Source organism: Limnohabitans sp. 2KL-51 (genome assembly GCF_003063645.1).
Taxonomy (GTDB): Bacteria; Pseudomonadota; Gammaproteobacteria; order Burkholderiales; family Burkholderiaceae_C; genus Limnohabitans_A.
The window spans coordinates 114,775-171,996 of sequence record NZ_NESJ01000012.1 but is presented as its reverse complement, the minus strand read 5'-3'; the positions used below and the strand labels follow the sequence as shown (position 1 = coordinate 171,996).

47 protein-coding genes and 7 pseudogenes (2 of these 54 cut by a window edge) are annotated in these 57,222 nt (G+C 58.9%); 27 read left to right on the top strand and 27 right to left on the bottom strand.

Annotated features, from left to right (window positions below):
• The 3 genes from folD to B9Z49_RS14125 form a co-directional block, all read right to left on the bottom strand.
• Window positions 1–678 carry the 5' portion of a bifunctional methylenetetrahydrofolate dehydrogenase/methenyltetrahydrofolate cyclohydrolase FolD gene (gene folD / locus B9Z49_RS14135; RefSeq protein ID WP_108354068.1) on the bottom strand. 174 nt of this gene lie to the left of the window's left edge, so the window shows 678 of its 852 coding nt (coding positions 1–678); the start codon lies at window positions 676–678; the stop codon falls past the left edge of the window.
• A gap of 77 nt (window positions 679–755) precedes the next feature.
• A complete protein-coding gene (locus tag B9Z49_RS14130; RefSeq protein WP_108354067.1) occupies window positions 756–1,382 on the bottom strand; it encodes a response regulator transcription factor in 627 nt (208 codons plus the stop codon).
• 28 nt (window positions 1,383–1,410) lie between these two features.
• Complete coding sequence (locus B9Z49_RS14125) at window positions 1,411–3,909, bottom strand: PAS domain S-box protein (protein ID WP_108354066.1); 2,499 nt, start codon at window positions 3,907–3,909, stop codon at window positions 1,411–1,413.
• 276 nt (window positions 3,910–4,185) lie between these two features.
• Here B9Z49_RS14125 and aceE point away from each other — a divergent pair, with 276 nt between their 5' ends.
• The 4 genes and pseudogenes from aceE to B9Z49_RS14105 all read left to right on the top strand — a co-directional run bounded on the left by aceE (window position 4,186) and on the right by B9Z49_RS14105 (window position 12,210).
• On the top strand, window positions 4,186–6,915 hold the full coding sequence (gene aceE, locus B9Z49_RS14120) for a pyruvate dehydrogenase (acetyl-transferring), homodimeric type (RefSeq protein ID WP_108354065.1): 2,730 nt from the start codon (window positions 4,186–4,188) through the stop codon (window positions 6,913–6,915).
• Between the two features lie 15 nt (window positions 6,916–6,930).
• On the top strand, window positions 6,931–8,598 hold the full coding sequence (gene aceF, locus B9Z49_RS14115; protein ID WP_108354064.1) for a dihydrolipoyllysine-residue acetyltransferase: 1,668 nt from the start codon (window positions 6,931–6,933) through the stop codon (window positions 8,596–8,598).
• A 57-nt stretch (window positions 8,599–8,655) separates the two neighbouring features.
• Window positions 8,656–10,503 carry a dihydrolipoyl dehydrogenase gene (lpdA, locus tag B9Z49_RS14110; protein WP_108354063.1) on the top strand — a complete coding sequence of 616 codons (1,848 nt, stop codon included), beginning with the start codon at window positions 8,656–8,658 and terminating at the stop codon, window positions 10,501–10,503.
• Between the two features lie 108 nt (window positions 10,504–10,611).
• A pseudogene (locus tag B9Z49_RS14105) lies at window positions 10,612–12,210 on the top strand (IS91 family transposase).
• A 180-nt stretch (window positions 12,211–12,390) separates the two neighbouring features.
• Here B9Z49_RS14105 and B9Z49_RS14100 read toward each other — a convergent pair.
• From B9Z49_RS14100 to B9Z49_RS14090, 3 genes are all read right to left on the bottom strand, one after another.
• Complete coding sequence (locus B9Z49_RS14100; protein WP_233254634.1) at window positions 12,391–12,915, bottom strand: intradiol ring-cleavage dioxygenase; 525 nt, start codon at window positions 12,913–12,915, stop codon at window positions 12,391–12,393.
• Between the two features lie 184 nt (window positions 12,916–13,099).
• Window positions 13,100–13,894: a 3-methyl-2-oxobutanoate hydroxymethyltransferase gene (locus B9Z49_RS14095; RefSeq protein WP_108354062.1), complete on the bottom strand. Its 795-nt coding sequence runs from the start codon at window positions 13,892–13,894 to the stop codon at window positions 13,100–13,102.
• Window positions 13,895–13,896: 2 nt separating this feature from the next.
• Window positions 13,897–14,898: a sterol desaturase family protein gene (locus B9Z49_RS14090; protein WP_108354086.1), complete on the bottom strand. Its 1,002-nt coding sequence runs from the start codon at window positions 14,896–14,898 to the stop codon at window positions 13,897–13,899.
• Between the two features lie 99 nt (window positions 14,899–14,997).
• Here B9Z49_RS14090 and B9Z49_RS14085 point away from each other — a divergent pair, with 99 nt between their 5' ends.
• From B9Z49_RS14085 to B9Z49_RS14060, 6 genes and pseudogenes are all read left to right on the top strand, one after another.
• Entirely contained in the window at window positions 14,998–15,921 is a 924-nt protein-coding gene (locus B9Z49_RS14085) for a LysR family transcriptional regulator (protein WP_108354061.1), read from the top strand.
• Window positions 15,922–16,265: 344 nt separating this feature from the next.
• A pseudogene (locus tag B9Z49_RS14080) lies at window positions 16,266–16,925 on the top strand (transposase); the annotation flags it as partial.
• Between the two features lie 187 nt (window positions 16,926–17,112).
• Window positions 17,113–17,724 (top strand): annotated as a pseudogene (locus tag B9Z49_RS14075) (FAD-dependent oxidoreductase); the annotation flags it as partial.
• 568 nt (window positions 17,725–18,292) lie between these two features.
• The gene (locus tag B9Z49_RS14070) at window positions 18,293–18,637 is read left to right on the top strand and encodes an STAS domain-containing protein (RefSeq protein ID WP_108354060.1); all 345 of its coding nucleotides are present in this window, start codon (window positions 18,293–18,295) and stop codon (window positions 18,635–18,637) included.
• Between the two features lie 8 nt (window positions 18,638–18,645).
• A complete protein-coding gene (locus tag B9Z49_RS14065) occupies window positions 18,646–19,092 on the top strand; it encodes an ATP-binding protein (RefSeq protein WP_108354059.1) in 447 nt (148 codons plus the stop codon).
• Window positions 19,093–19,115: 23 nt separating this feature from the next.
• Complete coding sequence (locus B9Z49_RS14060) at window positions 19,116–20,297, top strand: PP2C family protein-serine/threonine phosphatase (RefSeq protein ID WP_158273505.1); 1,182 nt, start codon at window positions 19,116–19,118, stop codon at window positions 20,295–20,297.
• A gap of 681 nt (window positions 20,298–20,978) precedes the next feature.
• On the opposite strand, the gene B9Z49_RS14055 is transcribed toward B9Z49_RS14060, so the two are convergent.
• Window positions 20,979–21,248: an ATP-binding protein gene (locus B9Z49_RS14055; RefSeq protein ID WP_108354057.1), complete on the bottom strand. Its 270-nt coding sequence runs from the start codon at window positions 21,246–21,248 to the stop codon at window positions 20,979–20,981.
• Window positions 21,249–21,336: 88 nt separating this feature from the next.
• Here B9Z49_RS14055 and B9Z49_RS14050 point away from each other — a divergent pair.
• Window positions 21,337–21,534, top strand: a pseudogene (locus tag B9Z49_RS14050) (dihydrolipoyl dehydrogenase); the annotation flags it as partial.
• 76 nt (window positions 21,535–21,610) lie between these two features.
• Here the strand turns inward: B9Z49_RS14050 and B9Z49_RS14045 are convergent.
• Complete coding sequence (locus B9Z49_RS14045; protein WP_233254633.1) at window positions 21,611–22,342, bottom strand: LysR substrate-binding domain-containing protein; 732 nt, start codon at window positions 22,340–22,342, stop codon at window positions 21,611–21,613.
• A 48-nt stretch (window positions 22,343–22,390) separates the two neighbouring features.
• Window positions 22,391–22,570 (bottom strand): annotated as a pseudogene (locus B9Z49_RS22570) (LysR family transcriptional regulator); the annotation flags it as partial.
• Between the two features lie 92 nt (window positions 22,571–22,662).
• On the opposite strand from B9Z49_RS22570, the gene B9Z49_RS14040 reads away from it, so the two are divergent.
• The 3 genes from B9Z49_RS14040 to B9Z49_RS14030 are packed head-to-tail and all read left to right on the top strand — an operon-like array spanning window position 22,663 to window position 26,121.
• A complete protein-coding gene (locus B9Z49_RS14040; protein WP_108354055.1) occupies window positions 22,663–24,180 on the top strand; it encodes a sulfatase in 1,518 nt (505 codons plus the stop codon).
• A gap of 31 nt (window positions 24,181–24,211) precedes the next feature.
• Window positions 24,212–25,171, top strand: a complete 960-nt coding sequence (locus tag B9Z49_RS14035; protein ID WP_108354054.1) for a tripartite tricarboxylate transporter substrate binding protein — start codon at window positions 24,212–24,214, stop codon at window positions 25,169–25,171.
• Window positions 25,129–26,121 carry a hypothetical protein gene (locus tag B9Z49_RS14030; protein WP_108354053.1) on the top strand — a complete coding sequence of 331 codons (993 nt, stop codon included), beginning with the start codon at window positions 25,129–25,131 and terminating at the stop codon, window positions 26,119–26,121. Before B9Z49_RS14035 ends, B9Z49_RS14030 begins: the two co-directional genes overlap by 43 nt.
• Before the next feature lie 482 nt (window positions 26,122–26,603).
• Here B9Z49_RS14030 and B9Z49_RS14025 read toward each other — a convergent pair whose 3' ends face one another.
• The 6 genes from B9Z49_RS14025 to B9Z49_RS14000 form a co-directional block, all read right to left on the bottom strand.
• Window positions 26,604–27,461, bottom strand: a complete 858-nt coding sequence (locus B9Z49_RS14025; protein WP_233254632.1) for an aminotransferase class IV — start codon at window positions 27,459–27,461, stop codon at window positions 26,604–26,606.
• A 77-nt stretch (window positions 27,462–27,538) separates the two neighbouring features.
• Window positions 27,539–28,336: an amino acid ABC transporter ATP-binding protein gene (locus B9Z49_RS14020; protein WP_108354051.1), complete on the bottom strand. Its 798-nt coding sequence runs from the start codon at window positions 28,334–28,336 to the stop codon at window positions 27,539–27,541.
• A gap of 19 nt (window positions 28,337–28,355) precedes the next feature.
• Window positions 28,356–29,021 (bottom strand): amino acid ABC transporter permease, encoded by a 666-nt coding sequence (locus B9Z49_RS14015; RefSeq protein ID WP_108354050.1) that lies wholly within the window; start codon window positions 29,019–29,021, stop codon window positions 28,356–28,358.
• Window positions 29,022–29,029: 8 nt separating this feature from the next.
• On the bottom strand, window positions 29,030–29,707 hold the full coding sequence (locus B9Z49_RS14010; RefSeq protein WP_108354049.1) for an amino acid ABC transporter permease: 678 nt from the start codon (window positions 29,705–29,707) through the stop codon (window positions 29,030–29,032).
• A gap of 59 nt (window positions 29,708–29,766) precedes the next feature.
• Window positions 29,767–30,606: a transporter substrate-binding domain-containing protein gene (locus B9Z49_RS14005; protein WP_199225061.1), complete on the bottom strand. Its 840-nt coding sequence runs from the start codon at window positions 30,604–30,606 to the stop codon at window positions 29,767–29,769.
• A gap of 1 nt (window position 30,607) precedes the next feature.
• Window positions 30,608–31,366 (bottom strand): GntR family transcriptional regulator, encoded by a 759-nt coding sequence (locus tag B9Z49_RS14000; RefSeq protein ID WP_108354048.1) that lies wholly within the window; start codon window positions 31,364–31,366, stop codon window positions 30,608–30,610.
• A gap of 258 nt (window positions 31,367–31,624) precedes the next feature.
• Between B9Z49_RS14000 and B9Z49_RS13995 the strand changes: the two genes are divergently transcribed.
• The 5 genes and pseudogenes from B9Z49_RS13995 (at window position 31,625) to B9Z49_RS13975 (ending at window position 36,472) form a co-directional block, all read left to right on the top strand.
• Window positions 31,625–32,668: an ornithine cyclodeaminase family protein gene (locus B9Z49_RS13995; protein ID WP_108354047.1), complete on the top strand. Its 1,044-nt coding sequence runs from the start codon at window positions 31,625–31,627 to the stop codon at window positions 32,666–32,668.
• Window positions 32,665–33,504 (top strand): phosphate/phosphite/phosphonate ABC transporter substrate-binding protein, encoded by an 840-nt coding sequence (locus tag B9Z49_RS13990; RefSeq protein ID WP_233254631.1) that lies wholly within the window; start codon window positions 32,665–32,667, stop codon window positions 33,502–33,504. The genes B9Z49_RS13995 and B9Z49_RS13990 overlap by 4 nt, the downstream gene beginning before the upstream one ends.
• Window positions 33,504–34,472: a tripartite tricarboxylate transporter substrate binding protein gene (locus tag B9Z49_RS13985; protein WP_108354045.1), complete on the top strand. Its 969-nt coding sequence runs from the start codon at window positions 33,504–33,506 to the stop codon at window positions 34,470–34,472. Before B9Z49_RS13990 ends, B9Z49_RS13985 begins: the two co-directional genes overlap by 1 nt.
• A gap of 138 nt (window positions 34,473–34,610) precedes the next feature.
• Window positions 34,611–35,082: pseudogene (locus tag B9Z49_RS22260) on the top strand (hypothetical protein); the annotation flags it as partial.
• Between the two features lie 169 nt (window positions 35,083–35,251).
• Window positions 35,252–36,472, top strand: coding sequence for a Fic family protein (locus B9Z49_RS13975; protein ID WP_108354044.1), 1,221 nt, complete (start codon window positions 35,252–35,254; stop codon window positions 36,470–36,472).
• A 96-nt stretch (window positions 36,473–36,568) separates the two neighbouring features.
• Here the strand turns inward: B9Z49_RS13975 and B9Z49_RS13970 are convergent, their stop codons facing one another.
• The 8 genes from B9Z49_RS13970 to B9Z49_RS22255 all read right to left on the bottom strand — a co-directional run bounded on the left by B9Z49_RS13970 (window position 36,569) and on the right by B9Z49_RS22255 (window position 45,054).
• Window positions 36,569–37,045, bottom strand: a complete 477-nt coding sequence (locus B9Z49_RS13970) for an RES family NAD+ phosphorylase (protein ID WP_108354043.1) — start codon at window positions 37,043–37,045, stop codon at window positions 36,569–36,571.
• Entirely contained in the window at window positions 37,042–37,557 is a 516-nt protein-coding gene (locus B9Z49_RS13965; protein WP_108354042.1) for an antitoxin Xre/MbcA/ParS toxin-binding domain-containing protein, read from the bottom strand. The genes B9Z49_RS13970 and B9Z49_RS13965 overlap by 4 nt, the downstream gene beginning before the upstream one ends.
• Before the next feature lie 115 nt (window positions 37,558–37,672).
• Window positions 37,673–38,899 (bottom strand): DUF3322 domain-containing protein, encoded by a 1,227-nt coding sequence (locus B9Z49_RS13960; protein ID WP_108354041.1) that lies wholly within the window; start codon window positions 38,897–38,899, stop codon window positions 37,673–37,675.
• Entirely contained in the window at window positions 38,896–42,333 is a 3,438-nt protein-coding gene (locus B9Z49_RS13955) for an ATP-binding protein (RefSeq protein ID WP_108354040.1), read from the bottom strand. The genes B9Z49_RS13960 and B9Z49_RS13955 overlap by 4 nt, the downstream gene beginning before the upstream one ends.
• Window positions 42,326–43,042, bottom strand: coding sequence for a DUF4194 domain-containing protein (locus tag B9Z49_RS13950; RefSeq protein WP_108354039.1), 717 nt, complete (start codon window positions 43,040–43,042; stop codon window positions 42,326–42,328). Before B9Z49_RS13950 ends, B9Z49_RS13955 begins: the two co-directional genes overlap by 8 nt.
• 44 nt (window positions 43,043–43,086) lie before the next feature.
• Window positions 43,087–44,541 carry a DUF3375 domain-containing protein gene (locus B9Z49_RS13945; RefSeq protein ID WP_108354038.1) on the bottom strand — a complete coding sequence of 485 codons (1,455 nt, stop codon included), beginning with the start codon at window positions 44,539–44,541 and terminating at the stop codon, window positions 43,087–43,089.
• Between the two features lie 98 nt (window positions 44,542–44,639).
• Window positions 44,640–44,969 (bottom strand): XRE family transcriptional regulator, encoded by a 330-nt coding sequence (locus B9Z49_RS13940; protein WP_108354037.1) that lies wholly within the window; start codon window positions 44,967–44,969, stop codon window positions 44,640–44,642.
• On the bottom strand, window positions 44,953–45,054 hold the full coding sequence (locus tag B9Z49_RS22255) for a type II toxin-antitoxin system RelE/ParE family toxin (protein WP_233254629.1): 102 nt from the start codon (window positions 45,052–45,054) through the stop codon (window positions 44,953–44,955). Before B9Z49_RS22255 ends, B9Z49_RS13940 begins: the two co-directional genes overlap by 17 nt.
• A 294-nt stretch (window positions 45,055–45,348) precedes the next feature.
• On the opposite strand from B9Z49_RS22255, the pseudogene B9Z49_RS13930 reads away from it, so the two are divergent.
• Both B9Z49_RS13930 and B9Z49_RS13925 read left to right on the top strand, forming a co-directional pair.
• Window positions 45,349–45,765, top strand: a pseudogene (locus tag B9Z49_RS13930) (dihydrolipoyl dehydrogenase); the annotation flags it as partial.
• A gap of 244 nt (window positions 45,766–46,009) precedes the next feature.
• The gene (locus B9Z49_RS13925) at window positions 46,010–46,897 is read left to right on the top strand and encodes a TauD/TfdA family dioxygenase (RefSeq protein WP_158273503.1); all 888 of its coding nucleotides are present in this window, start codon (window positions 46,010–46,012) and stop codon (window positions 46,895–46,897) included.
• A gap of 207 nt (window positions 46,898–47,104) precedes the next feature.
• Here the strand turns inward: B9Z49_RS13925 and B9Z49_RS22050 are convergent, their stop codons facing one another.
• Window positions 47,105–47,251 carry a hypothetical protein gene (locus B9Z49_RS22050; RefSeq protein ID WP_199225060.1) on the bottom strand — a complete coding sequence of 49 codons (147 nt, stop codon included), beginning with the start codon at window positions 47,249–47,251 and terminating at the stop codon, window positions 47,105–47,107.
• Window positions 47,252–47,413: 162 nt separating this feature from the next.
• Here B9Z49_RS22050 and B9Z49_RS13915 point away from each other — a divergent pair, with 162 nt between their 5' ends.
• Window positions 47,414–47,599, top strand: a complete 186-nt coding sequence (locus B9Z49_RS13915; protein ID WP_108354034.1) for a hypothetical protein — start codon at window positions 47,414–47,416, stop codon at window positions 47,597–47,599.
• 142 nt (window positions 47,600–47,741) lie between these two features.
• On the opposite strand, the gene B9Z49_RS13910 is transcribed toward B9Z49_RS13915, so the two are convergent.
• Complete coding sequence (locus B9Z49_RS13910) at window positions 47,742–49,454, bottom strand: alkaline phosphatase (RefSeq protein WP_108354033.1); 1,713 nt, start codon at window positions 49,452–49,454, stop codon at window positions 47,742–47,744.
• A gap of 221 nt (window positions 49,455–49,675) precedes the next feature.
• Between B9Z49_RS13910 and B9Z49_RS13905 the strand changes: the two genes are divergently transcribed.
• Both B9Z49_RS13905 and B9Z49_RS13900 read left to right on the top strand, forming a co-directional pair.
• Window positions 49,676–51,022, top strand: coding sequence for a DUF1800 family protein (locus tag B9Z49_RS13905; protein WP_108354032.1), 1,347 nt, complete (start codon window positions 49,676–49,678; stop codon window positions 51,020–51,022).
• Window positions 51,023–51,026: 4 nt separating this feature from the next.
• Window positions 51,027–52,190 carry a DUF1501 domain-containing protein gene (locus B9Z49_RS13900; RefSeq protein ID WP_108354031.1) on the top strand — a complete coding sequence of 388 codons (1,164 nt, stop codon included), beginning with the start codon at window positions 51,027–51,029 and terminating at the stop codon, window positions 52,188–52,190.
• A 70-nt stretch (window positions 52,191–52,260) separates the two neighbouring features.
• Here B9Z49_RS13900 and B9Z49_RS13895 read toward each other — a convergent pair whose 3' ends face one another.
• Window positions 52,261–53,274, bottom strand: coding sequence for a LacI family DNA-binding transcriptional regulator (locus B9Z49_RS13895; RefSeq protein WP_108354030.1), 1,014 nt, complete (start codon window positions 53,272–53,274; stop codon window positions 52,261–52,263).
• A gap of 116 nt (window positions 53,275–53,390) precedes the next feature.
• Here B9Z49_RS13895 and B9Z49_RS13890 point away from each other — a divergent pair, with 116 nt between their 5' ends.
• From B9Z49_RS13890 to B9Z49_RS13880, 3 genes are read left to right on the top strand one after another with little or no spacing between them, the layout of a single operon-like run.
• Complete coding sequence (locus B9Z49_RS13890) at window positions 53,391–54,350, top strand: tripartite tricarboxylate transporter substrate binding protein (RefSeq protein ID WP_108354029.1); 960 nt, start codon at window positions 53,391–53,393, stop codon at window positions 54,348–54,350.
• A complete protein-coding gene (locus B9Z49_RS13885; protein ID WP_108354028.1) occupies window positions 54,343–55,992 on the top strand; it encodes an AMP-binding protein in 1,650 nt (549 codons plus the stop codon). Before B9Z49_RS13890 ends, B9Z49_RS13885 begins: the two co-directional genes overlap by 8 nt.
• Window positions 55,993–56,009: 17 nt before the next feature.
• The gene (locus B9Z49_RS13880; protein WP_108354027.1) at window positions 56,010–56,774 is read left to right on the top strand and encodes a citryl-CoA lyase; all 765 of its coding nucleotides are present in this window, start codon (window positions 56,010–56,012) and stop codon (window positions 56,772–56,774) included.
• A gap of 66 nt (window positions 56,775–56,840) precedes the next feature.
• On the opposite strand, the gene B9Z49_RS13875 is transcribed toward B9Z49_RS13880, so the two are convergent.
• Window positions 56,841–57,222 carry the final stretch of a hypothetical protein gene (locus B9Z49_RS13875; protein ID WP_233254628.1) on the bottom strand. It continues 512 nt past the right edge of the window, so only the last 382 of its 894 coding nucleotides appear in the window; its start codon lies off the right edge, out of view; it ends in the stop codon at window positions 56,841–56,843.

The following is a 57,222-nucleotide window of genomic DNA, read 5'->3' as shown; positions in this document are numbered from 1 at the left end:
CACCACCGCGCCAGGCTTGACCATGTCGGCTGTGAGCACATTGCGCTTGCCCACGGCGGCCACGATCACGTCGGCTTGCAGTGTCATGGCCTTCAGGTCGGGGGTGGCGCTGTGGCAAATCGTCACTGTGGCGTTCTTTTGCAAAAGCATCAGCGCCATGGGTTTACCCACAATGTTGCTGCGGCCAATGACCACAGCGTGTTTGCCGCGCAGGTCGTAGGCAATGCTGTCGAGCATCTTCATGCAGCCATAGGGTGTGCAAGGCCAAAAACCAGGCATGCCGGTCATCAAGGCCCCGGCGCTCGCGATGTGAAAGCCGTCCACGTCTTTGGCGGGGCTGATGGCTTCGATCACCTTTTGTGCGTCGATGTGTGCGGGCAAAGGCAGTTGCACCAGGATGCCGTGGATGCTGGGGTCATTGTTGAGCGCTTCGACGCGGGCCAGCAGGTCGGCTTCGGTCAGGGTTGCTTCGTACTTCTCCAGCACCGAGTGCAGGCCGCTGTCTTCGCAGGCCTTGACCTTGTTGCGCACATAAACCTGGCTGGCCGGGTTGTCACCCACCAGCACCACGGCCAGACCTGGCGTCACGCCCTTGACTTTGAGGGCTTGGGCACGGGCGGTGACTTCGGTGCGCAGTTGTTTGGAGAGCTGGTTGCCGTCAATCAATTGGGCGGTCATGTGTGAGGTATCAAAGGGTCAGAGGAAAAATGCAAAACGCCCGGCGGGTGCGGGCGTTTCAGTCGGGTGTGGATGGATCAGGCCTTGGGTGCGTTTTGCCCCAGCGCGATCTTGAGCAAATCGGCCACGGTGTTGGCATTGAGCTTTTCCATGATGTTGGCGCGGTGCGCTTCAACCGTCTTGATGCTGATGCCCAGATCGTCGGCGATCTGCTTGTTCAATCGGCCTGCGACGATCCGTTCGAGCACCTGGGCTTCGCGACCTGTCAGTTTGGACAGCAGGGCATCGCGGCTGGCGGCTTGTTGGAAGCCTGCAAACGCCTCGCGGGCTTCGTCCAGCATGCGCTCGACCAGGCCCAGCAATTCTTGTTCCTTGAAAGGTTTCTGGATGAAGTCCATTGCGCCTTTTTTCATGGTCGTTACCGCCATGGGCACGTCGCCATGGCCAGTGATGAACACGATGGGCAATGGGGATTTGCGCTCGATCAGACGGTCTTGCAATTCCAGTCCGGTCATGCCACCCATGCGGATGTCGGCGATGAGGCAGGCCACTTCACGCGGGTCGTATCGGCTGATAAAAGACTCGGCACTGTCAAAACAACGCACCCGGTAATCCTTGCCTTCGAGCAACCACTGCAAGGAATCACGCACTGCTTCGTCGTCATCGACAACATAAACCGTGCCTTTTTTCGGTATCAAACTCATTCGTTTACCCCAGTGGTTTGTTGTGTGATCAGTCGGTTTCTACCGGTATCCAGAAGGAAAATCGACATCCTGTCACTTCGGCCGAATTGTAGAGGTTCTCTGAAGTGATCCTGCCCTGGTGAGATTCGATGATGCTTCGGCATAAATTCAGGCCAATGCCCATGCCCTCCACTTTGGTCGAGAAAAACGCCTCGTAGACCCGCTCGGTGTCTTCGACGGGCAAGCCCTGCCCGGTGTCACTTACCGAGAACTCGACCACCGATTGCTGGCCAAGTTGTTTGGGCACGATGCGCAATTCGACCTGGCGCTGCCCTGAGGGGCGCTGGGCGCTGTCGATGGATTCGGCCGCGTTCTTCATGAGGTTAATCAGCACCTGCTCAATCAAGATCGGGTCCACCATCAGCTGGGGCAGGCGGGCGGCCACATGGTGGGTCAGGCGCACGTTGCGCCGGCGCATCTCGATTTCGGCCAGCTCCAGCGATTCGTTGACCATGGCCGAAACGTCGGACAGCGTGCGGTTGGGCTCGCTGCGTTTTACAAAACTGCGGATGCGCAAAATGATTTGCCCCGCACGCTGGGCCTGACGGGCCGTTTTGTCCAGGGCCGCCAACAGGTCTTCTTCATTGACTTGCTGTGTTTTGATGCGTGAAATCATGCCGCTGCAGTAATTGCTGATCGCCGTCAGCGGCTGGTTCAGCTCGTGCGCCACGCTGGACGCCATCTCGCCCATGGTGATCAGACGGCTGGCGTTCTGGGCGCGTTCAGCTTGTTGCTCGGCCAACTCTTCGGCCTGGCGGCGCGGCGTGATGTCGCTGGCGATCACCATTTGCGCCAGACGACCGTCGGCCCAGTTGATGTAGCGCGAGCGCACTTCCAGCCACTTGCCCAGATCGGGCAAAAATATCTCTGCGTTGCCTGGGGAGGCAACCGTCAGGCTTTCGGTGGGCAATCCCGCCAAGTCATCGACATCTTCGGATGCTTGCTCGCCGCTGTAGGCACCCGCCTCCTGAACCAGGCGCAAATGGCCTTCGGTGTTCTGTCCAAACCAAAGCCGGTAGAGTTTGTTGGCAAAGAGCAATTCTTGGCTGCCCAGCGGGGCCACCGAGACCGATGCGTCGAGGGCTTCGAGCACGATGGTGAAGCGCTCGTGCGAGCTGGCCAGTTGCTCGCGAATCCGGTTGGGCTCGGTGATGTCGGTCATCGAAGTCATCCAGCCGGTTTGTTTGCCCGTGGCATCGATCAGGGGTGAAACGTACATGCGTGAATCAAACAACTGGCCGTTTTTGCGTTTGACGCGCACTTGAAAACCACCTGCCGAGTGCTGGCCACTGATTTCTTCTTCCAGCCGCTTCATGAGCAACTCGCGGTCTTGGTCGGGCCAATAAGGAAAGGGCGCCACAGCACCGACCAAATCGGCCTCGTTCCAGCCCGTCATCTGGCAAAAGGCGGGGTTGACGTAGGTGATGCGGCCCCGCAAGTCCAAGGCGCGCATGCCTGTGAGCATGGAGTTCTCCATGGCGCGGCGGAAATTGGTCTCGGCCACCAGGGCTTTTTGCGCCTGCAGTCGTCTGCGGGTGTGACGCCAATTGCCGATCAGCATCCAAGCGGTCATCCCGCTGAGCACGTTGACCAGCCAAAATAGACCGCTGCCCACCAAGCCTTGAGAGGTGCGCCAAGCCTGCGCTCGAAGGACCAAGTCGTTACCCACTGGGGAGACAGGGACCTCGTAATCGTTGTTGCGCCTGTCGCTGCCCGGCAGCAACCACCACATGGCTATGCGTTCGGGAATGACCTGACCGGCCAATAAACGGCTGCTGCCGTCCTGCAGGGCCACTGCGTACTTGGCCAGCACCTCTGTTGGTATGCCGTAGCGCAGCAGACCTTCCATGCTGTATTCGGCCAGGATCACCCCGCTGAATCGCCCTTGGTCGCTGGTCAGGGGGGTGTGCAGCTGCAGCACCGACATTTGGGTGTCGCGGTCGGCCTCGGCATCGAGCTGACCATAAATGGGCTGCATCAGGTCGCGAGCCAGACTGAAATGGCTTTCGGTTTCCCCAATTTTCAGCACCGTACCCGCGCGCAGTTGCTGACTGGGTGAGATGCTGGAAATGCTTTGGTTGGCCACGATGCGGCGGCGGTCATCAATCCAGGTCAATGACAAAAATTCTGGGTATTGCTGCACCAGGGCCTCGGCGCGCAACAAAAATTGATCGGTGCGGATTTCCTTGTTGGACACATCCCGCGCGAGGCGCATGACTTGCTCTTGCCTCTCCAGCAAGCGCAGGCGCAGGCGCTGTTGGGCGTATTCCACGTCGCGTTTGATGGCTTCTTGTTCCCGCGCAATTTCTTCGACCCTCAAATACCAAAACGCGCTGGCAATGGCTGCCAAAAAAAGCACCACCGCAGCCACGGGGGCCAAGTTGGCGAAACGGTCCTGCCGATTCGGCGACTGTCTGCGCCACCACGACAGCCACCAGGCCCATGGCCCGACTTTGGTCACGACCGAAGCTGCTTTGTTCAATTCCATGGCTTGAGTTTAGAGGACAAGGCTAAAGAGCTGGCCCGGAGATGCTGAAATGTCTGCGCAGCTTTTGTGTTTGTCATTCATGTGCTGATGTTGTTTCTGTGGGAGCCCACCCTGTGGGCGATGGTTTGCAGGGCGTGTGCCACGCCCATCGCCCACGGGGTGGTCTCCTACAATAATTTCATAATGCAAAACATGTATGCACTATTTGAAATTATTTCGGAATCGTGGGAAAATTCAGGCATTATTTAACCTAGACACCCATTTCAGGAGACAAACATGACAGCGGCAACACCAGAACAATCGGGCCGTGACCAGGACGCCCAGGAGACGCGTGAATGGATGGACGCCCTGTCCGCCGTGATTGAAAAAGCGGGTCCCGCGCGCGCGCACTTTTTGCTAGAGGAGTTGCTGGAAGAAGCCCGCCAGCACAGCATCGATTTGCCGTTTTCGGCCACCACGGGCTACGTCAATACCATTGAGCCGCAAGAAGAGGAGCGCTCGCCCGGCAACCTTGAAATCGAAGAGCGCCTGCGCGCCTACATGCGCTGGAACGCCATGGCCATGGTCGTCAAGGCCAACCGCCACAATCCCGAAGACGGCGGTGATTTGGGTGGCCACATTGGCTCGTTTGCCTCTTTGGCCAGTTTGTTTGGTGCGGGTTTCAACCATTTCTGGCACGCTGAGAGCGCCGAGCCTGGCAAAGAACACGGTGGTGATTGCCTCTACATCCAAGGCCACGTATCGCCTGGCGTCTATGCCCGCGCCTACCTTGAAGGCCGCTTGACCGAAGAGCAGTTGCTCAACTTCCGCCAAGAGGTCGACGGCAAGGGTTTGTCCAGCTACCCGCACCCCAAGCTGATGCCCGAGTTTTGGCAGTTCCCCACGGTGTCCATGGGCTTGGGACCTTTGATGGCGATTTACCAAGCGCGCTTTTTGAAGTACCTGCACGCCCGTGGCATTGCCAACACCGAAAACCGCAAGGTCTGGGTGTTCTGCGGCGACGGCGAAATGGACGAGGTCGAATCTTTGGGCGCCATCGGTTTGGCTGCCCGTGAGAACCTCGACAACCTGGTCTTCGTGGTCAACTGCAATTTGCAGCGCTTGGACGGCCCGGTGCGAGGCAACGGCAAGATCGTGCAAGAGCTTGAAGGCGAGTTCCGAGGCTCGGGCTGGAATGTCATCAAGCTGCTGTGGGGCTCGGGTTGGGACCCTTTGCTGGCCCGCGACAAAGAGGGTGCGCTCAAGAAAATCATGATGGACACGCTGGACGGCGACTACCAGGCCATGAAAGCCAATGACGGCGCCTATGTGCGCAAACATTTCTTTGGTCGCGATCCACGCACCCTGGAAATGGTCTCCAAGATGTCTGACGAAGAAATCTTTGATCTTCGCCGCGGCGGACATGACTCCAAAAAGGTCTATGCCGCTTTCCACAAAGCTGTGAATCACACAGGCCAGCCGACCGTGCTGTTGATCAAGACCGTCAAAGGTTTTGGCATGGGCAAAGCCGGCGAGGGCAAGAACAACGTGCACCAGACCAAGAAGCTGTCGGACGAGGACATCAAAGCCTTCCGTGACCGTTTCAACATCCCGGTGCCTGACAGCGAGTTGTCCAAGATTCCGTTTTACAAGCCTGCGGACGACACCCCGGAAATGAAGTATCTGCACGAGCGCCGCAAGGCCCTGGGCGGCTACTTGCCCCATCGCCGCACCCACAGCGATGAGAGTTTCACAGTCCCGTCACTCGATACATTCAAGTCCGTCATGGAGCCCACTGCCGCAGGCCGTGAAATCTCCACGACCCAAGCGTATGTGCGCTTCTTGACGCAACTGCTGCGCGACCAGGCCCTAGGCCCGCGCGTGGTGCCTATTTTGGTGGACGAGGCCCGCACCTTCGGTATGGAGGGCCTGTTCCGCCAGATCGGTATTTACAACCCCGCAGGCCAGCAGTACACCCCGGTCGACAAAGACCAGGTTATGTACTACAAGGAAGACAAGGCCGGTCAAATCTTGCAAGAAGGCATCAACGAAGCCGGCGGCATGTCGAGCTGGATTGCTGCGGCCACCAGCTACTCCACCAGCAACCGCATCATGGTGCCGTTCTACGTGTATTACTCGATGTTCGGCTTCCAGCGCATTGGCGATTTGGCCTGGGCGGCGGGCGACATGCAGGCGCGTGGCTTCTTGCTGGGCGGCACATCGGGCCGCACCACTTTGAACGGTGAAGGCTTGCAGCACGAAGACGGTCACAGCCACATCATGGCCAACACCATCCCCAACTGCGTGTCGTATGACCCCACCTTTGCACACGAAGTCGGCGTCATCCTGCACCATGGCTTGAAGCGCATGGTCGAGAAGCAAGACAACGTGTTTTATTACATCACCCTGCTGAACGAAAACTACGCCATGCCTGGCCTCACACCCGGCACCGAAGAGCAAATCATCAAGGGCATGTATTTGTGCAAGCCCGGTGTGGCTTCAAGTGGCACCTCCGGCGCGGGCGAAAAACGCGTGCAATTGCTGGGTTCGGGCACCATCCTGCGCGAATCGATTGCCGCCCAAACCTTGCTGGCGACCGACTGGGGCATCCAGGCCGACGTGTGGAGCTGCCCAAGCTTCAACGAACTGACCCGCGACGGCCAAGACGCTGAGCGTCACAACATGCTGCACCCGATGGAAACACCTCGTGTTTCTTACGTTGGCCAACAGCTGGCAGCTCACAGCGGCCCCGTGGTTGCTTCTACCGACTACATGAAGGCCTATGCCGAGCAGATCCGTCCTTTCATTCCGAAAGACCGCACCTACAAAGTGCTGGGCACCGACGGCTTTGGCCGCTCTGATTTCCGAAGCAAGTTGCGCGAGCACTTCGAGGTCAACCGCCACTACATCGTGGTTGCCGCCCTCAAAGCGTTGAGCGAAGACGGCGCAGTGCCCGTCAGCCAAGTGGCTGAGGCGATCAAAAAGTACGGCATTAAAACCGACAAGATCAACCCCTTGTACGCATAAAAACTGGAGACGAACATGGCATTGGTAGAAGTTCAAGTCCCGGACATCGGGGATTTCGATGAAGTGACGGTCATTGAGTTGATGGTCAAAGTGGGTGACACCGTGAAGGCCGAGCAATCGCTGATCACGGTGGAGTCGGACAAGGCCTCGATGGAAATCCCGTCGAGCACGGCTGGCGTCGTCAAAGAAATGCGCGTGGCGCTGGGTGACAAGGTCAAACAAGGCTCGGTTGTGCTGGTGGTGGAAGCTGCTGGCGCTGCAGCGGCACCAGCTGCCGCGCCTGTCGCCGCTGCATCCCCTGCGCCTTTGGCTGCACCCGTGGTTGCCGCAGCGCCTGCTGCATCAGGACCTGTGCAAGTGCATGTGCCCAACATTGGCGACTTCAAAGACGTGGCTGTCATCGAAGTCATGGTCAAGCCTGGCGACACCATCAAGGCCGAGCAATCGCTGATCACCGTAGAGTCCGACAAGGCCTCGATGGAAATCCCGTCCTCACACGCTGGCGTGCTCAAAGAGCTCAAAGTCAAAGTGGGTGATACGGTCAACATCGGTGACCTGTTGGCCATTCTGGAAGGCACCGTGGCGGTTGCTGCGCCTGTGGCGGCAGCGGTTGCTGCTGCACCAGCAGCGGCTGTGGCTGCGGCACCCGCTGCCTCGCCAGCCCCTGTGGCATCAGCCGCCGCTGCCGTGGCAGCGCCTGCCCACGCCCCGGGTGGAAGCACCGCGGGTTTGCCACACGCGTCGCCATCGGTGCGCAAGTTCGCCCGCGAGCTGGGTGTGCCTCTCGCAGAAGTCAAAGGCTCTGGCCTCAAAGGCCGGATCACCGAGGCCGATGTGCAAGCCTTCACCCAGGCCGTCATGTCGGGTGCTGCCCAAACCAAGGCGCAAGCGGCCAAAGCCCCAGCGGCTTCTGGCGGTGGCGGCGCAGCTTTGGGCCTGATTCCCTGGCCCAAGGTCGACTTTGCCAAGTTCGGCCCTATTGAGCGCAAGGAAATGGGCCGCATCAAGAAGATCAGCGGTGCCAATCTGCTCCGCAACGCCATCATGATTCCGGCCGTCACCAACCACGACGATGCCGACATCACCGACCTCGAAGCTTTCCGCGTCTCTACCAACCTAGAGAACGAAAAGGCGGCGAAATCTGGAATTAACGCAAGCGTTAAGGTCACCATGCTGGCTTTCCTGATCAAGGCCTGCGTGGCCGCGCTCAAGAAATACCCCGAGTTCAACAGCTCGCTCGACGGCGATGCCATCGTCTACAAAAACTACTGGCACATCGGCTTTGCAGCCGACACACCCAACGGTTTGATGGTTCCCGTGATCCGCGATTGCGACAAAAAAGGCGTGCTGCAAATCAGCCAAGAAATGGGCGAATTGGCCAAGAAGGCGCGAGAAGGCAAACTTGGCCCCGCAGAAATGACCGGCGCGACCTTCACCATCTCCAGCCTCGGCGGTATTGGTGGCAAGTACTTCACGCCCATCATCAACGCGCCCGAAGTAGCCATTTTGGGCGTGTGCAAGAGCACCATGGAACCCGTCTGGGACGGCAAGCAATTTGTACCCCGCCTGATGCTGCCTTTGTCTTTGACGTGGGACCACCGCGTCATCGATGGCGCCGCAGCGGCACGCTTCAACGCGTTCCTGGGTCAAATCCTCAGCGACTTCCGTCGGGTATTACTCTAATCCTTGGGGGCGGACCCAAGCGCAGCTTTGCTCGGCCCCCAACCTCTTGAGAAGAACATGGCACTCATAGATATTCAAGTCCCCGACATTGGCGACTTCGACGAAGTCACCGTGATCGAGTTGATGGTCAAGGTGGGCGACACCGTCAAATCTGACCAAAGTCTGATCACCGTGGAGAGCGACAAAGCCTCCATGGAAATTCCTTGCAGCCACGGCGGCGTGGTCAAGGAACTCAAGGTCAAGATTGGCGACAAGGTCAAACAAGGCTCGGTGGTGTTGGTGCTGGAAGGCGAGGGCGCTGCTGCGGCCCCGGCTGCTGCCCCCGCACCCGTCATTGCGAGCGAAGCGCGGCAATCCAGCCCACAAGCCCCAGCTGCAGCCCCAACCGTTGCAGCCCCCGTGGTTTCGGGCTTCGGCGGCTCTGCCGACATCGAGTGCGATGTGCTCGTCTTGGGTGGTGGCCCTGGCGGTTACTCGGCTGCGTTCCGTGCTGCTGACCTCGGCTTGAACGTGGTCATCGTTGAGCGCTACGCCACTTTGGGTGGCGTGTGTTTGAACGTGGGTTGCATCCCCTCCAAAGCGCTGCTGCACGTCGCGGCCGTCATGGACGAAGTCAGCCACATGGCCGACCTCGGTGTTGACTTTGGCAAACCGGTGGTCAACATCGACAAGCTGCGCGGTCACAAAGAAAAAGTCATTGGCAAACTCACTGGCGGCCTGGCTGCCATGGCCAAGATGCGCAAGGTGACTACCGTGCGCGGCTTGGGCCAATTCTTGGGTGCGAATCACCTCGAAGTGTCGGAGACCACCGGCACTGCACAAGAACAAAACGGCAGCAAAAAAGTGATTGTCTTTAAGAAGGCCATCATCGCTGCAGGTTCGCAAGCCGTGCGTTTGCCTTTCATGCCGAACGATCCACGCGTGGTCGACAGCACCGGTGCTTTGGAACTCAAAGAAGTGCCCAAGCGCATGTTGATTTTGGGCGGCGGCATCATCGGTTTGGAAATGGGCACGGTTTACAGCACGCTGGGCGCACGCCTCGATGTGGTGGAAATGATGGACGGCCTGATGCAAGGCGCCGACCGCGACCTGGTCAAGATCTGGCAAAAGATGAACGCCAAGCGCTTTGACAACATCATGCTCAAGACCAAGACCGTGTCGGCACGCGCCTTGCCCGAAGGCATTGAAGTCACGTTCGAGAGCGCCGAGCCCGGTGGCACCGCCCCCGCACCGCAGGTGTACGACCTGGTGCTGCAAGCCGTGGGCCGCACGCCCAACGGCAAAAAACTCGCCGCTGACAAAGCTGGCGTGGCAGTGACGGAGCGCGGCTTCATCAACGTCGACATCCAGATGCGCACCAACGTGCCGCACATCTTTGCGATTGGCGACATCGTGGGCCAGCCCATGTTGGCGCACAAGGCGGTGCACGAAGCCCACGTGGCGGCCGAAGTCATTGCGGGCGAACTACAAGGTAACAAAGAACTTGCTGCGGCGGCGTTCAACGCACGCGTCATCCCAAGCGTCGCCTACACCGACCCCGAAGTGGCCTGGGTGGGCCTGACCGAAGACCAGGCCAAAGCCCAAGGCATCAAGGTGAAAAAGGGCTTGTTCCCTTGGACAGCATCAGGCCGTGCCATTGCCAATGGCCGCGACGAAGGCGTGACCAAACTGCTGTTTGACGACAGCCCCGAAGCCCACGGCCACGGCAAGATCTTGGGCGGTGGCATGGTCGGCACACATGCAGGCGACATGATTGGCGAGATCGCTCTGGCCATCGAGATGGGCGCAGACGCCGTGGACATCGGCAAAACCATCCACCCACACCCCACGCTGGGCGAAAGCATCGGCATGGCGGCGGAGGTGGCGCATGGGAGTTGTACCGACGTGCCGCCAGCGAAGAAGTAAGCCGGCCAGCAAGCACCCCAAACAAAGCCCGAACCGGCAACGGTTTGGGCTTTGTGCTTTGCGCGCCCAAACAATCGCCGCAGAATACTGTGTATTTGCACAGTATTCATGCCGACCACATCCAAACCCAAGCTCTACAACCCGCGCCACCCCGAACGCACGCTGTTCTACCAAACGGTGGCCGAGCACCACGAGACCTGGCTTGATCTGGCCAGCGCGGGTCAGTTTGACGGGCAGGGCGACCACCACAGCCCCAAGCCATATGTGCGCCAAGCGTTCGAGAAGTATCTGGAATGCGGCATCTTCGCGCATGGCTTTGCCCGCGCACGCTGTGGTGACAGTGGGCATGACTTCCTGGTAGCCTTCTCCTGCAAAGGCAGGGGTTTCTGCCCTTCGTGCAACACGCGGCGCATGGCCGAAACGGCGGCACACCTTACCGACCACGTCTTCCCGCGCCTGCCGGTGCGCCAGTGGGTGTTGTCAGTGCCCAAGCGGTTGCGGTATTTAATGCAGCGCGACAGCGCGGTGCTGGGCATGGTGCTAAGTATCTTCCTGCGGGTCATTGCGCAAAGCCTATTTGTCAACTGTCCTGGTGCGGCGAGCGTGGTCAAGGTTGCGCTGCACATCGGCGCAGTCGCCTTCATTCACCGCTTCGGCTCCAGCCTGAACGAGCATGTGCACTTTCACGTTTGCGTGGTCGATGGCGTGTTTGAGGAAGTGGCGGGCGAGGGCGGTGTTGACGCTCAAGCCCGTGCCCAAGCCTGTGCGCCGGGCGTCATCTTCCACCCGGCCACGGGGGTGGATGCGGATGCCGTGGCCCAGGTGCAGGCCACCTTGCGCAAACGCATCCTGCGCGCCTTCGTCGCAAGGGGACTGCTGGAGGATTTCGAGGCTAAATAAATGCTGGCCTACCGCCACAGCGGTTTCTCGGTAGACACCAGCGTTTGCATAGCAGCGCACGACCGCGCGGGCCTGGAGCGGCTGCTGAGGTACTGCGCGCGCCCGCCGTTTGCGATGGAGCGGCTGCGCAAAGCGGGCGGCGAGTTGGTCTACCGCTGCGCCAAACAGCACAGTGAGCCGGGCAGCGGCCAGCGAGACAAGCGCAGTGCAAAAGGTAAAACAGGCGAAGAACTGCACCTCACGCCACTGGAGTTGATCGAGCGCATTGCCGCGCTCATTCCTCCCCCGCGCACCCACCGCCACCGCTACTTTGGCGTGCTGGCACCCCATTCGCCGCACAGGGCTGCTGTCACGGAGATGGCGCAGAGCGCAGCGGCGCAACCTACGCAACTGGCACAGGTGCAGGCCGAGCCAGCCAGCACGGATGCAGGCGAGGGCGCACTTGGGGCAGGCAACCCACGCCCAACCCAGGCCGAGCCGACCCAGCCGGTGCCACCCAAGCGCTCGGCGCACTATCTGTGGGCGGTGCTGATGGCCCGCATCTACGAGGTGTTCCCTCTGGTATGCCCGATCTGTGGCGGTCAGATGCGCATCATCGCCTTCATCACGCACAGCGCCGACATCCGGCACATCTTGGAACACATCGGGGTGGAGACAGAGCCGCCGCGCATCACACCCGCACGCGGGCCGCCGCTGTGGGACGGGTGCGAGGCGCAGATAGGCGAGGGTGTCGACGTCGCGTCAGATTGGGACGATGTGGCCCTAGTGGCACCGGACTTCGAGGCCGATCAGCGCGTCAGTTGGTGAGGGAAGGCAACAGCGGTTTGGCCAACGCTGCGGGGCAGGGCTGCGGCTGGCAATGCTGATAAGGGAGGCATGTCGGACAGTCTCGGCTTGCGGGCCCTCATAGATGGCTCGAAACGACCTGGCTCAGTGGCGTGGTGACCCCCAGGTGGTGCTATATTTAAGCTCGTGCGGTTGAATTTCCTATCCACCACAGGTGATCTCGCCGAAGCTCGCATGGCGAACTTTCAGGTGGATGTGCGGGGTGCGGCCGGCATACGGAGCGGGGCGGATGGTGCGGAAAGCCACCGTGCCCTGGGCGCCGGCGCGCGCTTCGCCGTAGCCCTGGAAGCCTTCGTCCACCTCGGCCGGCTGGGCGCCGTCGCGCGGGTGCCGGTAGCGGCCCCAGTTGTCGCATTGCCAGATCTCCACCACGGCGCCGTCCAGCGCGCGGCCGCGCGTGTCGCGCACTTGCAGTTCCAGGCCCAGCGGCTCGCCTTCGGCCACGCGCTCACGCCCGCCGCGCGTCACGCGGGTCAGGTCGGTGTCCCAGTCACCCGCAAACGGCCCGCGTGCACGCCAGGCTGGTTGCGGATAGAACGGCCCTTCGGTCATGGGGGGCAAGGGCGTGGCGTTGCCGGCAGCCCGCACCACGTGGGGCGCGGCCACGGCGGCGGCTGCGCTCAGCAGCAGGGTGCGGCGGTGCAGGCGGGTTGGGGCGAAGGACATGCGGGGAATTGAAGCATCTGCGGGCTGTCCCGCAAGGCGGGAGGGTCAGGGGCCTCACCGGTGCCGCCGCAACCCTTCTTCCTGACCAACCAACTTCTGGTGGAGCCATGCTGGTTCATGTAACTCACAGCCAATCTCACCACCGGTCTGCAGGGATTGGCCTGCTCAGGCTGCGTCGAGTTTTTCAAGCGAGCTTTTCTAACGCTGCCTTAAATTCATCAAATTCATCATCCTTCATCGCAACCAAGTGGCGGGTCTCAGGGAATGCCCCTTTTTGAATGTCAGCGATGTATTCACGATAGGCCGCAACGCGTTCGGACTGCAGCCTGTCGCGCTCGCCTGCAAAATCCCGATAGGCTTTTGCGTGTCGAGGAAAGTGGCCACGATTTTCACCCAAAATATCTGCCGAAAACAAATATTGCACATCACAACCAGCGCCTGATCCAAGCGAAATGGTAAGCAGGCTTGAGCGTCGGGTTATATAAGCCGCCAGGTTTGCTGGGATGACTTCCATCTCGACGGCGAAAGCACCGGCGCTCTCGAAATCGCGGACCTCTTGCCAAAGCATTAGCGCTTGTTCTTTTGTCTTGCCCACGGCACGAAAGCCACCCGTCCAGGTAGCCTTAGGTGGAACCAGGCCAACGTGAGCGATAACAGGCACACCCTCTCGCGCCAGCACTTCGACAACTTGTGGGCTCATGGCACAGTAGATCGACTGTGTGCCATATTGCATTGCTTGCATTGCCGCGCGAAGCGCCTCGGTAGAGCAAGCATGGTCGCCCCATTGGAGGCCGAATTGAAAGTGGGTTTCAGGAACGGCCTTGGGAAGGTGTCGGTTTTCCGGACGAAACGCCGTCCCTATCATGTCCATCCCGGCTTGCGCGGCAGCCAACGCCTGCTCCTCGGATGTGATCTGCACAAAGCAGATCTGGCGAACTCCCTTCAACGCGCGTAGGTCGCGAACCGTTAGCGCTGCCATCGTTACGACTCCATGATCATCCGTTTGCGACTTTCTTTAATTCGCTCGCTCGACTCGATCGTGCCGTCGTGGAATGACCCGAAAAGCTTGTCCCACGGAACTTCCAGTCCGCCATAGTTACATTCAAAGTAACGGTGGTGCATCTGGTGGTGAAACGTCCCAAGCTTCAGTCGCCTGCGGCCTTTCACCACCAGCCCCTCAAATCCGGTATGGGTCGTTGCGGCTGTCAGCACGTAGTATTGCAGGTGATAGAGGATATGGATCGGGTTGGCGGGCACGATGAAGTGAATCAGCGCCGAGCCGTAGTAAATAATATGCTCGACCGGATGCATAGAATTGCCAGACCAGGGACCGACGTTGATATTTCTGTGATGCAGTGAATGCACGCGTTTGTAGAGTGGTGGCCAGTGTAGGGCGCGATGTATCCAGTAGAAATAGAAACTTTCCCACAGCGGCACGAGCAGGAACAGTAATACAAACCAAACCGGGTTTTCGTTCCATGTCAGCACCGGCGCCCAGCCATTTGCCATCGCCCAGAACATCAAAACCTCATAGCAGGTCCATACCGTTACACCGCTTGCCAAGGACCAGAAAACGTTGTCGCGAATCTGTCCGCCCAGGGTGAACTGCTTGCCTTTCACCATCAGGGGCCGGGGATCAAACTTCAGGTGCTTGCCCTGAGCGTTCCAGCGATAGAAATAGACGTGCAGACCGCCCGCAACCACCGTCAGCAGCAGGATGTTGCGCAGCCAGATCTGCGCGACCCAGCCTAGCTCAAGGTGCTTCGCGACCTCCAGCGAGGGCTGGGTCCAGATGAGGGTCGCAAAGGCGATGCCGACGATGATCAGCCGTTCAGAGATGAAAAACCAACTGCCCCAAATCCAGCGCAAGATCGCAATGGGTTGCAGAGGCCACTGAAACAATGGCGATACCGCCAAGGGCACCTTTGTGGTGTAGTTCCAGCCTGGCAACGAGGGTTGGTGGTCTTCGGAATCGGTGATCATCATGTCTTCTATTGGTTGATTTTTTATCTTGACATGGGTGACAAACATAGAAAAGCAGTATTATGAGATCATAAACCTCTAAATTTCCGAGGATTCGCGATGGACCTGTCGCTTCGCGCCATGCGCTATGTGCGCGCTGCCATGCGCCTAGGCAGCATTACGGCGGCTGCGGAAGAGTTGCATGTTGCAGCTTCTGCCGTAGGGGTCGCGTTGGACCAGGCGGAAGCCGCCTTTGGTTTGACCTTGGTGACGCGCGCACGGTCAAAGGGCATTTCGCCCACTACAGCCGGACGCGATGTTCTGCAAAGGATCGAAGACCTTTTGGAGCGCTATGAGGCAATGGTCGCCAGAAGTGTTGAGCTGCGCTCCGGGCTCAGTGGACTGCTGAGGATTGGCTACTATGCCCCCATCGCCCCCGCTTTTTTGCCGCAAGTCCTTGAACCGCTGATATCTGCCAACCCAACCCTGAAAGTGGCACTTGACGAGTGTGGCAACCCCGAGACCCAGGCCGGTTTGCTTCAAGGAGCCTATGACGTCATTCTGTTTGTCGCCGACGATCCGGTGCCTCAAATCGAGGTGACCCGCCTGATCCATGCACCAATCTATTGCCTTTGCGCTGCCACACATCCCTTTGCGCAACGAGAAAGCGTGACATTACTCGAGGTCGCAGCAGAGCCCCTTGTCATTCTGAACCGTCCGGTTGTCACAACCTATTACCGCGAGCTGCTGGAACGAGCGGGCCAAACGTTGAATGTGGTTGCGACTGCAACGTCTACCGAGATGGTTCGATCTTTGGTCGGATGCGGTTTGGGCTGTGCAGTCTTGAACATGCGCCCCCACATTCAACGAAGCTACGCAGGCGATGACTTGGTCTGCCTACCGATTTCCGGCGAGGCGTCTGGCCTGACGCTTTGTTTGGGGACCATCCCAGGCCCATCACGCCGAGCTATTCGCGCGTTTTCAGAGGCCTGTGCTAGCTATTTTTCCAGTTACACCAGCGGTGGCCTGGTTGTCGCAAGGTAAGTTTGTCCGCACTCATTGCTCCTCCTATCGCATTGTTAATGGGGTTTCATTGCCAATAACAGCGACCAGAACTTCACTTCCAGACGACCGGTCAGCGCTGGGGGCGCGCGCATGAGGTCAAAGGTCTGACGTGCAAGCATGCCACCCGCTAGTGGGCCCTCAGCGCTGTGTACGCCCGTGCCAGCTCCTGGACGCCGGCATCGATCAGGTTGCCGGGTATGGCGGCGTAGCCCAGGCGCAGGTAGCACTGCGTTGCCACCGATGATTTCCTGAAGAAGATGTCGCCGGGCTCGACGAGCACGCTGCGCGCCGCGCAGGCTTCGGTCAGCGCCAGCGAGTTCAGGCTCTACCGCTGCGCCAAACAGCACAGTGAGCCGGGCAGCGGCCAGCGAGACAAGCGCAGTGCAAAAGGTAAAACAGGCGAAGAACTGCACCTCACGCCACTGGAGTTGATCGAGCGCATTGCCGCGCTCATTCCTCCCCCGCGCACCCACCGCCACCGCTACTTTGGCGTGCTGGCACCCCATTCGCCGCACAGGGCTGCTGTCACGGAGATGGCGCAGAGCGCAGCGGCGCAACCTACGCAACTGGCACAGGTGCAGGCCGAGCCAGCCAGCACGGATGCAGGCGAGGGCGCACTTGGGGCAGGCAACCCACGCCCAACCCAGGCCGAGCCGACCCAGCCGGTGCCACCCAAGCGCTCGGCGCACTATCTGTGGGCGGTGCTGATGGCCCGCATCTACGAGGTGTTCCCTCTGGTATGCCCGATCTGTGGCGGTCAGATGCGCATCATCGCCTTCATCACGCACAGCGCCGACATCCGGCACATCTTGGAACACATCGGGGTGGAGACAGAGCCGCCGCGCATCACACCCGCACGCGGGCCGCCGCTGTGGGACGGGTGCGAGGCGCAGATAGGCGAGGGTGTCGACGTCGCGTCAGATTGGGACGATGTGGCCCTAGTGGCACCGGACTTCGAGGCCGATCAGCGCGTCAGTTGGTGAGGGAAGGCAACAGCGGTTTGGCCAACGCTGCGGGGCAGGGCTGCGGCTGGCAATGCTGATAAGGGAGGCATGTCGGACAGTCTCGGCTTGCGGGCCCTCATAGATGGCTCGAAACGACCTGGCTCAGTGGCGTGGTGACCCCCAGGTGGTGCTATATTTAAGCTCGTGCGGTTGAATTTCCTATCCACTGGCGGTGACCGAGCGTGGCTTCATCAACGTCGACATTCAAATGCGCACCAACGTGCCGCACATCTTCGCCATTGGCGACATCGTGGGCCAGCCCATGTTGGCGCACAAAGCGGTGCACGAAGCCCACGTGGCGGCTGAAGTGATTGCGGGCGAACTGATGCAAGGCAACGAAGAGTAGGCCCAACAACTCAGGTCCTCGGCGTTCAACGCACGCGTCATCCCCAGCGTGGCCTACACCGACCCCGAAGTGGCCTGGGTGGGCCTGACCGAAGACCAGGCCAAAGCGCAAGGTATCAAGGTGAAAAAGGGCTTGTTCCCTTGGACAGCATCAGGCCGCGCCATTGCCAATGGCCGCGACGAAGGCGTGACCAAACTGCTGTTTGACGACAGCCCCGAAGCCCACGGCCACGGCAAGATCTTGGGCGGCGGCATGGTGGGCACGCACGCGGGCGACATGATTGGCGAAATCGCTCTGGCCATCGAGATGGGCGCAGACGCTGTGGACATTGGCAAAACCATTCACCCACACCCCACGCTGGGCGAAAGCATCGGCATGGCGGCGGAGGTGGCGCATGGGAGTTGTACCGACGTGCCGCCTGCGCGGAAGTAAACCCACCTGCAACCAGAACAGAGAGCCCGAACTGACAACGGTTCGGGCTTTTTGCTGTCTGCGGCTCGGCAATATTGGTCGCGAGATCAGTGGCTGAGACGGCGGCGCACCTTGCCGATCATGACTGCGTTACTTCATGCAGCGTGACGGGCCAGTGCTCGACCGTGCCGCCCTGGAGCGCCTGCTGCGGTATTGTGCCTATCCACCCTTGCCTTGGATAGGCTACGCTACGCAAAGAGGGTGCAGAGCTGGTATAACGCTGCGCCAAACAGCAGCCGCAGCCCCGACACAACCACCCGCGGCGCAGGCCGAGGCGGGGTCGATTCAGAACCTGCGCATATGGATTCCAGCGTGCGATACTTGGCCTCATGCGGTTGAAATCCCTATCCGTTCTTGGAATTTTCGGGAAGAAACACCGCTTCCAAGCCAAGAACACCACGCCATTTGATGAGGAAATCGTCGCACTACCATCAAGTGTTTGAGTTTGTCACAAAACTTTCATTGACAGTGCTTAAACTGACCGGTGGTTGCCATCCGGCCGGCATACTTTTCTACAGATCGAAGCCATATGTCCATTGAATTTGAAGACCTCAACGACGGCTTGCGCCGGATCAAACTGTCGGGTCGACTCGACATTGCCGGCACGGAGTCCATCTCCATCAAGTTCACCAATCTGGCTTCTGCGGTTGCGCGGCGCGTGGTGGTGGATCTGACTGCGGTGAGCTTCCTGGCGTCCATTGGCATTCGTGAACTGATCACGAATGCCAAGGCGCAGCAGCAGCGTGGCGGACGCGTGGTGCTGCTCGTCGGCGATAACGTTCTCGTGGCCAAGACACTGGAGGTCACCGGTATCGATGCGCTGATCCCCATGTTTGCCAATGCCGCTGAGGCAGATCAGGCCGCATTGGCCTGAGTGTCGCGATGCCGAGCAGCACGCGCCATCCGGTTGCCGAATTGACCATCGCGGGCAGCGAGCAGCATTTTCGGCAGGCTTCGCGGTGGCTCTCCGAGTCGGGTGCCGTGGCGGGTGTACCCGAATCAGAGATCCAGCGACTGGACCTCTGTCTGAACGAAGCGCTGGCCAACATTACCAGCCACGGCAAGCACGAACCAGAGCCCATTCAAATCTGCCTGGACACAGCCTGTGAAGACCAAGTCTGTGAGGCAAGCGTGACGATATCTGACGCCGGCAGCGCCTTTGACGCCTCCAGCGCCGTGGAAAGAACCCGACCATCGAGCTTGGCGGAGGCCGAGCCCGGTGGATTGGGCCTGGTCATGCTGCGCAGTTTTTCCGATCGATTGAGCTATCGCCGTAGCGCTGGGCGAAACCACTTGTGCTTCACCGTGCGCTGGAGCCCGAACAATTGATGGACACGAGGACTGTCGCCACCTTGGCAAGCGATCTCGCGGGCATTGCGCTGTTTCACAGGACCGATGCGAGTCTGATCCTCGCGGCGATAGGTGGTTGTGAAGTATTGCAATTGCCAGCGGGCACCGTCCTGTTCAAGGCCGGTGAAATCAACCATAACGTTTACATTCCCCTGTCCGGCTCCATGGTCGTCCATCTGGACGCAAAAATGAGTGCCGAGGCGACAATTTCCATCGCCGTGGGCGAGTGCGTGGGCGAACTGTCGGCCATTGACGGCAAGCCGACGTCCGGGTCGGTGCTGGCCCAGACGGCGGCGCGCGTACTGAAGATCCCTCAGGACATCTTCTGGAACCAACTGATGACACTGCCCGGCGTGGCAGCGAGCTTCATGGGCTTGCTCAGCGAGCGCGTGCGCCGCACCACCGCACAGGCGCTTAAGGCGCAGGCAGAACAAATCGAGCTCAAGCATTTACGCAAGGAACTCTCGCTGGCACGTCAACTTCAGAGCAGCATGCTGCCAGCCCAGGGCCCGATGTTTGCAGGCCGCCAGGACGTTGAGGTTTGCGGTTTTATGGAGCCTGCATCGCACGTCGGTGGAGACCTGTTTGATGCCTTCTTCGTGCGCGAGCATCAGCTATTTTTTTGCATCGGTGATGTGTCGGGTCACGGCATCGCGTCGGCCCTCTTCATGGCGCGAGCCGTCGGACTGCTGCGCATATTGGCGACGAACTGCAATGAGCCTGACGTGCTGCTCAAGGAATTGAACGAACGCTTGTGCGTCAACAACGACACCAATCTGTTCCTCACGATGTTCTGTGGTTTCCTCGACATCGAGACCTGGCAACTGGACTATTCAAATGGGGGGCATTGCCCACCCATCCTGCTGTCTGGCGGGCAGGTCGAGGACCTGCCAATACCAAAAGGTCCATTGATCGGTGCGTTCCCAGGCGCCAGATTTCTGCGCATGACACGGGCGCTGGGCATCAACGACGTCCTGTGCTGCTATACCGACGGTGTCACCGAAGCGCAGAACACTGAGGACGAGGAGTTTTCGGAAGTGCGCTGCCGACACCTGCTGGGTCAGGCCGCCGATCTGCCCTTGCAAGCTGTAATTGACGGCGTGCGCCGCCAGGTCGCCGAATTCACAGGGACCGAGGTGCTGGACGACGACTTCACCATGCTGGCCTTGAAGCGAACGGCCTGAGTGCTAAAGACAGCTTGAGCCATTCAAGTTTCAAGCCGCACACAGATGAAATGCCGGCGGCTTCCAATCACTCGCTCGTTTTCAACCCTGAAAAACCAACCTATTGATCCTGCGTTGAAACGGGTCGAGCGTCGTTAATCAGGTGTTGAGACAGGGCTTTAACACGATGAAAAAACCAAAGCCTGGCTCCTGGTTAAAAAGCGCAATCAACTTTTCCCCGCTGATTCGGTACATTTCACATGTCTTCATTACAAATGGCAGATGGGGTACGTATTGGGGCTTGACCTAGACCCGGGCCAAAGCGCAAGGCATTAAGCTGAAAAAGGGCATGTTCCCTTGGGCCGTCTCAGGCCGCGCCATCGCCAACGGCCGCTTTGATGCCTTGACCAAACTGCTGTTTGACGATTCACCCGAGCCCCCAGGCTGATCAAAGCGTCGCTTACGTAGGAGGTCCATCGGTTTTCATCGTGCACCAAGGGGGCTGCGCCGGGGTAGCCGCCATAAAAGATGAACTGCTCCAGGCTAAAGCTAAAGGCGTCGCGCATTTCGGCGAAGCGCCAGTGGCCCAGGCGGGTGATCTCAAAACGCCCGGCCATGCTTTCGCTCAAGCCCCGCGCGATAAGCAACGGCGCAGAGCCGAGGATGACCACACGTACATCGCGACCCGCGGCGGTGTCTTCGTCACACAGGCGTTTGACTTCTTCGGTCCACTTGCCATTGGGTACCCAGCCTGACTTGGCCTTGCAGACCGGGGCCATCGGCACTGGCACTGTGCTGGGCTTTGAGGATGGTGCTTGGCTTGTCTTGAGTGTCCCGTTGCAAGCGCTCCAGTGCCTGGCGCACCAGTGTGGTTTTTCCCACTTGGTGTGGGCCAGCGACCACCTGTAGAAACAGACGCGGCTCTTTGAGTCGGGCAACCAGAGGTGCAAGTGCTTCGCGTTCGATGGTCATTTTGATTTGCTCAATGTATTGAGTAATTTAAATTCCGTCCAAGCACGCTGGTCAAGAACAAGACCGTGTCAGCACGCGCCTTGCCTGCAAGATCCTCGGCGTTGGCATGGTGGGCACGCACGCGGGCGACATGATGGGCGAGATTGCGCTGGCGATTCAGAGGGGCGCAGACGCTGTGGACATCAGCAAGACGATCAATCCGCACCCCACACTGGGCGAAAGCATTGGCACGGCGGCGGAGGTGGCGCACGGCAGTTGCACGGACTTGCCGCCTAGCAAGAAGTAAGCGCTTTCAGTGACTGGAACACCAAAGGTCAGGACGAAAAACTGTCCGGGCTTTTTGCCGATTACGAGCGGGCCAATCATGTCAGAAATTCTTCAACTTCAGGTTCTCTCAAGGTCAACAACTCCACACCCTCCTGAAGTTGAAAATGACCTGCTTGTAACTGTGCAATGAACAGGCGCAAAAATGCGCGGGCACATGGCATCAGATCGCGCGCAGTAGAGCGTGAGATTTGAATGGCGCGATGAAAATCGCCAAAATCCAATGCCCTGTGTGTGGTTTGGGTATGGGTCGAGGACTGACAACTCAAGCTGGGTAAAAACGTCATCCCCAAACCTGCTGCGATCATGCCCACCAAGGTGGATTGCTGATCGACTTCGATCAGCGGCACAGGACTTTGAATCTTGTCGAGCAGGGGGTTGACCATGTCTCTGATAGCTCCACGACGCATCACGATGAACTGTTGACGCTGCAAATCTTTTAAGTGAATTTGTGGTTGTTGTGCCAACGGGGCTGAGCTGCAACCGACCCACCGCAAACGGTCTTTCAGTATGGGCAAGTTCTTGAAGCTGTCGCCTTTTTGAGCATTCGAAAAAATAGCGAAATCGCCTTCACCCGATTGCATCAATAAGCGCAGTTGGGGGTCGGCATGGTCATGCACTTGAATCTCGACCTCTGGATGCAAGTCGCCATACGATTTCACCACCATTGGAAGCAGCAGATGCGCGACAGAGGGGATGCTGAGCACGCTCACACTGCCGTGCTGGCCATTTGCCCACTGTCGTGTGTTGTGCAGCAAGCGTTTGTTCATTTCCAGCACCCGCTGTGCATCCCTGAAAAACACGACACCCGCGGGTGTCAGTTGGAGGGAGCGGGTGGTGCGCGTCATGAGTTTGACGCCAGCGATGGTTTCTAAGTTAGCAATGGCCTGACTGAATGCCGGTTGACCCATGTGCAACTCACGGGCCGCTTTGACCATGGAGCCGGTTTCGATGGCGCTGACAAAGGCTTGTAAATGCCGGGGGTTAAAGTAATTCATTTAAATCGAATAATTCTTCATAAAAATCGATTTGTAGCATGGATTGAAGTTGATTAGCATGGACCACAAGTTGCCCCTGAGACCCATTGCCCATGAAAACTGTTTTCGTTTTGTTTGACTCGCTCAATCGCAAAGCCTTGAGTTGCTATGGCGGCAAAGACATCGCCACACCCAATTTCCAACGCTTGGCCGGCCGTTCTGTGGTGTTTGACAACCATTACGTGGGCAGCTTGCCATGCATGCCCGCGCGGCGTGACTTGCACACGGGTCGACTGAACTTTTTACACCGGGGGTGGGGGCCGCTGGAGCCGTTTGACCATTCTTTTGCAGCGTTGCTGCACAAACACAATGTCTACAGCCATTTGATTTCAGACCACTTCCATTACTGGGGAGATGGCGGTGCCACGTACCACAACCGGTACGACACCTACGACTTCATTCGTGGTCAAGAAGGTGACCCTTGGAAAGCGATGGTGGATCCGCCATGGAAACGCTTCAAAGAGATGTATCACCCTGTTCAGTATTCAGAGCAGCGGCGCAACAAGTTGTCGCGCAACATGATCAACCGCGAACACATCAAGGAATACCCGGACTTCCCATCGGTCAGGTGCTTTGATTCCGGCTTGGATTTTCTCAACACCAACCAAAGCGCAGACCAATGGTTGTTGCACCTGGAAACGTTTGATCCGCATGAGCCTTTCCACGCACCCAAAGAGTTTCGGCAAGCTTTTTCCACAAATTACAAGGGTCCCACACTGGACTGGCCGCCTTATGCGCGCGTGACCGAGACCTTTGATGAATGCGAAGAGTTGCGCGCCAACTACGCCGCCATCATCGCGCTGTGTGACCACGAGTTGGGGCGTTTATTGGACCATTTTGATGCCCATGATTTGTGGAAAGACACGGCCTTGATCGTCACCACTGATCACGGATTTTTGTTGGGTGAGCACGATTGGTGGGCGAAAAACATCATGCCTTGCTACGACGAAGTGGCGCATATTCCGTTGTTCATTCATCACCCCAAGCATGTGGCGCAAGCTGGCACCCGAAGGCAATTGCTCACCCAAACCATGGACATCATGCCCACGCTGATGGACATTTATGGTGCACCGTTACCACCCGAGGTGTCAGCCCATTCTTTGCTACCCGCCTTGGCTGACGCGCAGTTGAGCAACCGTGAAGCCTGTATTTACGGGGTTTTTGGCAGCGCTGTGAATGTGACCGACGGGCGATACACCAGCTTCATTTATCCGCCCGATGTGCATGGGGGCAATTTGAATCAGTACACCTTGATGCCCATGCACATGAAAGAGTTTTTCAGCATTGACGAGTTGCAGCAAGCGCAACTGGTGCCTTCAATGCCCTTTTCGAGGGCCGCTCCGGTGATGAAAATCCCTGCGACGCCCAAATCGCCTTTCTACAACCACCAAGGGCCTGGCACCTTGAAAGACACCGTCTCTGCGGTGTTTGATTTGCAAACAGATCCTTTGCAAAAAACACCGTTGACGGACCCCCTCATCCAAGCGCGGATGCACCAATTGGCGATAGAACAAATGAAAATTCAACATGCACCGGCTGAATATTTCGAGCGGCTTGCGCTGGCCGCGTGACCTCTTTACTCAACTTGAAAAGGACTGAACGATGAAATTCCTGACGGCGTTTTTAATTTTGATGAGCCCAATTTTCGGGGCTTGGTCGCAAACCGACTTCCCCAACAAACCGATCACTTTGGTTGTGGCCACCCCAGCAGGTGGTGCCACAGATAAAACCGTACGTTTGCTGGCCAAGCAGTTGCAACTCAAGTGGAAGAACGGCGTGGTGGTTGAAAACAGGGTTGGCGCTTCAGGCAATATTGCCTCAGCTTATGTGGCCAAAGCCAACCCTGACGGCTACACCTTGCTGGTGTCTGCCGGGCCATTTGGCATCAATCCCAGCCTGTTCAAAACCTTGCCTTTTGACACCAAAAAGGACTTTGTACCCGTTGCACAGATTTCCAGCTTTGCCAGCGTGCTGTTGGTGCACGAATCCTTTCCAGCCAGATCATTGAATGACTTCATTGCCGTGGCCAAAAACCCCAAAGATCCGCTGGCTTATGCCTCAGCGGGCAGCGGCACCGCGCAACATTTGGGTGTGGAGCTGTTGAAAAGCAAGCTCAAATTGAACCTTAACCACATTCCTTACAAGGGCGGCGCACCCGCCATGAACGACTTGCTGGCGGGTCACGTCAAAGTCATGTTGGCAGGCATGGGCGATGCCAGCCCCCATCTGAACTCGGGCAGGGTCTTTCCACTGGTCACCACAGGAAAGACCCGCTCAGCTTTGTTGCCCAACATCCCAACCCTGCAAGAGTTAGGGATTTTGGACTTTGACGCCTCCGGCTGGTGCGGCTTGCACGCCCCCGCTGGAACACCCGCTGAACTCATCAACAAGATCAACCAAGATGTCATGGCCGCATTGGCCGATCCAGCCGTGCGTCAAGGCATGGCGGCTATGGATGTTGAGCCTCGGCCCACCACGGTCCCAGAGTTCAGGCAGTTCATGGACAGTCAGTTCGTCAAATGGAAAGAGGCTGTCGAATTCTCTGGCGCCAAAGCAGATTGAGCCATTTGCGCATGCCGCCTTTGGCCGTTTGCCCCACGGTTCGCATTCAGGCGGGTCATTACGTTGCAGAAATTTCGCCGTCCGCTGGAGGGCGCCTGCTTTCCTTGACTTACACAGACGGTCAACCGCCTATCGATTGCATCGTGCCTTGGCGCAGCGAAGAGCCCTTTCACCCGCATGACTGGCCCAAAGCGGGCGCTTTTGTGATGTTGCCCTTCACCAACCGACTGGCGCCAGCGCAGTTCATGTGGCTTGGCAAAGACATCACACTCGACAACGCTTCACCGACCCAGCAGGGATTGCACGGCTTTGGACATCGCCGACCTTGGCAACTGATGCAGACCACCAGCAGCAGCGCAGAACTGCACATGGGGCACGTTGGCGCAGATGCCGAATGGCCGTGGTCATTTGAGGCCCGCTTGGTGTACCAGCTCAGTGAGGGGGAATTGACTGTTCAAGTTTCCGTCTGCAACACCTCTGCAGAGGCCATGCCCTTGAGCTTGGGTTGGCACCCTTTTTTGCCCTACGCAGCGGCAACACCCAAAACAACTGAGGCATGGCGCGTTCACGCACAACGACAACACGTGATTGGATTGGACGGTTTAGGCCGTGCTGAAGCTGGAATGCCCCAAGGTCCGATGCAAACCTTTCCCTTGCCTTTAGAGCAAGCAGGCACCGTTGCCTATGAGAATTACTCCGGCCAAATCAAGCTGCCATTGAACCGGGACTGGCAATTGGCGCTTCGCAGCCAACATGCATCTCATTTGCTGATTCACACCCCATTGGGGTTCAGCCATGTTTGCGTGGAGCCGATCAACGCATTGCCTGGCGCTTTGCTTTACACAGCGACTGCACAAAAGCTGCTCAGCCTGGCGCCGGGCGAGAGCCGCTCCTTGGTTTGCACCTTGGGCTTGGAGGTCGCCTCTGAAACGAGCAATAGATCCGCTTGACAACCCGCCATTTTTAAATCGGCTTTGTCCCGTGCAAATGACTCGTTTTTTGAATACGACATGATGGGCGAGATCGTTCTGGCGATTGAGAACGGCGCAGACGCCGTGGATATCGGAAAAACCATCCACTCCCAGACCACGCTGGGAGCATCTGCATAGCGGTGGAGGAGGCTCATGGCAGCTGCACGGATTTGCCACCCGCTAAAAAGTTGACCTGTTTAAAGGTCAACTGCGCTTGGCCTGCGTTTGCGAGTGAGCGGCTGCGCAAGTCGGCCAGCGAGTTGGCCTACCTCTGTGCCATCAGCAAGGCGAGCCGATTTTTGACAAGCGCGGCAGTAAGGCGGACATAAGGTTGACAAGATCACGCTCACGGCCCTTGTGCCACCACCGCGCACGTAACGCTACCGCTAATTTGGCGTGCAGCAACCGAACTCGCCGCACTGGTTCACATGGGACACCAAACAGTCACTCAAACAACCTGCTCATGAGGCTGTGACCGCAGTCAGGTACAAGTCGCTTGCGGCTTTTGTCAGGAGCCCGGGCTTGCCATCTCCAATGGCGCGCCCATCGATGCGCACAATCGGCGTGACGCCGCCGAGCGTACCGGTGACAAATGCCTCATCGGCCGAGTAGACCTGCGCAAGGGTGAAGTCACACTCCTTGGCGATTCGCCCATCGGCACGCCACACATCCAGCACCTTTTGTTGTGTGATGCCCTTGAAGCTGTAGGCGCTGGTCGATGTCCACAACTCACCTTTGCGCACGATGAAGAAATTTGTCGAGTTGCAACTTGCCACAAAGCCGCGGGGATCCAGCATCAGCGCTTCGTCGGCTCCCGCGTTGATGGCCTGAATCAAAGCCTGAATGAGGTTGAGGCGGCTGTGTGAGTTGAGCCTGAGGTCAAACACATCGGGACTGCTGGTCCGAAATGTCGACGTGAGAAGCGACAAGCCCTTCGCCCGTGCCTCCGGCTTAGGAGTCTTGAACTCAGCCACGATCACCACCGTCGCACCGCCAATCACAAACCGCGGATCCTGGTTCGGCGTCTTCTTGACACCTCGCGTGATCATCAGCCGCAAGTGCGCGCCGTCGGTCATCTGATTGCGCTCCAATGTGGCATACATGGCCGCAGCAATTTGCTCGCGGGTCAGGCCGATGTTGAGCGCGATGGAGGAGGCACCTTCGAACAGCCGGTCCAGGTGAGCTTCCAGGCTGATGAGCTTTCCTTTGACTAGACGCAGCCCTTCCCAGATTCCGTCTCCCAACACAAAGCCGCTGTCGAAAACTGATACTCGGGCCTCTTGCCTACGGAAGAACTCCCCATTGACGTAGACAAGCACATCCTCGTTTCGAGGGTCGGGCAAGTAGCCTTGGGCGCTTTCACTGGTCGCGTTCATTTTTTGTTTCTTCCTATGACTCAGAAGTTGAATTCGTTATGCCGCGCCAGAAAATCCTGGGTTCGCTTTTTGCGCGGGTTCTTGAGGACTTCATCTGGCGTACCCGACTCGTAGATCTGGCCGTCCGCAATGAAGAGGACGCGGTTGGCGAAGTGGTAGGCAAAACCGATTTCATGGGTGACCAAAAGCATGGTGCGGCCCTCTTGCGCCAGTGCACGTATCACCCGGAGCACTTCGCCGACCAACTCGGGATCCAGGGAAGAAGTGGGTTCATCGAATAGAAGCAGCTCGGGCTCCATGGCCAACGCACGCGCAATGGCCACGCGCTGTTTCTGGCCGCCAGAGAGGCGCGAGGGGTATTCGCTCGCCTTGTCTGACAGGCCTACCCGATCGAGTTGCGCTCGCGCCTTGAGGATGGCATCTTCGCGCGACATTTTTTGCACGGTTCGCAGGCCCTCAGCGACGTTGTCCAGCGCGCTCATGTGCGGAAACAGATTGAACTGCTGAAACACCATGCCGGCGCGCTGGCGCACACGGGTCAGTTCGGACTCGGTGTAGCGGCGTTCTTGTTTGCCGGGTCGTTCCGGCAAAGCCGTGCCGATGACCTGTCCAGCAATCTCGATCGTGCCAGAGCTGGGCGTTTCCATGAAGTTGATGCATCGCAACAGCGTGCTTTTGCCCGAACCCGAAGCGCCGAGAACTGCGATGCGGTCGCCCGTAAAAACGTCCAAGTCGATGCCCTTGAGCACTTCGTTGTGCCCGAACTGTTTGCGCAGGTCGCGGATGCGCAGAAGGGGTTCGTTGGGGGTTGAGGTCATGGTTCGTACGGTTCTGAGATCAGTCGGAGCGCCGAAGCTTGCGCTCCAGCGCATAGGTGGCCTGCACCAGCGGAAATAGGAAGACGAAGAAGGCCAGGGCGATGACCGTATAGACCTCGATGGGGTTGTAATCCAATGATGCGATCAGCTTGCCTTGCTGCAGCATCTCGGCATAAGACACGGCGGAGGCGAGTGTGGACATCTTGAAGATTTCAATGCCGCGGTTGGTCATGGCGGGGAGCATGCGCTTGAGCGCCTGTGGCAAAACAATCCGGCGCATGGCCTGCGCTGTGGTCATCCCCAAGGCTCGCGCTCCTTCCCACTGACCCTTGTCAATGGACTGAATACCCCCTCGATAGATCTCGGCGGAGAACGCGGCTGAATTCAATGAAATGCCCAGCGAAGCCGCCATCAGAGGCGAGATCTCGAACGGCACGAGCATGGGCAGGGCAAAGTAGAACCAGAGGATCTGCACCAGAACCGGTGTATTTCGAAAGAACTCAACAAATGCACTGGCCGGTATGTACAAAGCCCGTCGAGTCGAGTACCTCGCCAAGCCAACAAATAGCCCCAGACTCAATCCGCTGATTAGGCAGATGAGGAAGATGCGAAGTGTGCCGATTGCGCCCACGAGCAAAGCGTCGCTGTTGGCAAATACGGAGGCAAAGTTCCAGGGGTAGTCCATGGCGCGCCTCAATGAACGGTGGTTTCGCCACTGACGGCCAGGCGGCGTTCAAGTCTGTGGGCGAGCAGGCTGAAGCAGAAGATGAATACGAAGTAGATCAGCGCGGTTACCGTGAAGACCTCCAGGGGTCGGAACGTCTTTTGAGCCAGTTCGTTGGCCTGGAACAGCAAGTCTGTATACGACACCGTGGCCACCAACGTGGTGGTCTTCATCAGCTCGATCGCGCGCTCCATGAAAGCCGGAATCATCCGCTTGACCGCCTGCGGCAGGATGATTCGGCGCATCGCCTGCGCATCGGACATGCCGATGGCGCGTGCCCCTTCCCATTGCCCACGTTCAATGGAGACGATGCCACCTCGAAACACCTCGGCAAAGAAGGCGGCAGACTGGATGGAGAACGTCAATGTAGCTGCCATATAGGGCGTCATCTCGACCTGGATGAGGATGGGCAGCGCGAAGAAAAACCAGAAGAGTTGTACGAGCGGCGGCGTGGTTCGAAAGAACTCGATCACAAAGCCTGCAGGCCAGGCGAGCAGCCGCCGCGGCGAGAGCCGCAGCAGCGCTAGGGCCAGCCCCAGGGGAATCCCAAAGGCCAGGGCGCTGCCCGTGACTTTGAGTGTGTTGAGCAGCCCGCGAAGCAGCATATCCGCGTTCATGAATACGGGCGAAAAGTCCCATTCGTACATGCAAGCCCCGGTTCAGACGGTGTGACGTGTTTGACTGAGGCGTTGGTAGGCGTGGCGTCTCAGAGCATCTCTTTCATCACGGGAGGTGAAGCCTTCGGGTCTAGGCCAAAGCCCACGAGGAACTCTTCGTACCACTTCTGCGTTTGGCCACTCTTATAGTGGGTCAAGAGTGCGTCATCCACAAAAGCCAGGAAGTCCTTGTTGTCTTCGCGGCGCACGGCCGCACTGGAAGGTTGAGACTGCGCCGGCGTGGGCACGATGATCTTGCCGCGTCCCAAGCGTTGGCGTGCTGCCAGCAAGGGTGGGTGAAACAGGCAGACCGCATCTGCACGACCCGCTTGGAAGGCGGCAATGGCTTCGGGGTTGCCGGGAAATCGTTGGATGTTGGCCTTGGCCACGTTCTCGCTCAGGAATCGGTCCATGCTGCTCGCCTGTGGGACAGCAATGCGCACGCTGGCTTGGTTCAGGTCTTCCCACGTACTGACGTTCAGGTCGTCTCGAGCGAGCACGGCCAGGGAATAAAAGAGCAAGGGTGCTTTGGGGAAGTCCACCGCCTGGGCACGCTCTGGCGTCGCGTCCATCATGTACATGATGTCGATCTTGTTGCTTTGCAGGGCAGCGATGGCGGTACCCCAGGTCACTTCAACCGCTTCGAATTTCACGCCAAGCGCGTTAGCCATTGACTTGCCCATGGAGACACCCAGTCCACTGCTCCATTCGCCGGTGCGAGGGTCCTTGGAATACCAGGGCGGCGCCTGCGTAACGCCCACGCGCAATACACGTCGCTGCTTGATCGCGGCGAGCGAGCTGTTGCCCTGGGCCAATGCGTGGGGTGCCAGCATCAGGCCCAGTCCGGTGGCGGCAAGGCCAGTGAGTGTGTGGCGGCGGTTCATCGTCATGTCAATGCTCCTTCAAGGGCGGGTTGCGTGGGGTAAGGGTGGCTTCAGCGTTCGTTGGGATTGGAGAAAGAAACTTTTCGGTTTGGGTCGCGCCACGTTTCATGTGGTCAGCGATCTCGGCCAGCATGGCGGGCAGGTCTTCGCCCAGCGCGTACCGCATATAGCTGTCGTGAGAATCCCGTTTGGGCCCTCGCATGGCGTTGGCCCTGTGATGCGCGGCCCAGTAAAGCTGCAACCTGCCACGCAGGCTTCGCCAGGTCTGTTGCAGCAACCTGTGCCCACTGGTCTCATAGATCAGCCCATGGAAGTCCAGCTCCGCCAGGATGCTGCCGTCGTCGTCGCCTGCATCAATGTGCTCAGTCAGCACATCGTTGCGTCGTTGAAGTTCATGGCGAAAGGCCGCGTTGCGCTTTTCCCATGCGTGCTCGAATGCGAAGCGTTCAAGCGTGACACGCATGGAGTAGATCTCACGGACGTCGTCCACCGAAAGCGAGATGACGTGGGTTCCGGTGTAAGGAACGGTCACGAGCAACCCTTCTTCAATGAGTTGGCGCATGGCCTCGCGAAGTGGCCCTCGGCTCACATTGAACTGCGATGCCAGTGTGGTCTCCACCAATGGCGAACCCGGCGCCAATTGCCCGCCAAGGATCGCCGAGCGCAAGCTTTCGGCGATGTGCTGTCGAAAGGTGTGCTTGGGCAAGCAGTTCGCCTGGAAAACAGCGACATTGGAGGGGGCATCTGTGGAGAGATGGGCGCTCATGGGTGAATGCTGATGATCGATTGTCAACAATATACGCCCGAGAAGCGACCTGCGCAATTCTTTTTCAGATGTCCATCCATTAGCCTGAGTGTGATGCTGTGGCCTCAAGCTCTCGAACCGCCCAGTGCGGACCCGCATGCCAGGAGGTGTCGCAGGGGTGGCTGCGATGATCGCGGCCCCCCTATGCCGTATTCACCTGTATCATTTATTCACAACCGGAGATGCCCTTCCCGCATCCAAAAAACAAACAGGGGTTACATGTCAATTGCGACGAACGAGACCAACGAGAACACCCACCCGAACCAGGAAATCTGGATTCACTATTTGAACCACCCCGACGTGCAGGCGCTGGCGATGACGGACGCGGAGATCCTCGGGGCGGTGGAAGATGGGCTTCGTGCCCAGGGTCTGGGGCAGGCGACCATCGAGCCACGCATGCACCTTGTGCCAGAGAAGGAGTGGCCGGGCCACTTCAATGTGCTGCGAGGCTATATCCGTCCGTTGGGTATGGCGGGCGTTAAGGTGGTGGGTGATTTCTATCGCAATTACCAGGTGGGCCTGCCCTCGGAGCTGGCGTTGCTCAATCTGATGGATCCCAAGACTGGCGCGCCGCTTGCGGTGATTGATGCTTCGGACCTGACCGACATGCGCACGGGCGCGGTGACGGCAATCGGCGCGCGGTATCTGGCGCGCAAGGTGTCAAAGGTGCTGGGGCACATCGGAGCGCGTGGGACGTCGTACTGGAACGTCAAGTTGCTCGATTCGATTTTCAATTTTGACGAGATCCGTGTGCACTCGCGTCGCCCCGAAAGCCGCAACGCATTTGCAGAGCGGCTCTCGCAGGACCTGGGCAAGCCGGTGCAGGCCACCGAGGATTGGGAGTCGTGCGTGCGCGGCGCCGACATCGTGGTTGAGGCCTCGCGCTTGGACAAGCCCGAGCCGATGCTCAAGACAGAATGGATCAAGCCGGGGGCCTGTGTGATTCCATACGGCACCATGAGCGCCGTGGAACTGTCGCTGACCGACATCATGGACAAGATGGTGATGGACGACTGGGGTCAGGCCAAGGCCGGCCCGTTTGGCGCGCTGCGCGCCCACGTGGACAGCGGCAAGTTCAGCGAGCAGACGTTGCACGCCGAGCTCGGGCAGATCGTGGCGGGGCTCAAGCCGGGGCGCGAGAGCGACAGCGAGACCAATCTGTTCTGGCACCGCGGCTTGTCCTTGTCGGACATCGCCTTGGGTGCCGCGATGCTGCGCAAGGCGCAAGCGATGAACATTGGCCAGCGGCTGCGGTTTCGTTGAATCCCGATCTGGAGATGCCAATTCCAATGCCGACGCCGGTTGTCAACGCACGCATGTATTCGGCCACGCCGCGCACGCGGGCGGCATGGAAGACGCTGCTGGCGTGGGTGGTGCGCGATGCGGGCCTAGATTGGGACGTGATTGACTACGACGCGCCGCAGCCCCTGAACGCGCTGTGGGCACGGGACGACATGGGCCTGGTGATGATGTGCGGCCTCCCGTTTTCGCGGCGCGTGCCACGCGCGCAGATCGTGGTGGCGCCTATCCCTATGCCCTCACGCTATGGTGGCCGGGCGCTGTATTGCACCGACATCGTGGTGCGCAGCGATTCTCCTTTTGAGACCCTGGCTGATACCTTCGGCGCGGTAGCGGGCTACACCTTGGCTGATTCGCTGTCGGGGGGCGTGGCCTTTGACCGCTTACTGGAGACTTTTCGCACGCCGCAGCGGCGACGCCTGTATCGGCAATCGGTCGGGCCCTTGATCCATGCACGCGGCGTGATCGATGCGCTGGCCCGCGGCGAGATCGACGTGGGCCCGCTGGACAGCTACTACCACGACCTGCTGCGTTACGACGAGCCGGACTTTGCAGCGCAGGTGCGTACGATTGCCACGACACCGATGCTGCCGATCCCACCGCTGGTGGCGAGCGCGCCGCTGACGGCCGACCAGCTGCATGCCCTGCGCCAGTCGCTGCACGCCGCGATTCAGGCGAGCGAGCTCGAGCCTGTGCGGGCCCGCATCCTGCTCGCAGGCTTTGCGCAACCCGATCCCGCCGATTACAGCTCGCTGCGCGAGATGGCGGCCCTGACCCCTGATACTTTGGAGGAACTTTGATGAAACGCTTGCTTCCCGTTCTTTTTGCCGGTGTGGCACTCGCGCTCAGCGCAGGTGCCGTCTCCGCCCAGTCCTGGCCGACCAAACCGGTGCGCGTGATCGTGCCTTTTGCCCCCGGTGGCCCTGCCGACCAACTCGGGCGCTTGGCGGCCCAGATCATCACCGACAGCCTGGGGCAGCCCGGCGTGGTCGAGAACAAGGTGGGCGCTGCCGGGAACATCGGGGTGGACCTGGTCGCCAAGGCCGCTCCCGATGGCTATACCCTGGGGCTGGTGCCGGTGGGGAACGTCGTGGTCAACCCCGCGCTGTTTCCGAATCTGCCATATGCGGCCAAGGAACTCACCCCGGTGTCGATGCTGGCGACGGTAGAAAACGTGCTGGTGGTGCATGCCGGCGTGACCGCTACCAACTTGCGCGAACTGCTGGCGCTGGCGCGTCAGAAGCCCGAGGGTCTGAGTTTTGCGTCGCCCGGTGCCGGCAGCCAGGCGCATCTGGCGGGCGAGCTGCTCTCACTGGAGTCCAACGTCAAGCTGGTGCACGTGCCCTATAAAGGGATCGGGCCGGCGATGAATGACCTGCTGGGCGGGCAGGTGACGATGATGTTCGCCGCCACATCTGCGGCCATCCCTCATATCCAATCTGGCAAGCTGCGCGCCATCGGAGTGGCCAGTCTGAAAAAATCCGCCGCACTGCCCCAGGTGCCCACGATCGCGGAGCAGGGATTGGCTGGCTTCGAGGCGGTCTCGTGGTACGCGCTGATGGCGCCAGCGGCCACGTCGCGCGAGGTGGTGGACAAGCTGCATGCCGAGATTGGTCGCACGCTCGCTCGCGCCGACACCCGCGAGCGCTTCGCGGCGCAGGGCATGGAGGCAGGAACCGGCACGCCGCAGCAGATCGCAGCACGGATCACGGCGGAAAGCGCGCGCTGGTCCGAGGTGGTGAAAAAACGCAACCTCAAACCCGATTGAGACGAGGGGGTTGGAGCCACCGCTTAAGGAGTTGGAGCAAGACATCGTTGATGCGCACACCTGATGAAACGTCAGCAGGAATTGACTTTTAGGAACAACTCTTGAATCTGTTTCATCCAAAACCGTGATCGGCAGCATGACCAGGGGCGAGTCGTTGAGCAAGTTGGCGCAAGCTTGGATGTGGTGGAAATGATGAACGGACCAAAGCAAGGCGCGGACCACGACTTGGTCAAGGTCTGGCAAAAGATGAACGCCAAGCGCTTCGACAACATCATGCTCAAGACCCAAATTTTGGTTCACGCGCTATGCCTGAAGGCATCAAGGTCACGTTCGAGATACGGGCAAATTGCAAGGCGACAAAGAACGCACTGTGTCGGCCCTCGACGCCCAATTGTTCACATCGGTGGTCTACACCGACCCCGAAGTGGCTAGGGTGGGCACGCACGCGGGCGACATGATTGGCGAGATTGCGCTGGCGATTGAGATGGGAGCAGACGCGGTGGACAATGGCAAAACCATTCACCTGCAACCCAAGCTGGGCGAGAGCATTGGCATGGCGGCGGAGATGGCGCATGGCAGCTGCACGGACTTGCCGCCTAGCAAGAAATAAACGTTTCGCGCTGCAAACAACAAAGCCGCCAACCTGAAAGGGTTGGCGGCTTTGTTCAGTTCCTTTCCTTTATCGTTCTGCAGTACTTGTCTCTGTCTGAGACATGTTTTGAGTTGCATTTTTTTAAATACGTCTCATAATTTGAGGCGTATCTACCAAAGTACGCATCATGCCCACCCAAAGCCCGTCCATACAGCCACGCTACATCTGGCAGCACCGCGCCTGGCCGCAGCTCACATTGGACGCGACGGCACTTGCCCCTGCGCTGGACCATGCCCGCTTAGAGCAAGGGCGGTTGTTGGGGTTGCTGGGTGCCATTGGGCTGGAGCAAGCCAATGAGGTGCAGCGTGAGTTGTGGGTGCAAGAGGCGCTGGCGACAGCCGCGATTGAGGGGCAGCAGCTCAATCTAGAGTCTTTGCGGTCATCGGTGGCGCACCGGCTTGCGCTGGCCGATGCGCCGGGCGCAGACCGATCTGTTGAAGGTTTGGTGCAGGTGATGCAAGACGCCTTGGCCAACCACAGTGCAGCGCTGGATGTGGACAGGCTGTGTCGCTGGCAGTCGGCGTTGTTTCCCGGAGGCACGTCGGGCATTGTCCGTATTGCTGTGGGCCGCTTGCGTGACCATGCCGATGCCATGCAAATTGTCAGCGGGCCTTTTGGGCGTGAGGTGGTGCATTACGAGGCACCACCCTCTGCAAGGGTGGGGGCCGAGATGGATCGTTTTTTGGCTTGGTTCGCCAATGCGGATGCCACGCTGAACGGTATTGCACGCGCAGCCTTGGTGCATTTGTGGTTTGAGTCCATCCACCCTTTTGAAGATGGCAATGGCCGCATAGGGCGTGCTTTGGCAGACATGGCTTTGGCGCAAGACATGCACGCGCAAGACCCAGAGGCCAATCCCACGCTGGTGCGGGTGTTCGGCTTGGCGCATCAAATGCATCAAACGCGCTCTGCTTATTACGATGCGCTTAACAACGCGCAGCGCTTGCGAGGTGTTTCGCTGGATACCCAAGGGATTGATGTCACAGCATGGGTGCAATGGTTTGTGCAGGCTTTCACCCGTGCTTGTATTGCCAGTCAGGCTGTGGTGCGCGATGCGACAGACAAAGCGCATTTTCGATTGCGCGCAGCGCAGTGCCACATCAACCCGCGCCAAAGCAAGGTGCTGGAGCGTTTGCTCGAAGCCGGGCATGTGGGCTCGGGCGGCGGATTTTTGGGCGGCATGCGCACCGATAAGTACGCCAGGATCACTGGCATCTCGAAAGCCACAGCCACACGCGATTTGGCCGATTTGGCAGCGCACGGCTTGTTGCGCATCGAGGGTTTGGGCAAGGCCACGCGCTATGTCGTGAATGTGCCGGGTTGGGAGCAGCCAGCGCTTAAGCCTTAACGGCTTGTTTCAATGCGCCCCGAGGTAACACCCTTAAGCCCGCTCCCCATCCACTTCTTCACCTTATTCACCTTCTTCGACTTTTTCGCTGCACAGTCAAAAAAGCCGAGGGTCAAACCGGAAAGGCTGGCGCTCAATTTTGAGCAATAGCCTGCGGTAGTCTGGGTGCGCAGGATTGAGCAGCAAATTCAATTCCGATGGTTCTATGAAAGAGGGCACCCACAAGCCGAGGCTGGATGCGCACGCCAGCCAGGACAAGCCCAGGGATTGTGTGGCGGCTTCGTTGCTTTGCCAGTCGGCAGGCAATCCCCAGTCAGAAGCTGCCATCAGCAAGCAGTCACTGGGCAGTTCCAATTGCATCAAGGCTTGGTTTTTGGGGTTGGCCCCGTTGCAGTGGACGCGCTTTTCCAGTTGACACAAGGCACGGGTAGATGCCGCATAGACCACTTGGTGTGCGCCTTTGGCATGCCAGCGGCCGTTGCCCAGGGTTGATCCGAAACCCAGCGTGGCAAGCATGGCAGAGGAGGGCGGTGCGGGGTTGTCGCAAAACCCAATCCGCCAGACGGTGGTCAAACCACACCGCCGTAACGGATCGCAATCAGGATGTCTTTCACACGCTGCGCGCCGTAACTGGTTTTGGCCAACTCTAGCGGGCTGTCACCCTCCAGCATGGGGTGGGGGCGGCGCAACCAAGCCGAGGCTTCGTCTTCTGTCTCAAAGGTGTCGGTGGCCATTTGCCCAAGTTCCAGCAAACGCAACACGCTTTCAGCCGAATGGATGGGCAGCAGTTGCCCTTTGGCAGCTTTGCGGTTGGCGGTGCTGCGGTCCAGATCCAGGTACTCTGCAATCACCCCTTTGCCCAGCCCAAGGTAGTCGCTAAGCGGCCCAATGGCTTGACTGGAAATGCCGCGCTTAAGCAGCTTGCAGGCCCCTGCGCTGGAAAGGCTGGCCAGACGCTCGCCCACCATGACGCGTGTGCTCGCTTGTGGCGAATCGTCTTGTTCAGGCGCATCCAGCATGGCCCAAAGGGTCGAGAGAGCAGCGCTGCGACTTGTGGTGTTGGCTGCGAGGGGTGGTGTTTTCATGGTGCAATTACACCATCATGGCGAGGCAATTGCAACAATTCGGGGTTTGCTGAGAAGGCTTTGGGAGTCCATGGATCAGGTTGTCAGGTCTGCTTGCCCGCACGGTAGGCGCTCATCACACGAGGCTTGAATGGGATGGTGTCGCGCCATCCTGGTGCCCAATCTGCTCCAAGCGCTGCGTCAACCAGTGGAACCCGATGTGCTCTTGCTCCAAGCGCAGCCCCACGCGAATGCGGTTGTCGCGCAGGTCGTCGTACAGGGCGCGCTCCTCGGGCGTGAGACGGTGCAAATCCACGCGCAGGGGCTTGTCTTCATGGCCCCAAATGGCTGTGTGGGCGTCGAGTGTGGCGCGGTCCATCAAGAATGAGATCACGTGGTCAAAGTGGCTGCGCAGCTGGTCCAAAATGGCAAAGCCGTGGGTGTCGATGTCGCCCCAGTAGTGGATGGGGCAGTGCTGGAGCCAATGGCTGCGGGCCAGTGCATCCCAGCCGTAGCCTGCGCCAAAAATCACCAGGGCATGTCGCACAGGCGGAAAGGCCAGAAAGTTGGTTTCGTTTTCGGTGATGAAGACACGCTGCACGCCGATCGCCAGGCGGCTGAAGCTGTCGGCGTCCAGCGTCACGTCGGGGCATTGCACGCCAGGCACCAGCGCCATGGCGGGGTCCAGCACACGCAGGCGTATGCGCGTTGGCTTTTGCAAAAATCCATAACGGGCAGGAAACTGGCTGACGCCGGTTTTGTGGGGATTGACCGCGTCCAGTGGCAGCGCCAGATCGAGCAACTCGGTCAGCACGCCGCGATGGGCTTCGATGAATTTGCTGTGAACGCCGGGCACGTCCATCTGGCGCAGGTAAATGCCCGGGCGTGGATGCGCGACCAGCCAGGCCACCACAGCCAGCAAGCGGGGCCATTCGGCGTGCAGGGCCAGCGCTTGGAGGGGCTGCTTTGTAACCCAAGGCAGCAAGGCGGGGTGGCTTTGCCGCGTGTCGGCCACTTGCGCTGAAAAGCGCTCCCAGTCTTTGCGTTTGCCCAACCAGACCAAGGCCGCTTCCAGCGTTTGCACCCAGACACAGGTCGGTAAGCTTTGCGCGCCTTGGACGCGGTGGTTGCGCGTTTGCCACTCCACGCGCACGGCGCCCTGCGGTGCCCATTCGCCAGCCAGTTCAGCCACCCATGTGCGCACGTCGTTGAAGCGGTCTGTGATGTCTGCTGACGTGGGCGGTTTGATGGCCAGGCGCAACGGAAAACGCACATGGCCGGTGACCGCGTCGCGCAGCAGTTCGCCGCGCTCCCAAAGCCGCGCCAGCTGGGCTTTTAATTCTTTTGGGCCAGTCCAGCTCACCGCGCAGGCTCCTGTGCTTTAGGGGCGGAAGGGGTGGGAGGGGCGTTGGGGGCTGGCGGTGCCAAGGTGGCGGGTGCCAAGGCCTTTTGCGCCCGGTATTCTTCGATGGACAAATTGCGCAGCTTCGAGGCCCGCCCACCCTCGTTGTGGACGAAGCCGACGCTGGCGACATAGGGTTCGATGATGTGGATTTTTTGCAGCGGCGTGACGATCAGCAGTTGCAGGTTGAGCTGGCGAAACAGCTTGAGGCCGTATTGGGCAGACTCGTCCGAGCCGCGCCCGAAGGCCTCATCAATGACCACAAACCGGAAAGAGCGCGAGCGCACCGCACCCCATTCCAGACCGAATTGGTAGGCCAGACTGGCCGCCAAAATGGTGTAGGCCAGCTTCTCCTTTTGTCCGCCCGATTTGCCACCGGAGTCGGAGTAATGCTCGTGCTCGGTGTTGTCCTCGCGCCAGCGCTCGCTGGCGGCAAAAAGGAACCAGTTGCGCACGTCGGTGACTTTGGCTGTCCAGCGGCGATCTTGTTCAGACAAGCCTTCGCGCCCCCTGAAGCGGTCGATGATGGCTTTGACCTGCAAGAACTTGGCCTCGGAATACTGCGCATCGTCCGACCCGGTGACCGCGCCCTCGGTGCAGGCGCGCAGTTCTTGCTGGAAGTCGCGGATCTCGGCGTCGGGGCTGCCCTGCGATTCCAGCAGAATGAAGCGCCCTGGGTTGTAGTCGATCTCGCCCAGCGATTGGTTGATGTGGGCAATGCGCTCTTTGATAGTTTCGCGCTCACGGGCCAGTTGGGCGTTGAAGTTGGCGATTTCGTTGATGGTGTTGACGTTGAGCAGCTCCTTGAAGCGCGACATAAAGCGCGGCAGGTCGTCGCGGTTGAGCTGCGTGAGCAGGTTTTCATATTCAAAGGCCCCTGCCAGGCTGGCATCCATCTCGGCGGTTTCCAGCTTGAAGGTCTCTTTGAAGGAGGCCATGGCTTTGATGATTTTCTCGGCCAGCCGCCGCAGCTTGCTGTCTTCGGCGTCAATGCGTGCTTGCAGCCAAGCGCGCAGGTCTTGCTCGCGGTTGTCGCAGGACTCCACGGTGAGAGCTTGCTCCCCCAAGGCTTCGGTGCGCATGGCTTCGAGCTTGGCGGTCAAGGCCGCGTCGATGGCCACCGCGTGCAGCAGCGCAGCGGTTTGCTGGTGCAGCGCTTGTGCGTCAGCGCGCCGCTGCTCCACCTTGGCGCGTTTGTCGCGCGTGCCTTGCAGTTCTTCCCCGGTTGTCTTGAGTTGCGCCTGCACGCTGCGCAGCTTGTCGTTGAGTTGTTGGAGCACGTCTGAGGCCGTCTCCAGCCGACGGCGCTCGTCCACCAGGTGGGCAATTTCAGTGGCAAGGCTGGCCCAATCGAGCTCGTCGAAGGCGGTGAATTCTTCAAGCCGGGTGAGCGCATCGAGACGGCTGTCGAGTTCAGCTTGTTCGGTTTGGATGGCCGCAATTTGGCCGCCCACTTCAGCGAGCCGCGTTTCAAGTTGCTGGCGCTTGGCCTCCAAGGCCGCAATTTTGGCGCTGTTGCTCCAGCCCAGCACGTAGCGGCTGCGGTCCTCAATGCGGTGGCGGTCGTCTTTTTCATGCCGGCCACTGGGGTCTTTGATTTGGCCCGCTGGGGTGACGGCGCGGGTCTCGCGGCGAAACTGCTCTTGCGTGGCGCAGCAGGCCACGTCAAACCGGACGCTGAGTTCGCGTTCCAGCCAATCGTAGTGGGGCGAGTCGGGCTTGATGGCGAGTTTGCGCACCAAGGAGTCGCGGTGCAGGGCAGGCAGTTCCGTGGTTTTGCGTGCGCGCACATGGAAGTACACCAAGCGGCCCCGCAGGTGGGCGTTGTCTACCCATTCGGCCACGGCTTTGTAATGCGCATCGGGCACCAAAAGTGCCAGGCCAAAGCCGCGCAACAAGCGTTCTGCTGCGCCTTCCCAGTCGCGGGCTTCGTCGCGCACCTGAATCAATTCGCCAGCAAACGGCATGTCGTCCACGTTCAGGCCCAGTGCCGCGCAGATGGCGGCGCGGATTTGGATTTGCTGGTCGTCGATGTTGCTGCGCCTGCGCTTGAGGCTGTCGATTTCCAGGCTTTGCTGCGTGTGCTCTTGCTTGCCTTGGCGCAAGGTCACGCTGTGTTCGGTCAGGGTGTTTTGCAGGTCGGCATCGCGTTGGCGTGCTTCTTCGCGCCAGCTTTGGTATTGGCCGCGCTGTGTGGCAAAGCTGGCGTCATCGCTGGCCAGGGGCTCGCCCAGCACCGCAGCCAGTTCACCATAGCGGCGGGCCTTGGTTTGGCGGGTGTCGCGCAACTGCTCTTTTTGGCGAATCTCGGCGGCAAGGCGCTCCAACCGGTCGCCGCCGTTGTCGTTGATCGCTTGCTTGAGTTCATCCACTTTCTGGCCTTGTGCCTCGTGCGTGGCCACCAGTTTATGCACCAGTGCATCCACGCGCGCCCACTCTTGCGCCAGGGAGAGCAGCCGTTTGTCGAGCAGTTCCAGTTTGAGGCCCGCAAAGTAGGGGCGCAGGCGGTCGCGGCATGCACGCAAGCGGTCGACCTCGGCGGCCAAGCTGCTGTGGCGGCTGCAGTCGGCGATCAAAGGCGTGAGCAATTCCACTTGGGCTTTGATTTTCAGGATGGCCTGGTGGGCGCGGTTGAGGTCGTCAAAATGGCCGATCAAGGCTTGCAGGCGCGGGCCCACCTCGAAGGGCTCCAGCATGTGGCTGCGCACGAAGTCCGTCAGGTTGCCGACCGATTTCATCGACACAGTTTGGTGAAACAGCTCCAGCGCCTGGTCGTTTTCAATGCCAAAGCGCCTGCGAAACCAGGCCGCATACGGCGGAAAGCTGTCGTGCAGTTCCGCGCCCAGCCCGCGCAGCCGCTTGCGCAGTTGCGCCATGTCGGAGCCGAAATGGGCAAAGTCCGCCGCAATCGAGAGCGCACGCTCGGCCCCCAAAAAGAAGCGCGCGGGTTGCCCTTGGGCTTCTTTCATCCAGAACACCTGGGCCAGTGTGACCGTCTGGTCGTAGCCTGCGTTGTGGAACACACCCAAGATCACCGAGTAGCTGTTGGGGTCGCGCAGACTCACCGGCTTGGCTGCACCGGTGACCTCGTTGCGTTCGGATTTGTAGTGCCCCAGCACGTAGGAGCGCAGCGTGCGTTCCTTGCTGTCCGCACCTGCGGCCTTGTTGTAGGCGATGCGGTTGGCAGGCACCAGCAAGGTGGTGATGGCATCGACCAGGGTGGACTTGCCCGAGCCAATGTCGCCCGTGAGCAGGCCGTTCTTGCCGTCGAGTTGCAGCGTCCACACCCGGCTGTCGAAGGTGCCCCAGTTGAACACCTCCAGCCGGGTCAGCCGAAAGCCTGTCAAGGTGTCATCGTCCAAAAAGTCCAAGCCCATGGATTGCGGCTCAAGCATGGTGGGCCCCTTCCTTGTTGTCGCTCACGCCGGCCAGCTCAGACTGGTAGCTGGCCAGGCGCGCATCGAATTCGGCCAGCCATTGGGCGTCCACAAAGGCCTTGAGAATGCGCCGCACCTCGTAACTGGCCTGCCCGGCGGCAGCCCCACCGGCGGGTTTGAGTTTGTGCAAAAACGCCAGTTCGGCCACCTTGTTGATGGTGGTCTCGATCTGGTCGATGAGCTTGGTTTCGTTCGTGCCGTCGGGCAGGAACACGCGCACCAGCTCCACCACGTCGTCTCGCGAGAGCACCAGCCGCCCCGCGTGGGCGTCTTGGCCGCCGCCTGCGTCAAACTCGGCGAGTTTTTTGCGCAGCAAAGCCAGCAACAAACTCACGGCGAAGGACAGCGGTCGGCGTGCCACCAAACGGGGCAGGCGGGGCGCGGCTTCGTCGTCGGCCGCTTCGGGGCGACTCTTCAAGAAGGCATAGCCCTCGGCCTCGTCCAGCACCAACTCAAGGTTCAGCACCGCCACGTAATCACGCACCCGCGCTTGCAGGTTCAGCAGGGCGGCCCACTGGCGTTCGTCGGCATCGCGGTAGAGCACGCTTTTGAGCAGGTTGATCAGCAATACCGACAAATCAGCGGTGGGCGCCACCACGGGGTGTGAAAGCGAATGCGAATGCGGCTGCGGATGGGTCGGTGGGGTGGTCAAAAATTCTTCTTCCATACTGGGGGCCTCGGTTTTTTGTTCTTGTGTTCTTGCGTTCTGGTTCAGCGCATGAAGATCACGCGGGGCAGGCGGGCGCTGCGGGTGATGGTTTGGCCATCGGTGGCCAGCGTTTGCCAGTGGATGGGCTCGGGCCTGTCCTCGTCCACCACGGTGCTGAAGCTGGCACTGCCCAGCTGCAGATAGGCCACCAATTCGGCCAAGCCCTGTTGCAGGGGCTGGCTGGCCACCAGCTCGGCCAGGGTGATCTGGGCGCGGTCTTGCAGGGCGTGGCGGATATGGCGGGTCAGCCGTGCCGCGTCGACAAAAACTTGGTCAAACAGCTTAGCGGGGTCGATGTCTTCATCGCCCGCCTGCAACACCAAGTCGGCAATCACCGGTTGAACGCTTGGGGTGAACAGGGGGCGCTCCATGGGCAGTGCAATGTCTGCGCTGGCCTGCGCCATTTCCATCACGTTGCTGGGTGCAGGCGCGTCGCGCAGCGCCAGCGCCTTGCTTTCGATGCCGTGCAAGATGTCCATGATGCGGCGGTTTTCCAGCCAGGCCTGGTCATCGAGAAAACGGCGCAATTGCTGGGACAAGGCGGCGACGGTGCGCTGGGTATGTTCGCCCGCTTCCATCCAGTCGTAGTGAACGCGGCGGGTGCGGGCGTCAGGGTTCAGGTGGGCCACAGCGGGCAGTGCCAGCACGCGATCGAGCAGCGCGGTCAACTCCTCTTGCCTGCGGCTGGACAGCAAAAAATCCCAGAAGGCGCGAAAGCTCTTGCCCTGGTCGGAATCGGCTATCGCATCGCGCTCGCCCATGATGTCTTCGAGCAGTGCGCCCTTGCTGCCCTCCCACAGCGCGATGCGCTCGCGCACACGCCGGTCCAACTGGCGAAAATTGTGCTCAACCTCGCGAAAGTCGGTCAGCAACTCCCGCGCACCTTGCGTGAATTGCTGAAAGCGGTCCTTCAGCGCGGTGTCGTCCAGCAGCGGCACATCGCCCGACTGCACCCGGGCGATTTCGGCGTCGATTTCAGCGCGCTTTTTCTGCAGCTCGGCGATGCGCTTGGCCGGGTCGGCTTCGCTGCCCTCGCTCATTTGTTTGAGCAGGTCAAACAGCGTGAGCAAGCGCGACTCTGTGCCCACGAAATGCCGCTCGCTCAGCTGCGCCAGCCAGGCAATGGCCTTTTCGGTGGCGGGCGTCAAATCGAACTGGGCCTCGTCTGTGCCCGAGCGGTAAAACTTGCGCAGCCAGCCCTTGTCGTGCGCAGCCCAATCGTTCAAATACTCCAGCGCCGACTTCGGGAAAGCGGTTTCACCCAAGTTCAGGCGCAAGGCATACAAGGCATCTTCCAGCGCCTCGGCCAAATCCGCCGCCGCCATCAACCGCACATTGGGCACCACGAACACCCGGTGCAAAAAGCTGGCCACCAGCGGCGCATGGTCCGAGCGCAACAGCCGCCACGCCGGGTGGTGGCTGCGCAGGGCGTCAAGGGTGGCGTAGTCTAGGGACATGGATCAACTCAGCTTCTATGGTACTTGTTCAGGACGGCGGGCATGCCCAAAGCAGCAAACTTCAGCACTTGCTGAAGCACAACGGGCTTTGGCTTTCACTATGTCGTGGTGACTCGCGTTCGTTTGGTCTCGCGCTTGAGCCGAATTTCGACAGTCCTACCCACTGCGCTTGCTGCTTTGATCAGTGTGTCGAGCTGAATGGACAGGTTGCTCGGGTCCAGCACGCGGTCCAATTGGGAGCGGCTGGTGGCCATGCGTTGTGCCATATTCACTTTGCTGAGTTTGCCGCTTTGCATGGCGTCGTCCAGTTGCTCGGCTAATGCTCGTTTAAGCGCACGGGCCTGCACCTCTTCATAGATGCCGTCCTCTTTGAGGAAGTCATCAAAACTGCTACCCCTGTGGGAATTGACTTTAGTTGCTTTGGCCATTGATCCACTCCTTCAAGCGGTTGGTCACCAGTTCAATATCGGCGAGGTTGGTTTGCTGGGTCCTCTTGACAAAGGCATGCAGCAAAATTATTTCGGACTCTTACACAGCAAAAAGCACGCGTGCGATGCGGTTGCCGATCTTGCTGCGCACTTCCCAGATCGGCCCCCGCAAATGATCGATCCGTGGTTTGCCTATAGGCCATTTTTATTGGACATAGGCAATGTCTTCACCAACGGTCAAGCGATCTGTTTTTCCAAAGTCTTCAGCCATTCGCGCACTGGCTCGTTGCCTGAGCCAGACCGGTAAAAGATTGCAGGAATTTTTTTGCTCGACAACATCTTTTAAGTGTACCTTAAAAAGTACTTTTATCGCTGCGAGGCCATGACCGTCCGCAGCTTAATCAACGTCGACATTCAGATTCGCACCAAAGTGCCTCGCATCTTTGCCATTAGCGACTTCGTGGGCCAGCCCATGTTGGCACGCAAGGCGGTGCACGAAGCACACAAAGGCGCTGAAGTGATTGTGGGCGAATTGCACTGCACCAAAGAGTTGGCAGCCGCGGCAATTAACGCACGCGTCATACCCGGCGTCGCTTACACCGACCCCGAAGAGGCTTGGGTGGGCACGCACGCGGGCGACATATTTGACGAGATTGCGCTGGCGATTGAAAATGGCGCAGACGTCGTGGATATCGGCAAAACCATTCACCTGCAACCCAAGCTGGGCGAGAGCATTGGCATGGCGGCGGCGTTGGCGTACAGATCTTGCAAGGATTTTCCTCCGACCAAAAAGTAGGCCAGTCTCCAAGATATTCAGACAAAGCCCGAACTGTCAACGGTACGTGTTTTGTGCTTTACTGGGCGGCTCAATCATCGAAAAATACTCTGCACTTGGACAGCCTTTTGACTATTGCATTTGTGTTACTATTTTTCGATCTCTTCTCGAATCTGTCAAAGTTGCTGTTACCGTTATCTGGCGGATGTTTGAAGGCTTCGATGGCGCTGGCTGTATCTATCTTCACTCAATATCGGAGAAATCCATGGGCCATACTCAATTCGTATCTACAAAAACGGACTGGCCTTTTAGCGTTCGACCACTCACTCCCCATTTAGGAGCGGAGATCAGCGGAGTCAATCTGTCAGATGAAATGACGCCCGAAGTCCTTGCCGGCATTCACCGTGCGTTTTTGCAATACCAAGTTCTTTTGTTTCCGCCCCAAGACGTTCCACCTGCACAGCAAGTAAAGTTAGCCCAATGCTTTGGGGAAGTTCAGGTCCATGTGATGAACCAATACCATGCCGACGGATTTCCTGAGCTGTTTCGGCTCTCCAATCTGAACGCCGAGGGCAAGCCTAATGGCAAGCATCCCGACAAAGGCACCTTGCAATGGCATACCGATGGATCTTGGCAACGCGTCACTGGGCATGCCACTGTGATTTATGGCGAGGTGATGCCGATACCCGGGCAAGGTGGGCAAACCCACTTTTGCGACATGTATGGTGCCTATGAACGGTTGAGTCCTGAATGGAAAAAACGCATTGCCAATTTGCGCGCAGTGCATAACCTTGATTTTTCACGCACGCGCAGGCATGGCGAAGATCCTATGACTGAAGACCAGCGCAGAGCTGTGCCCCCAGTTGATCAACCTATTGTTCGTACCCATACAGAAACGGGTCGAAAATGTTTGTATTTAGGGGACCATGCGGAATACGTTGTGGGTATGCCTTACGAAGAAGGTCGTGCTCTGATTGAAGAACTCAATCGAATGTCCATCCATGCTGACTTGTCTTATGAACATGAGTGGCAAATACACCAACTCATTGTTTGGGACAATCGTTGCTTGCTTCACAAAGCCACCCCTTACGACCCACACACCCAAAGTCGGGTGATTCGTCGTTGCACCGTTTTAGGTGAAGTTCCTGTTTAAACCGCGAATACGCCAAAACAGCCAACCGCTGTAAGGCTACACCGCAGACGAACACATCCCGGTAGGCGGGCATCAACAACACAATGACACCTTCGCCTGCGAGACATCAAATGTAGGCTGGGGGAACTTGAATGGCGCCACTGTCATCGTTGGGTCACCAGGCACTTGAAAATTCAACCATGCCCGTGAAAATTCAAGCTTCCTGGCTCACATTTCGTTCATGATCCTGGCCACAAACTCGTTGTATTGCTGCTCATTGATCAGCTTTTTATCCAACAACTCCCTGGCCTGCTTCAGACGCTGCTCAGCATTGCTGGGCACCGCCGTGTTCGCCGCGGCTGGCGTGCTCGGCATGGGAGATGGTGCAGGTGCCGGTGCAGGTGCCGGTGCTGGGGCCGGAGCTGGAGCTGGAGCTGGAGCTGGAGCTGGAGCTGGAGCTGGAGCAGGAGCAGGAGCAGGAGCAGGAGCAGGAGCAGGAGCAGGAGCAGGACCGGCGTCGCTTACACCGACCCCGAAATGGCCTGGTTGGGCACGCAAGCGGGCGACATGATTGGCAAGATTGCGCTGTCGATTGAGAGGGGCGCAGACGTGGTGGACAACGGCAAAACCATTCACCTGCTACCCAAGGTGGGCGAGCGCATTGGCATGGCAGAAGAAGTGGCGCAAGGCAGCTGCACGGACGTGCCGCCGAGTAAGCGGTGAGCGCAGCCGCTTGAGCTAGAGCTAAGCCCGAACTGGCAAAGGTTCGTGTTTTGTTTTGGTTTTTTAAATGACCAGCGACTCTTCACACTTGCCGGCCTCAGGCAAGGACCTGAGGCCAACAGAGAACATCAGCGATCGAGAATCAAGCGGCGGCCATGGTGACCGCTTTGCCCAAGGCGCTGGTGTAAGTGCGGTTGGTGATGGTGTTCACAAAAAACCATTCGCCCTTGGCTTCGGTGGCCGTGAAAGTCATTTTCAGGTAGCCGCGCTGGGATGCATCCACCCACTTCAGATCGTCGATCACGCCTTCAAAAATGGCTTTGATTTCAGCCGGTTTGAGCGTGACCAAGTATTCCTCCAGACCTGGCGAGCTCACCGAGCTGGTGCCAAATTCTTCACCCACTTTGGTTCCCGCCAAGGCGGGGTTGGTCAGGCCCATCAGGGTCAGGTGGTTGTGCCAAGCGTTGTGCGTGTCACCCGCCAACACCACCAAGCGCTTTTTCAGTTGCAAAGCGGTCAGCAGCAAGGTCTCGCGTGCCACGGGGTAGCCATCCCAAGCGTCCAGGTTGTAGCCCAGTTTAGGATTCTTGGTGGTGTCCATCAACCCTTTTTGAGCTTCAGTGCGAACGGCAGCAGGCGTGTTCTTGGCCACGATGTAATCGGTCACCGCTTTGTTGCCCGCAGCTTGGGCCGCTGTGGAGGTGTCGGTGCTGTTCAATGCGGCCAGCACCGAGACAGGAAACTCCATGCGGGCCATCAGCACTTGTTGCCCCAGCACTTGCCAAGTGGCTGTGCTGCTGGCCATTTGAGTGGTCAGCCAATCCATTTGGTCTTTGCCCATCATTTGTCGGGTGGGGGCGGTGAATGAGCTGTATGCCTTGCCCTGCGCTGCGGCACCCTTGAGCCCAGCCAGGTCAACGATGTCAATCTGTTCATCGCGGCCGACCAAACGGGTATCCAGCATGTGCAGGCTGACCAATTTGCCAAAGTCAAAGCTGCGGTAAATCTTGGCCTTGTCAGCACCTGTGCGAATCGGCATCCACTCGTGGTAAGCCTGCAGGGCGGCTGCGCGGCGTGCGGCCCAGGCGCCTTCTGTGGCGGGCGTGTGGTTTTCAGCGCCGTCTTTGAAGGCGTCGTTGGCGATTTCATGGTCGTCCCAAACTGCGATCATGGGCTTGAGGGCGTGAAGGTTTTTGCTGTCCGGATCGCTCTTGTATTGGGCGTGACGGGTGCGGTAATCGGCCAGACTCAAAATTTCATTGACCGGTGCAGAAACACGGCCCAAGGTGGCTGCTGTGCTGGAGGCATAACCTGTGGAGGGGTATTCGTAGATGTAGTCGCCCAAATGCAAAGCGTATTCGGCATCGCTTTTGGCGACTTCGGAATAAACGTTGAAATAGCCGGCAGGGTAATTGCTGCAGCTCATCACGGCCAATTTCAGGCTGGTGGCGGTGGTGGGCAGGGTGCGGGTGCGACCCACAGGGGAAGTGGCCGTGCTGTTGACAAAACGGAAGAAATAGCTGGTGCCCGCCATCAGGCCAGTGGCATCGGCCTTGGCCGTAAAACCTGTGTCGGATTTGGCTTCAACATCGCCCTGGGAAACGATTTGTGTGAAGGCCGCATCGGCGGCCACTTGGTAACGCAAAGTCACCGTATTGTCAGAGCCAGGGAACTTGGCGTGGGTCCAAAGGATCACGCGGTCCGCCAAGGGGTCGCCGCTGGCCACACCGTAAAGGAAATCAGGTTGGGCGTCCGATGATCCACCACAAGCGGAAAGGGCGGCACCCGCAGTCACGGCGGCCGAGACGCTGGCCACTTTGATCATGAATTCACGGCGGGAAGGGGTTTGCGACATGCGCGGCTCCAGTAGCGTTGATGAAAAGATTCACAGACCACTTTGACAGGGGTCCATGAACTTTTCATGACAGGCCGCATGCCCTAACGCGGCCTTGCCACCGATTTGGCTGAAAGGGGCCGTGGCTTGCCAAGCCATGAAAGCCCAGGTTTCACAATGTGTACAAATTAAGGGTGTAAATTAGCGAAATGCTCAAACCCGCTTGAAGAGGAACACTGCGCATGCAAGCCGCCCATCTGGCATCCCATCGATTCGGTTATTCGCAGCCCCATCTGCAGACCCTTGCCAATGATCCCAGGTCTTGGGTTCTGGCGCAGTTTGAGCGCCCTGCCGCATTTGACACAGAAGGTCTGGTTGACAGTGCGAAAGCTTGGCAAATCTCGCGTGATGTTGTGCAAGCAGCGCTCAACCCAAGCACACCTCCCAGCACCAACCCATCTCAAGACCCCTTGGGTCCCATGACCCCAGCGCGGCAGGTGCTTCGCCAAACCAATCTGCACGGGCTTGGCAAACGCTGGCAACACATGACGCAAACCACGACGCCTGTGGCAGAACGCTGGGTGCAGTTTTGGGCCAATCATTTTTGTGTGGCCGCGACCAAAGGGACCACCTTGGCCTTGGTCTGGCCGCATGAATACGAAGCCATTCGCCCGCACGCTTGGGGCTCTTACAAAGCGCTGTTGCGCGCTGCCATCGTGCATCCCGCCATGCTGCTGTACTTGGACAACGCGCAATCGATCGGCCCGCAATCCATGGCAGGGCGCCGGCGCGACAGGGGTCTGAACGAAAACCTGGCCCGCGAACTGCTCGAGCTGCACACCTTGGGGGTGAAGTCGGGTTATTCCCAAGACGATGTGACCCAAACCGCCAAATTGTTAACCGGCTGGACCGTGGGTCCCAACACCGCTGGTGTGGCACGGTTCATGGACAACCTGCACCAACCCGGCAAAAAAACCATCTTGGGCAACACCTACCCCGAAGGCCCTCAAGCGCTGGATCTGCTTCTCACCGACTTGGCCAGGCACCCTGCATGCGCTGACTTCATGGCCAGTAAGCTGTGTCGTCACTTTGTCACCGATGCGCCGCCAGCAGCGCTGGTTCAAGCCGTTGCTGCGGAATTTCGCCGCACCGATGGGGATCTCAAAGCCGTGGTGGTGGCCTTGTTCAGCCATGATTTGGCATGGCAAGAAGATCTGCCTCCCAAATTCAAGCGTCCCGAAGAGTGCTTGATCTCGGCCCACCGCCTGATGCAAAAGAAAGTCATCAACGTCGAAAATTCAGCGTATTGGGTGCAAACCATGGGACAAGCCATGGCGCGTGCGCCTTCACCCCAGGGCTGGCCCGACCTGAGCGCGGATTGGCTCTCGCCAGATGCGGTCATCAAACGGATTCAGTGGGCTGAGCGTTATGGCGAGTTGTACGGCAAAGACATCGATGCGAGAGACCTGATGCAACAAGCTTTCGGCCCCCACTTGACCACCAGCACCGCGCAAACTATCGCCCGTGCCGAAAGTGGCGCACAAGCGCTGGCGTTTGCATTGGCCAGCCCAGAACTGATGCGGAGATAAGACCATGACCAGTCCATCATTTTCGCGCCGTGCGCATCTGCAACAACTGGCCTTTGGGGCTGGACTCGCAGCAACGGGCCTGTTGCCTGCGCGACTTGCTTTGGCTGCCCAAGCTGAGAACACGCCGTCGGAGCAGCGCTTGGTGGTGGTGCTGCTCAGGGGCGCTTTGGACGGCTTGTCTGCCGTGCCTGCATTGGGTGACCCTGCATGGGCGGCTTTGCGCGGCGGTGCAGAAACACCCACGGCGCTGCCGTTGGACAGCACCTTTGGCATGCACCCCGGCTTGGCCCATTTGCACCGCTGGTATCAGAACAAAGAATTGGCTGTTGTGCATGCCGTGGCCAGCCCTTACCGTGAGCGGTCGCACTTCGATGCCCAACAGCAACTCGAAAGTGGCGGCGAGCGGCCCTTTGTTTTGAGCACCGGTTGGCTGGCGCGTGCTCTGCAAGCCACGCAGCATTCTGCGGTGGCCATGACGCCCGCCATGCCCTTGGCCCTGCGCGGCGCTGACCGCGCCAACACCTGGACGCCAAGCCGCAGGCCCAACAAATCGCAAGACACACTCGACCGCATCGCAGCCATGTACGCCGACGATGTCCCTTTGGCCAGCGCCTTGGCCCAAGCCATGGCGCAGCAAGACAAGTCGATGGGTGCAGAACCTTCAACGGGTGCAGGCTTAACCGTTTTGGCCAAACAAGCGGGGGCCTTCTTGTCAGCACCTCGTGGCCCGCGCGTCGCTTGGCTCGAAGTGGGTGGATGGGATACACACAGCCAACAAACAGCGCGCCTTGGCCGAATGCTGCCTGCATTGGACGAAGCGCTGGCGGTTTTGCGTGAATCGCTCTCGGTGCATTGGGCTACGACCTCGGTCTTGGTGATGACTGAATTTGGCCGTTCCGCTTCCATGAACGGCAGCCAAGGCACTGACCACGGCACAGCAGGCGTGGCGTTTGTCGCGGGTGGTCAAGTTGCCGGCGGCCAAGTTCTCACCGATTGGCCGGGGCTGGGACGCTCTCAATTGCTGGACGGTAGGGACTTGCGGCCAACGCGAGACATACGCGCCCTCATCATGCCCATTGTGCAAAGGCAATTCCAGTTGAGCACGGGTGCGATGAGCGACGTGCTCCCAGGCGCAAGTCAGCCCCTCGGCAACTTGTGGCGGGCCTGATTTTCATGGATCGGTTGGTCTCTCGACATCAGCCGCAGTCAATCTGCTTCAACGCTACTGATCAAATGTCTTAGGGGCATCTTGGTGCGCACGAACCGCCGATGACGAGGTTCCATTCCAGAATAACGCGTCTCGGCTCACGCCAAGATGGATCCATAATTCTGTTGAGCATGAGCTGCACGGCGACCTCTGCGCTGCGGTGATAGTCGTAAAACAGCGCTGTAGCTGGCGGATAGATGAGATCCAACGTCTCCACGGTGCCGATGCCAATAATCGAGAAGTCGTGCGGTACATCCATCCCCTTGTTGCGCACCACGTGCAGCGCTCCCGACAACATCTGCGTCCCCAGCGCAATCAGAGCTGTCGGAGGTAACGCCAACTCAAGCATACGGGTCATGGTGTCCCGCGACGATTCGAGCCATGAATCTGGCATGAAAACAAGGCCGGGGTCGTATGCCAATCCTGCATCGTCCAGAGCCGCGCGATAGCCACGCAACTTTTCGCGTCCCGGCGCGAGGTTGGCGCCCGATACGAAGAGAGCGATACGCCTGTGACCAAGCGTCAGCAGGTAATCCATCGCTTGCCTCGTGCCTGCGGCGTGGTTCATGAGCACACAGTCGAAAGCAGCACCCAGATCTCTCTCCACGACAACCACTGGAAGAGGTGTCTGACTGAATGGACAGTCCTTTGGGTCTGGATACTCGAAGCTGGGAGAAGCAATGATTCCTTCAAGCCTTCGATTTTCATAGAAGGCGACGAGCTCGCGGTCTCGTACCGGTTTGTCGGACGTTCCAACAAGCAGCGAGTAGCCGGCTTCGCGGGTCAGGCGCTCCACCTCGCTCAAATGGGCGGCAGGCACCGGATTCGCAAAGTTGGGGAGCATATAGCCAATCGCCTTGCTTCGACCCGTGCGCAGATGTCGCGCTGTGAAATCAGGTTCGTAACCAAGCGCATCAACAGCACTTAAAACACGCTTGCGCAGGTCCTGGCTCGAATAACCGCTGTCGTTGAGCACTCGCGAAACACTGCCGATCGAAACACCGGCGGCAGCAGCAACATCGCGCACTGAGATTCGACCACTCATGGTTTACGAGTATGAAAACGTTCCACAGGATTGCCCCTTTAACTTGATATGACTAGACTTAATTTCGATGTAAAAACGATTTCATATTTTCAACCTTTTATCACCAGGAGACAAGCATGACGAGAATCCTCTTTGCAGCTATTGCCCTAGCGGCTTCCTTGCTGCAACTCGCTCAGGCGCAAGAGTGGCCGAGTCGTCCAGTGACTTTCCTGCAACCCTACGGTCCAGGCACAAACCTCGACGCCATAACGCGCTACCTCGCGGGCGTTATGGGACCTCAGTGGAAGCAGCCGATCGTGGTTGAGCACAAGGCTGGCGCAAATGGTGTGATCGGCACAGAGCAAGTGGCACGCTCGTCTGGCGATGGCTATACATGGCTCTTCACCGGTCCAGGTCACTTCACCAACGAAGTTCTGATGGGTAAGGTGCCTTTTGACCAAAAGGACTTCAAGCCCGTAGCGCGGCTCGCTAGCGTGATGCTGGTCCTGGTCGTGCCCGCCGATTCGCCCTTCAAGTCAGTGTCAGACATTATTGATGCCGCCAAGAAGAATCCGGGCAAGGTGAGTTATGCCTCAGCTGGAAGCGGCAGCGCCCAACATCTCTCTGCCGCAGCTTTTCAGCATGCGAGTGGCGCACAGTTTCTTCATGTACCCTACAAGACGCAAGCTGCCGCTTTGACAGATACGCTGAGCGGTCAGGTCAGCTTCTCATTTTCGGCGCTAGCGACTGCAAAGGCGCAACTTGCCTCGGGGCGTATCCGTGCAATTGCCGTGACCGGACCGCGCCGCTCGCAGTCGCTTCCCGAACTCCCTACAGTGGCCGAATCGGGTGTGCCTGGCTACGCGTTCTTTTCATTCAATGCCGTGTTCGTGCCTGCGACTACGTCTGACGAGGTGATACGCAAGTTCTCCGACGCATTAGGCGCAGCGATCCGCACCCCTCAATTTGCCGATATGGCCAAGTCTCAGGGCTTCGAGAGCGATTACGCAGACGTACAGGCTTGGGGTGCGGCCGTACCTTCAGAACGAAAGAAATGGCAAGACCTGATTCGAGTCAGTGGCGCAAAGAATGAATAAGTTGCCCGGCTACGACGCACGCACGTCGACCATAGACCGAGTTTTACGAGACCGCGGACAACAGTGGGGCGACAAGACGTTTCTGAATTGGCTGCCCACGGGCACAACAATGAGCTACCGCCAACTGGACGAATTGACACTGCGCGTCGGCTCAGGACTTGCCGCTGCCGGCGTGAAGGTCGGGAGTCACGTTGGCGTGCTGATGGAGAACTGCCCTGAACAACTCCTGGCCATCCTTGGGCCCGCGCGCTGCGGCTTTGTGTCGGTGCCACTGAATGCCGCCGCGAAAGGGCAGTTATTGGCGTACTTCTTGAACCATGCAGATTGCACGGCGCTTATTGTCGAAGAGGCGCTTTTGTCGCGCTTCCTGGAGGCGAGCGACATGTTGCCCCGGGTGCATCATGTCTTCGTGGTGCGCCCCGATCGGGGGGAACCCAAGCAAACACCCTCACTCATTGATTCGGTGGGTGAACATGTGATGCACGAATTTGAAGGTCTGCTGGATGCGCCCGCTCTGCTACCGGATGATGCCCCTGCCTTTAACGATCTGGCCATGCTGCTCTTTACGTCCGGAACGACCGGACCATCCAAGGCCATCATTTATACGCACGCGCACTTCATTTACTGGGGTAGCGACGTGGCATTCCACCACGAGTACACGCCGCACGATATTGCATATGTATTCTTACCGCTGTTCCACGGCAATGCACTTTTGGGCAGCACTATGGGCTCACTCATGGCTGGCTCGTCCATTGCGCTGACGCATCGCTTTTCGGTGAGCAAATTCTGGGAACACATTCGCAGTAGTGGTGCCACTGTCTTCAACGGCGTTGGCGCTGTCACCAATTTCCTTTGGAAACAGGCACCTTCCCCGTCTGATCTTGACCATCAGGTCCGGCGCTGTCATCTCGCACCCGTACCGGGATTTGCTAAGGGCTTTGAGGAACGTTTCGGCATGACCATCATGAGCGCATTCGGCCTGACCGACTATTGCCTGGGCGCTGCCTACAACACAAAAAGCCGACGAGACAAACTTGGCTCATGCGGGCTGCCGCGGGCAGGCATTGACCTTCGCGTTGTGGACGAGAACGACTTTGACATGGCACCGGGTGAACCCGGAGAGATCGTCATGCGTAACAACAACCCTTGGGGCGCCTCACTCGGGTACTACAAGCAGCCTGAGGCGACTGCTGCAAGCCGCCGCAACCTGTGGTTCCATACCGGCGACCGTGGAAGCATTGATGCCGATGGGTACATCTGGTACACCGACCGCATCAAGGACGCAATCCGTCGGCGAGGCGAGAACATCTCAGCCTTTGAAGTGGAAGAGGTGATACGCACTTATCCGGCCGTCTCAGATGTCGCTGTCTATCCGGTCCACGCGGAAACGAGCGAAGACGAAGTGGCAGTGACCATCACATTGAAGCCTGGCGAAAGCGCAAACTTCAGTTTCGAGTCACTCATCAAGTATTGCAGTCACAACCTGGCTTACTTTATGGTTCCTCGCTATGTGCAGGTTGCCGAGGAAATGCCCATGACGCTTAGCCAGAAGATTGAAAAGTACAAGCTGCGCCGAGAGGCAGAGTCCGACTTGTCGGCCCTTTGGGATCGCGAACGCGCTGGGATTACCATTGCGCGTTAAATGATCAGGAACGCATCATGAGAACCAAACTTCAACCCACAACCTCCATTGCGACGTCAGATGCCAATTCCATCATTGTCCGCGGACAAGATTTAGTTGAAGATCTCATCGGAAAGGTGAGCTTCACAGAGATGTTTCTCTTGCAACTCACGGGCAAACGACCGCCTGCAGCTCATGTCCGCATCCTTGATGCGGTACTCGTTACGCTGATGGAGCACGGCATCACGCCTAGCGTTATCGCAACGCGTCTGATCTATCACTCCGCGCCAGATGCACTTCAAGCTGCTGTTGCTGCAGGACTGCTGGGAGTGGGCACAACCTTCATTGGGACCATGGAAGGATGTGCAGGGCTCTTGGAAGAAATGATGACTGCGCCTGAAGGCTTAGAAGCGCGTGCTCATGCGATTGTCATTCGGCATAAGGAAGCCGGCAAGGCAGTGCATGGCTTTGGCCATCCGCACCACAAGCCTGACGATCCGCGCACACCACGTATGCTGGCTGTGGCGAATGGCGAATTTATATCGGGGCGCTATATCGAAGCGCTCAAGGTCTTGTCTGGGCAAGTTGATGCGGTGTATGGCAGGCACCTCACCATCAATGCGACTGGAGCATCGGCCGCACTTTTGGGAGAAATTGGCATTCCACAAAAGGTGATGCGTGGGGTGGCGGTTGTGAGCCGTTCGGCTGGACTGGTCGGGCACATCCTCGAAGAAAGCCTCAAGCCCTCAGCAGCGTTCATCTGGGAAACAATTGATGAAGCGATCCCCTACGAGGCCGAATAGGGCCAGATCATCAATACAGGGTCGGGGCGGCTCTGGGCCAGTGTTTACCCATTTGACATGATCGGTTCAATGCGCCCCAAGGAAACACCCGTCGGCTCGCTCCCCATCAGGCTCATCACCTTCTTCACTGCACAGTGCAGCCATCAAGGCTTGGCCCGCCACCTGGCCGGGCAGCAGCAGTTCTTCATTCGTCCAGCGCTTGACCAAGTGCCCATTGGCCACGCCGCCAGTGTGTGTTGACTGGTAGGCTCGGCGGTGCTGCAGGGTCACGCCGCTGTTGGCGTTGGCGATAAAGCGGCTTTCGCCTAAGGCCCACGGTTCGAAGTAGGCATGGGCGGCTGCATCCACTTGTCGAAAGTAGGCGCGAGCACCTTCGGCGTTGAGCTTTTTGCGCACGGTTCGGGTGATGAGGCCTTGCAGCTGGTCAAGCGCGGCATCGTCCATCTGG

Coding starts and splice junctions, on each gene's coding strand:
- B9Z49_RS14130 (WP_108354067.1), bottom strand. CDS start 1,382: ATGAGTTTGATACCGAAAAAAGGCACGGTTTATGTTGTCGATGACGAC.
- B9Z49_RS14125 (WP_108354066.1), bottom strand. CDS start 3,909: ATGGAATTGAACAAAGCAGCTTCGGTCGTGACCAAAGTCGGGCCATGG.
- aceE (WP_108354065.1), top strand. CDS start 4,186: ATGACAGCGGCAACACCAGAACAATCGGGCCGTGACCAGGACGCCCAG.
- aceF (WP_108354064.1), top strand. CDS start 6,931: ATGGCATTGGTAGAAGTTCAAGTCCCGGACATCGGGGATTTCGATGAA.
- lpdA (WP_108354063.1), top strand. CDS start 8,656: ATGGCACTCATAGATATTCAAGTCCCCGACATTGGCGACTTCGACGAA.
- B9Z49_RS14100 (WP_233254634.1), bottom strand. CDS start 12,915: ATGTCCTTCGCCCCAACCCGCCTGCACCGCCGCACCCTGCTGCTGAGC.
- B9Z49_RS14095 (WP_108354062.1), bottom strand. CDS start 13,894: ATGGCAGCGCTAACGGTTCGCGACCTACGCGCGTTGAAGGGAGTTCGC.
- B9Z49_RS14090 (WP_108354086.1), bottom strand. CDS start 14,898: ATGATCACCGATTCCGAAGACCACCAACCCTCGTTGCCAGGCTGGAAC.
- B9Z49_RS14085 (WP_108354061.1), top strand. CDS start 14,998: ATGGACCTGTCGCTTCGCGCCATGCGCTATGTGCGCGCTGCCATGCGC.
- B9Z49_RS14070 (WP_108354060.1), top strand. CDS start 18,293: ATGTCCATTGAATTTGAAGACCTCAACGACGGCTTGCGCCGGATCAAA.
- B9Z49_RS14065 (WP_108354059.1), top strand. CDS start 18,646: ATGCCGAGCAGCACGCGCCATCCGGTTGCCGAATTGACCATCGCGGGC.
- B9Z49_RS14055 (WP_108354057.1), bottom strand. CDS start 21,248: ATGACCATCGAACGCGAAGCACTTGCACCTCTGGTTGCCCGACTCAAA.
- B9Z49_RS14045 (WP_233254633.1), bottom strand. CDS start 22,342: ATGAACAAACGCTTGCTGCACAACACACGACAGTGGGCAAATGGCCAG.
- B9Z49_RS14040 (WP_108354055.1), top strand. CDS start 22,663: ATGAAAACTGTTTTCGTTTTGTTTGACTCGCTCAATCGCAAAGCCTTG.
- B9Z49_RS14035 (WP_108354054.1), top strand. CDS start 24,212: ATGAAATTCCTGACGGCGTTTTTAATTTTGATGAGCCCAATTTTCGGG.
- B9Z49_RS14030 (WP_108354053.1), top strand. CDS start 25,129: ATGGAAAGAGGCTGTCGAATTCTCTGGCGCCAAAGCAGATTGAGCCAT.
- B9Z49_RS14020 (WP_108354051.1), bottom strand. CDS start 28,336: ATGACCTCAACCCCCAACGAACCCCTTCTGCGCATCCGCGACCTGCGC.
- B9Z49_RS14015 (WP_108354050.1), bottom strand. CDS start 29,021: ATGGACTACCCCTGGAACTTTGCCTCCGTATTTGCCAACAGCGACGCT.
- B9Z49_RS14010 (WP_108354049.1), bottom strand. CDS start 29,707: ATGTACGAATGGGACTTTTCGCCCGTATTCATGAACGCGGATATGCTG.
- B9Z49_RS14005 (WP_199225061.1), bottom strand. CDS start 30,606: ATGACGATGAACCGCCGCCACACACTCACTGGCCTTGCCGCCACCGGA.
- B9Z49_RS14000 (WP_108354048.1), bottom strand. CDS start 31,366: ATGAGCGCCCATCTCTCCACAGATGCCCCCTCCAATGTCGCTGTTTTC.
- B9Z49_RS13995 (WP_108354047.1), top strand. CDS start 31,625: ATGTCAATTGCGACGAACGAGACCAACGAGAACACCCACCCGAACCAG.
- B9Z49_RS13985 (WP_108354045.1), top strand. CDS start 33,504: ATGAAACGCTTGCTTCCCGTTCTTTTTGCCGGTGTGGCACTCGCGCTC.
- B9Z49_RS13975 (WP_108354044.1), top strand. CDS start 35,252: ATGCCCACCCAAAGCCCGTCCATACAGCCACGCTACATCTGGCAGCAC.
- B9Z49_RS13965 (WP_108354042.1), bottom strand. CDS start 37,557: ATGAAAACACCACCCCTCGCAGCCAACACCACAAGTCGCAGCGCTGCT.
- B9Z49_RS13955 (WP_108354040.1), bottom strand. CDS start 42,333: ATGCTTGAGCCGCAATCCATGGGCTTGGACTTTTTGGACGATGACACC.
- B9Z49_RS13950 (WP_108354039.1), bottom strand. CDS start 43,042: ATGGAAGAAGAATTTTTGACCACCCCACCGACCCATCCGCAGCCGCAT.
- B9Z49_RS13945 (WP_108354038.1), bottom strand. CDS start 44,541: ATGTCCCTAGACTACGCCACCCTTGACGCCCTGCGCAGCCACCACCCG.
- B9Z49_RS13940 (WP_108354037.1), bottom strand. CDS start 44,969: ATGGCCAAAGCAACTAAAGTCAATTCCCACAGGGGTAGCAGTTTTGAT.
- B9Z49_RS13925 (WP_158273503.1), top strand. CDS start 46,010: ATGGGCCATACTCAATTCGTATCTACAAAAACGGACTGGCCTTTTAGC.
- B9Z49_RS22050 (WP_199225060.1), bottom strand. CDS start 47,251: ATGCCGAGCACGCCAGCCGCGGCGAACACGGCGGTGCCCAGCAATGCT.
- B9Z49_RS13915 (WP_108354034.1), top strand. CDS start 47,414: ATGGCCTGGTTGGGCACGCAAGCGGGCGACATGATTGGCAAGATTGCG.
- B9Z49_RS13910 (WP_108354033.1), bottom strand. CDS start 49,454: ATGTCGCAAACCCCTTCCCGCCGTGAATTCATGATCAAAGTGGCCAGC.
- B9Z49_RS13905 (WP_108354032.1), top strand. CDS start 49,676: ATGCAAGCCGCCCATCTGGCATCCCATCGATTCGGTTATTCGCAGCCC.
- B9Z49_RS13900 (WP_108354031.1), top strand. CDS start 51,027: ATGACCAGTCCATCATTTTCGCGCCGTGCGCATCTGCAACAACTGGCC.
- B9Z49_RS13895 (WP_108354030.1), bottom strand. CDS start 53,274: ATGAGTGGTCGAATCTCAGTGCGCGATGTTGCTGCTGCCGCCGGTGTT.
- B9Z49_RS13890 (WP_108354029.1), top strand. CDS start 53,391: ATGACGAGAATCCTCTTTGCAGCTATTGCCCTAGCGGCTTCCTTGCTG.
- B9Z49_RS13885 (WP_108354028.1), top strand. CDS start 54,343: ATGAATAAGTTGCCCGGCTACGACGCACGCACGTCGACCATAGACCGA.
- B9Z49_RS13880 (WP_108354027.1), top strand. CDS start 56,010: ATGAGAACCAAACTTCAACCCACAACCTCCATTGCGACGTCAGATGCC.